General features: G+C 61.3%; 55 protein-coding genes and 1 pseudogene (1 of these 56 only partly in view). 22 read left to right on the top strand and 34 right to left on the bottom strand.

Annotated elements, in window-relative coordinates; translation table 11 throughout:
- The 3 genes in view from ilvD to PHAMO_RS19210 are tightly spaced (at most 20 nt apart) and all read left to right on the top strand, a layout consistent with a single transcriptional unit that may run on beyond the window.
- Positions 1-1,002 carry the 3' portion of a dihydroxy-acid dehydratase gene (gene ilvD, locus PHAMO_RS02020; RefSeq protein ID WP_002725903.1) on the top strand. It extends 840 nt beyond the left edge of the window, so 1,002 of the gene's 1,842 nt are visible here — the last part of the coding sequence; the start codon falls outside the window, past its left edge; its stop codon occupies positions 1,000-1,002.
- 20 nt (positions 1,003-1,022) lie between these two features.
- Positions 1,023-1,892 (top strand): bacteriohemerythrin, encoded by an 870-nt coding sequence (locus PHAMO_RS02015; RefSeq protein ID WP_155801489.1) that lies wholly within the window; start codon positions 1,023-1,025, stop codon positions 1,890-1,892.
- Positions 1,889-2,062, top strand: a complete 174-nt coding sequence (locus PHAMO_RS19210; protein ID WP_235720768.1) for a hypothetical protein — start codon at positions 1,889-1,891, stop codon at positions 2,060-2,062. Before PHAMO_RS02015 ends, PHAMO_RS19210 begins: the two co-directional genes overlap by 4 nt.
- 71 nt (positions 2,063-2,133) lie before the next feature.
- On the opposite strand, the gene PHAMO_RS02010 is transcribed toward PHAMO_RS19210, so the two are convergent.
- A complete protein-coding gene (locus PHAMO_RS02010; RefSeq protein ID WP_002725898.1) occupies positions 2,134-2,373 on the bottom strand; it encodes a YfhL family 4Fe-4S dicluster ferredoxin in 240 nt (79 codons plus the stop codon).
- A gap of 427 nt (positions 2,374-2,800) precedes the next feature.
- Between PHAMO_RS02010 and PHAMO_RS02005 the strand changes: the two genes are divergently transcribed.
- Together PHAMO_RS02005 and PHAMO_RS02000 are read left to right on the top strand one after the other, a co-directional pair.
- On the top strand, positions 2,801-4,534 hold the full coding sequence (locus tag PHAMO_RS02005; RefSeq protein ID WP_002725897.1) for a 2-oxoacid:acceptor oxidoreductase subunit alpha: 1,734 nt from the start codon (positions 2,801-2,803) through the stop codon (positions 4,532-4,534).
- Positions 4,535-4,537: 3 nt separating this feature from the next.
- Positions 4,538-5,365 carry a 2-oxoacid:ferredoxin oxidoreductase subunit beta gene (locus PHAMO_RS02000; RefSeq protein ID WP_002725895.1) on the top strand — a complete coding sequence of 276 codons (828 nt, stop codon included), beginning with the start codon at positions 4,538-4,540 and terminating at the stop codon, positions 5,363-5,365.
- 80 nt (positions 5,366-5,445) lie between these two features.
- Here PHAMO_RS02000 and PHAMO_RS01995 read toward each other — a convergent pair whose 3' ends face one another.
- The 4 genes from PHAMO_RS01995 to PHAMO_RS01980 all read right to left on the bottom strand — a co-directional run bounded on the left by PHAMO_RS01995 (position 5,446) and on the right by PHAMO_RS01980 (position 9,145).
- Complete coding sequence (locus PHAMO_RS01995) at positions 5,446-6,255, bottom strand: alpha/beta hydrolase (RefSeq protein WP_002725893.1); 810 nt, start codon at positions 6,253-6,255, stop codon at positions 5,446-5,448.
- Between the two features lie 74 nt (positions 6,256-6,329).
- Complete coding sequence (acs, locus tag PHAMO_RS01990; RefSeq protein WP_002725891.1) at positions 6,330-8,264, bottom strand: acetate--CoA ligase; 1,935 nt, start codon at positions 8,262-8,264, stop codon at positions 6,330-6,332.
- Between the two features lie 192 nt (positions 8,265-8,456).
- Positions 8,457-8,870: an EVE domain-containing protein gene (locus PHAMO_RS01985; protein WP_002725889.1), complete on the bottom strand. Its 414-nt coding sequence runs from the start codon at positions 8,868-8,870 to the stop codon at positions 8,457-8,459.
- Complete coding sequence (locus PHAMO_RS01980; protein ID WP_002725887.1) at positions 8,870-9,145, bottom strand: YciI family protein; 276 nt, start codon at positions 9,143-9,145, stop codon at positions 8,870-8,872. Before PHAMO_RS01980 ends, PHAMO_RS01985 begins: the two co-directional genes overlap by 1 nt.
- A 193-nt stretch (positions 9,146-9,338) precedes the next feature.
- On the opposite strand from PHAMO_RS01980, the gene PHAMO_RS01975 reads away from it, so the two are divergent.
- Positions 9,339-9,944 carry a DUF4337 domain-containing protein gene (locus PHAMO_RS01975; protein ID WP_002725885.1) on the top strand — a complete coding sequence of 202 codons (606 nt, stop codon included), beginning with the start codon at positions 9,339-9,341 and terminating at the stop codon, positions 9,942-9,944.
- Between the two features lie 21 nt (positions 9,945-9,965).
- Here the strand turns inward: PHAMO_RS01975 and glk are convergent, their stop codons facing one another.
- From glk to PHAMO_RS01960, 3 genes are all read right to left on the bottom strand, one after another.
- The gene (glk, locus tag PHAMO_RS01970) at positions 9,966-10,928 is read right to left on the bottom strand and encodes a glucokinase (RefSeq protein WP_002725883.1); all 963 of its coding nucleotides are present in this window, start codon (positions 10,926-10,928) and stop codon (positions 9,966-9,968) included.
- Positions 10,925-12,400: a glycogen synthase GlgA gene (gene glgA / locus PHAMO_RS01965; RefSeq protein WP_002725881.1), complete on the bottom strand. Its 1,476-nt coding sequence runs from the start codon at positions 12,398-12,400 to the stop codon at positions 10,925-10,927. The genes glk and glgA overlap by 4 nt, the downstream gene beginning before the upstream one ends.
- A 105-nt stretch (positions 12,401-12,505) precedes the next feature.
- Positions 12,506-13,471, bottom strand: a complete 966-nt coding sequence (locus PHAMO_RS01960; protein ID WP_040566055.1) for an ABC transporter ATP-binding protein — start codon at positions 13,469-13,471, stop codon at positions 12,506-12,508.
- 64 nt (positions 13,472-13,535) lie between these two features.
- Between PHAMO_RS01960 and PHAMO_RS01955 the strand changes: the two genes are divergently transcribed.
- The gene (locus PHAMO_RS01955) at positions 13,536-13,736 is read left to right on the top strand and encodes a zinc-finger domain-containing protein (protein ID WP_002725877.1); all 201 of its coding nucleotides are present in this window, start codon (positions 13,536-13,538) and stop codon (positions 13,734-13,736) included.
- Positions 13,737-13,741: 5 nt separating this feature from the next.
- Positions 13,742-16,543, top strand: a complete 2,802-nt coding sequence (gene polA, locus PHAMO_RS01950; RefSeq protein ID WP_040566054.1) for a DNA polymerase I — start codon at positions 13,742-13,744, stop codon at positions 16,541-16,543.
- A gap of 65 nt (positions 16,544-16,608) precedes the next feature.
- Here polA and PHAMO_RS18255 read toward each other — a convergent pair whose 3' ends face one another.
- Positions 16,609-17,049 (bottom strand): hypothetical protein, encoded by a 441-nt coding sequence (locus PHAMO_RS18255; protein ID WP_002725874.1) that lies wholly within the window; start codon positions 17,047-17,049, stop codon positions 16,609-16,611.
- A gap of 203 nt (positions 17,050-17,252) precedes the next feature.
- Between PHAMO_RS18255 and PHAMO_RS01940 the strand changes: the two genes are divergently transcribed.
- From PHAMO_RS01940 to PHAMO_RS01930, 3 genes are read left to right on the top strand one after another with little or no spacing between them, the layout of a single operon-like run.
- A complete protein-coding gene (locus tag PHAMO_RS01940) occupies positions 17,253-17,486 on the top strand; it encodes a FeoA family protein (RefSeq protein WP_002725872.1) in 234 nt (77 codons plus the stop codon).
- Entirely contained in the window at positions 17,483-19,810 is a 2,328-nt protein-coding gene (feoB, locus tag PHAMO_RS01935; protein ID WP_002725870.1) for a Fe(2+) transporter permease subunit FeoB, read from the top strand. Before PHAMO_RS01940 ends, feoB begins: the two co-directional genes overlap by 4 nt.
- Before the next feature lie 12 nt (positions 19,811-19,822).
- A complete protein-coding gene (locus tag PHAMO_RS01930; protein ID WP_002725868.1) occupies positions 19,823-20,074 on the top strand; it encodes a FeoC-like transcriptional regulator in 252 nt (83 codons plus the stop codon).
- Between the two features lie 28 nt (positions 20,075-20,102).
- On the opposite strand, the gene PHAMO_RS01925 is transcribed toward PHAMO_RS01930, so the two are convergent.
- From PHAMO_RS01925 to PHAMO_RS01910, 4 genes are all read right to left on the bottom strand, one after another.
- The gene (locus tag PHAMO_RS01925; RefSeq protein ID WP_002725866.1) at positions 20,103-20,966 is read right to left on the bottom strand and encodes a transglutaminase family protein; all 864 of its coding nucleotides are present in this window, start codon (positions 20,964-20,966) and stop codon (positions 20,103-20,105) included.
- 58 nt (positions 20,967-21,024) lie between these two features.
- On the bottom strand, positions 21,025-21,237 hold the full coding sequence (locus PHAMO_RS01920; protein WP_155801487.1) for a hypothetical protein: 213 nt from the start codon (positions 21,235-21,237) through the stop codon (positions 21,025-21,027).
- Between the two features lie 45 nt (positions 21,238-21,282).
- Positions 21,283-21,657, bottom strand: coding sequence for an MbcA/ParS/Xre antitoxin family protein (locus tag PHAMO_RS18250; protein ID WP_002725862.1), 375 nt, complete (start codon positions 21,655-21,657; stop codon positions 21,283-21,285).
- A gap of 144 nt (positions 21,658-21,801) precedes the next feature.
- Positions 21,802-22,383 (bottom strand): UbiX family flavin prenyltransferase, encoded by a 582-nt coding sequence (locus PHAMO_RS01910; protein ID WP_002725859.1) that lies wholly within the window; start codon positions 22,381-22,383, stop codon positions 21,802-21,804.
- A gap of 148 nt (positions 22,384-22,531) precedes the next feature.
- On the opposite strand from PHAMO_RS01910, the gene PHAMO_RS18815 reads away from it, so the two are divergent.
- The 4 genes from PHAMO_RS18815 (at position 22,532) to PHAMO_RS01895 (ending at position 27,266) form a co-directional block, all read left to right on the top strand.
- On the top strand, positions 22,532-22,705 hold the full coding sequence (locus PHAMO_RS18815) for a YdcH family protein (protein ID WP_002725858.1): 174 nt from the start codon (positions 22,532-22,534) through the stop codon (positions 22,703-22,705).
- Positions 22,706-22,986: 281 nt separating this feature from the next.
- The gene (locus PHAMO_RS01905) at positions 22,987-24,903 is read left to right on the top strand and encodes a propionyl-CoA synthetase (RefSeq protein WP_002725856.1); all 1,917 of its coding nucleotides are present in this window, start codon (positions 22,987-22,989) and stop codon (positions 24,901-24,903) included.
- A gap of 81 nt (positions 24,904-24,984) precedes the next feature.
- A complete protein-coding gene (locus PHAMO_RS01900) occupies positions 24,985-25,770 on the top strand; it encodes a phenylacetyl CoA (RefSeq protein WP_155801483.1) in 786 nt (261 codons plus the stop codon).
- A gap of 176 nt (positions 25,771-25,946) precedes the next feature.
- Positions 25,947-27,266: a phenylacetate--CoA ligase family protein gene (locus PHAMO_RS01895; protein WP_002725852.1), complete on the top strand. Its 1,320-nt coding sequence runs from the start codon at positions 25,947-25,949 to the stop codon at positions 27,264-27,266.
- Between the two features lie 100 nt (positions 27,267-27,366).
- Here the strand turns inward: PHAMO_RS01895 and PHAMO_RS01890 are convergent, their stop codons facing one another.
- The 10 genes from PHAMO_RS01890 to PHAMO_RS01845 all read right to left on the bottom strand — a co-directional run bounded on the left by PHAMO_RS01890 (position 27,367) and on the right by PHAMO_RS01845 (position 36,388).
- Entirely contained in the window at positions 27,367-28,620 is a 1,254-nt protein-coding gene (locus PHAMO_RS01890) for a BaiN/RdsA family NAD(P)/FAD-dependent oxidoreductase (RefSeq protein WP_002725850.1), read from the bottom strand.
- Between the two features lie 41 nt (positions 28,621-28,661).
- Positions 28,662-29,534 carry a 4Fe-4S binding protein gene (locus PHAMO_RS01885; protein ID WP_002725848.1) on the bottom strand — a complete coding sequence of 291 codons (873 nt, stop codon included), beginning with the start codon at positions 29,532-29,534 and terminating at the stop codon, positions 28,662-28,664.
- Positions 29,535-29,536: 2 nt separating this feature from the next.
- Complete coding sequence (locus tag PHAMO_RS01880) at positions 29,537-30,700, bottom strand: trans-sulfuration enzyme family protein (protein ID WP_002725847.1); 1,164 nt, start codon at positions 30,698-30,700, stop codon at positions 29,537-29,539.
- Positions 30,693-31,205, bottom strand: a complete 513-nt coding sequence (locus PHAMO_RS01875) for an OsmC family protein (RefSeq protein ID WP_002725845.1) — start codon at positions 31,203-31,205, stop codon at positions 30,693-30,695. Before PHAMO_RS01875 ends, PHAMO_RS01880 begins: the two co-directional genes overlap by 8 nt.
- Positions 31,206-31,239: 34 nt before the next feature.
- A complete protein-coding gene (locus PHAMO_RS01870) occupies positions 31,240-32,010 on the bottom strand; it encodes an ABC transporter ATP-binding protein (RefSeq protein ID WP_002725842.1) in 771 nt (256 codons plus the stop codon).
- A 4-nt stretch (positions 32,011-32,014) separates the two neighbouring features.
- Positions 32,015-32,863 carry an ABC transporter permease gene (locus PHAMO_RS01865; RefSeq protein WP_002725841.1) on the bottom strand — a complete coding sequence of 283 codons (849 nt, stop codon included), beginning with the start codon at positions 32,861-32,863 and terminating at the stop codon, positions 32,015-32,017.
- Between the two features lie 2 nt (positions 32,864-32,865).
- The gene (locus tag PHAMO_RS01860; RefSeq protein ID WP_002725839.1) at positions 32,866-33,858 is read right to left on the bottom strand and encodes an aliphatic sulfonate ABC transporter substrate-binding protein; all 993 of its coding nucleotides are present in this window, start codon (positions 33,856-33,858) and stop codon (positions 32,866-32,868) included.
- 219 nt (positions 33,859-34,077) lie between these two features.
- Positions 34,078-35,169, bottom strand: coding sequence for a ParA family protein (locus PHAMO_RS01855; protein WP_002725837.1), 1,092 nt, complete (start codon positions 35,167-35,169; stop codon positions 34,078-34,080).
- A 167-nt stretch (positions 35,170-35,336) separates the two neighbouring features.
- On the bottom strand, positions 35,337-35,969 hold the full coding sequence (gene msrA, locus PHAMO_RS01850; protein ID WP_040566053.1) for a peptide-methionine (S)-S-oxide reductase MsrA: 633 nt from the start codon (positions 35,967-35,969) through the stop codon (positions 35,337-35,339).
- Between the two features lie 53 nt (positions 35,970-36,022).
- On the bottom strand, positions 36,023-36,388 hold the full coding sequence (locus tag PHAMO_RS01845; protein WP_002725833.1) for a hypothetical protein: 366 nt from the start codon (positions 36,386-36,388) through the stop codon (positions 36,023-36,025).
- Between the two features lie 257 nt (positions 36,389-36,645).
- Between PHAMO_RS01845 and PHAMO_RS01840 the strand changes: the two genes are divergently transcribed.
- Entirely contained in the window at positions 36,646-37,425 is a 780-nt protein-coding gene (locus PHAMO_RS01840; RefSeq protein ID WP_002725830.1) for a GNAT family N-acetyltransferase, read from the top strand.
- 75 nt (positions 37,426-37,500) lie between these two features.
- Here the strand turns inward: PHAMO_RS01840 and rnd are convergent, their stop codons facing one another.
- The gene (gene rnd / locus PHAMO_RS01835; protein ID WP_002725829.1) at positions 37,501-38,700 is read right to left on the bottom strand and encodes a ribonuclease D; all 1,200 of its coding nucleotides are present in this window, start codon (positions 38,698-38,700) and stop codon (positions 37,501-37,503) included.
- Positions 38,701-38,966: 266 nt separating this feature from the next.
- On the opposite strand from rnd, the gene aspS reads away from it, so the two are divergent.
- Complete coding sequence (gene aspS / locus PHAMO_RS01830; RefSeq protein ID WP_002725828.1) at positions 38,967-40,766, top strand: aspartate--tRNA ligase; 1,800 nt, start codon at positions 38,967-38,969, stop codon at positions 40,764-40,766.
- Positions 40,767-40,872: 106 nt separating this feature from the next.
- Here aspS and PHAMO_RS01825 read toward each other — a convergent pair whose 3' ends face one another.
- Positions 40,873-41,376, bottom strand: coding sequence for a Fur family transcriptional regulator (locus PHAMO_RS01825; protein WP_002725827.1), 504 nt, complete (start codon positions 41,374-41,376; stop codon positions 40,873-40,875).
- 171 nt (positions 41,377-41,547) lie between these two features.
- On the opposite strand from PHAMO_RS01825, the gene hisI reads away from it, so the two are divergent.
- On the top strand, positions 41,548-41,949 hold the full coding sequence (hisI, locus tag PHAMO_RS01820; protein WP_002725826.1) for a phosphoribosyl-AMP cyclohydrolase: 402 nt from the start codon (positions 41,548-41,550) through the stop codon (positions 41,947-41,949).
- A 19-nt stretch (positions 41,950-41,968) separates the two neighbouring features.
- Positions 41,969-43,057, top strand: coding sequence for a CobW family GTP-binding protein (locus tag PHAMO_RS01815; RefSeq protein WP_002725825.1), 1,089 nt, complete (start codon positions 41,969-41,971; stop codon positions 43,055-43,057).
- Positions 43,058-43,113: 56 nt separating this feature from the next.
- Here PHAMO_RS01815 and PHAMO_RS01810 read toward each other — a convergent pair whose 3' ends face one another.
- From PHAMO_RS01810 to PHAMO_RS01790, 5 genes are all read right to left on the bottom strand, one after another.
- The gene (locus tag PHAMO_RS01810; RefSeq protein WP_002725824.1) at positions 43,114-43,431 is read right to left on the bottom strand and encodes an ArsR/SmtB family transcription factor; all 318 of its coding nucleotides are present in this window, start codon (positions 43,429-43,431) and stop codon (positions 43,114-43,116) included.
- 187 nt (positions 43,432-43,618) lie between these two features.
- On the bottom strand, positions 43,619-45,544 hold the full coding sequence (gene dxs / locus PHAMO_RS01805; protein ID WP_002725823.1) for a 1-deoxy-D-xylulose-5-phosphate synthase: 1,926 nt from the start codon (positions 45,542-45,544) through the stop codon (positions 43,619-43,621).
- A gap of 13 nt (positions 45,545-45,557) precedes the next feature.
- On the bottom strand, positions 45,558-46,463 hold the full coding sequence (locus tag PHAMO_RS01800) for a polyprenyl synthetase family protein (RefSeq protein ID WP_002725821.1): 906 nt from the start codon (positions 46,461-46,463) through the stop codon (positions 45,558-45,560).
- A gap of 19 nt (positions 46,464-46,482) precedes the next feature.
- The gene (locus PHAMO_RS01795) at positions 46,483-46,728 is read right to left on the bottom strand and encodes an exodeoxyribonuclease VII small subunit (protein ID WP_002725820.1); all 246 of its coding nucleotides are present in this window, start codon (positions 46,726-46,728) and stop codon (positions 46,483-46,485) included.
- A 181-nt stretch (positions 46,729-46,909) separates the two neighbouring features.
- Positions 46,910-47,842 carry a histone deacetylase family protein gene (locus tag PHAMO_RS01790; protein ID WP_002725819.1) on the bottom strand — a complete coding sequence of 311 codons (933 nt, stop codon included), beginning with the start codon at positions 47,840-47,842 and terminating at the stop codon, positions 46,910-46,912.
- A gap of 94 nt (positions 47,843-47,936) precedes the next feature.
- On the opposite strand from PHAMO_RS01790, the gene PHAMO_RS01785 reads away from it, so the two are divergent.
- The 3 genes from PHAMO_RS01785 to PHAMO_RS01775 all read left to right on the top strand — a co-directional run bounded on the left by PHAMO_RS01785 (position 47,937) and on the right by PHAMO_RS01775 (position 51,718).
- Positions 47,937-48,719, top strand: coding sequence for a TlyA family RNA methyltransferase (locus PHAMO_RS01785; RefSeq protein WP_002725818.1), 783 nt, complete (start codon positions 47,937-47,939; stop codon positions 48,717-48,719).
- Positions 48,720-49,668: 949 nt separating this feature from the next.
- Positions 49,669-50,346, top strand: a complete 678-nt coding sequence (locus PHAMO_RS01780; protein WP_002725816.1) for a response regulator transcription factor — start codon at positions 49,669-49,671, stop codon at positions 50,344-50,346.
- Positions 50,333-51,718 carry a sensor histidine kinase gene (locus tag PHAMO_RS01775; protein WP_040566062.1) on the top strand — a complete coding sequence of 462 codons (1,386 nt, stop codon included), beginning with the start codon at positions 50,333-50,335 and terminating at the stop codon, positions 51,716-51,718. Before PHAMO_RS01780 ends, PHAMO_RS01775 begins: the two co-directional genes overlap by 14 nt.
- 43 nt (positions 51,719-51,761) lie before the next feature.
- Here PHAMO_RS01775 and PHAMO_RS01770 read toward each other — a convergent pair whose 3' ends face one another.
- The 4 genes and pseudogenes from PHAMO_RS01770 to prfB all read right to left on the bottom strand — a co-directional run.
- Positions 51,762-52,445 (bottom strand): ATP-binding protein, encoded by a 684-nt coding sequence (locus PHAMO_RS01770; protein WP_002725814.1) that lies wholly within the window; start codon positions 52,443-52,445, stop codon positions 51,762-51,764.
- 100 nt (positions 52,446-52,545) lie between these two features.
- Positions 52,546-53,478 carry a methylmalonyl Co-A mutase-associated GTPase MeaB gene (gene meaB, locus PHAMO_RS01765; protein ID WP_002725813.1) on the bottom strand — a complete coding sequence of 311 codons (933 nt, stop codon included), beginning with the start codon at positions 53,476-53,478 and terminating at the stop codon, positions 52,546-52,548.
- A 17-nt stretch (positions 53,479-53,495) separates the two neighbouring features.
- Positions 53,496-54,686 (bottom strand): TIM44-like domain-containing protein, encoded by a 1,191-nt coding sequence (locus PHAMO_RS01760; protein ID WP_002725811.1) that lies wholly within the window; start codon positions 54,684-54,686, stop codon positions 53,496-53,498.
- A gap of 80 nt (positions 54,687-54,766) precedes the next feature.
- Positions 54,767-55,600, bottom strand: a pseudogene (prfB, locus tag PHAMO_RS01755) (peptide chain release factor 2); the annotation flags it as partial.
- Between the last annotated feature and the right edge of the window lie 47 nt (positions 55,601-55,647).

Genomic DNA, 55,647 nt, shown 5'->3' with positions numbered 1-55,647 from the left:
ACTGTTCTTCATTTGTTAGCGGCGGCCCAAGAGGCCGAGGTCGATTTCGGTATGGCCGACATCGACCGGCTGAGTCGTCGTGTACCCTGTCTGTGCAAGGTCGCCCCCAACGTTCCCGATGTTCATATCGAAGATGTTCATCGCGCTGGCGGCATTTTTGGCATTCTGGGCGAGCTTGACCGCGCCGGGCTGATCCATCGCGATGGCCCGACGGTTCACACGGCCACTCTGGGCGAGGCGATCGACCAGTGGGATATTTTGCGCAGCGACGACCGCGCCGTTCATACGCTGTATCGCGCCGCGCCCGGAGGCTTCCGCACCACTCAGGCTTTCGGACAGAACCGCCGCTGGGCTTCGCTTGATACCGACCGCGCCAAAGGCGTGATCCGTTCGGCCGAGCACGCTTTCTCGAAAGATGGCGGGTTGGCGGTGCTGTTCGGCAACCTCGCGGTCGATGGGTGCATCGTCAAAACCGCTGGGGTTGACGAAAAGAACCTGACCTTCTCCGGCCCGGCGGTGATTTGCGAAAGCCAGGAAGAGGCCGTCGCCAAGATTCTCGGCGGCGAGGTCAAGTCCGGCGACGTCGTGATCGTTCGTTATGAAGGTCCGAAGGGCGGCCCCGGCATGCAGGAAATGCTCTATCCCACCAGCTACCTGAAGAGCATGGGACTGGGCAAGGTCTGTGCCTTGATCACCGATGGCCGCTTCTCTGGCGGCACCTCGGGTCTGTCGATCGGGCACGTTTCACCCGAAGCGGCCGAAGGCGGCGCTATCGGACTGGTCCAGTCAGGCGATATAATCGATATCGATATTCCCAATCGCTGTATTGCTGTCCGCGTTGACGATTCTGAACTCGAAACCCGGCGGGCGGGCAAAGGCAAGGGGGCTTGGAAGCCGGTCAATCGCGACCGCCAGGTTTCCCCCGCGCTTCGGGCCTATGCCGCGATGACCACCAGCGCGGCACGCGGCGCGGTTCGCGATGTTTCTCAGGTGGAACGCTAGGGTGGGTTGATATTTAGCACATGAGCGGCATCCACTGGAGCGAGATGATGAGTGTCGGGGTTCCGATCCTGGATGCGGATCACCGCATCCTGATCGGCCTCATCAATCATCTTCAACGCTCGATTGGGGATGCCGAGGAATACGCCGCTGTCGGCAGTGTTCTCCGGGCGCTGGAGGAATACGCCTCGAGTCATTTCGACCGCGAGGAACGGATGATGCGGGCGTGCCGTTTTCCGCTGCTCGATCAGCATCGGCAGACCCATGTCGGGTTTGTCGAGCAGGTCGAGCGGCTCCAGCGCCGGTATGAAGCCGATCAGACCAGCGTTCGCGCCCGCGATTGCCTGACCTTTCTCAATCGCTGGCTGATCGACCATATCTGCACTTCGGACATGGGGTATCGCACCAGTCTGGTCGGGCACCGTGAAGCCCTGGATGCGGGCGGCGTAAGGCCGCTGGGCGGAGACAGTCTTTCGTCGGACGAAGACTCTTCGGTAGATTGGCGGCGGTTGCGCGTTCTGGTGGTCGATGACAATCTGAACTTCCGCGAAATTCTCTCGACCATCCTGTGGGCCGTCGGAATCGGCGGTGTGACGATTGTCGCCGGCATTGACGAGGCGCGGGCAGCGCTGAACGCGGGTGGTTTCGGGCTGGTGATCTCGGACTGGCATATCGGCGACGAAAGCGGCCTTGATCTGGTGCGCTGGATACGAACCTCGGGGGGTGTGTCGTCGGCCTTGCCGGTGCTGATGCTGTCAGCCTATGAAGGGCCGGAGCGGCGTGACGTCGCCTTGGCTGCCGGAGCCGACGATTTTATGCGCAAGCCGATCGCTGCCGGTACTCTGCTGGAATGTATCGCTCAGTTGATCTTGCAGAGCAGGAGACGGTCATGAGTGCGTCGGCCAATCGTGAGGCCCGTCAGGCTGAGGCGTTGCGGGCCAATCTAGCCCGGCGCAAGGCGCAAAGCCGTGCCCGGTCCGAACCCTCCCCGCAATCTCCCGAGACCGAAGCCGCCTCGACCACCGGACCCGATACGAAGAATGCGCCTCCCGTATCCGAGTAGATGATTCTGTCCCTCTGCCCATAAACAAACCCCGCCGAATCGCTTCGGCGGGGTTGTTCGACCGGCGGAGGTCAGCCGTGCAGAGATTGGTACTTGGCCATCAGCGCATCCTTGCTTTCGGCGACACCGGCGATGATGGCGTCGGCGGGACAGACCAACTGGCACTGAGGGCTATCTTCGGCTCCGACGCATTCGGTGCAGCGGTCGGCTGCGATGACGTAGATCACGTCGCCGGAGGAAATGGCGTCGTTAGGACAGGCCGAGACGCAGGCATCGCAGCTGGTGCAATCGTCATTGATCTTCAGGGACATCTTGCGTTCCTCTCTTCTCGTCGAAGCCCTCCCGCTGTGTGTGCGAAGGGCGGATGGCGCGCGCCATAGAGCGACGCCGGTCCCTTCGGCGTATATCGGTTTGGACGTGGCCAATGCAACCGGATTCCCTTTGGGGTTTTCCTTTGCGTAATTGGCGCAAATCCCGCTCGCTCAGTGTGAATACCCCAGCTATTATAGCCGACCCCGAGCTTTCGCCCGGCCCCCCACCTGTTCCGGCGACATTATCGCCGAGCTTATGGCCTCCAGGTCAGAAGAGGCAGAGGGGCGGATTCGTCCTGGTGAGCAGAGACGGGGCGAGTCGCGCCGGTTTGCCCGCGCGGCGCGATGCCAGACGTAACGACGTGGCCAGGACCTTCGGAACAGTGATCGGAACCGGGGGGCCAAGATTCCGAGGGGACGTAACCATATGACGATCAGTTCAGGTTCAGTCTCGATCGCCTTGTGCGGCAGCGGTGGTGCCGGGGTGATGACAGCTGCCAACATGTTGGTGGATGCCGCAGCTCAGGCCGGTTACTACGCGCTGTTCAGCCGTTCCTCCGGCCCGCAAATTCGCGGTGGTGAGGCAGCGGCGCTGTTGCGCCTGTCGGCCGAGCCGATCACTTCCGTAGACGACACGTTCCAGATCCTGCTGGCGATTGACTGGTTGAATGTCGCCCGCTTTGCCGCCGAACTGCCGTTGAATGGCGAAAGCCTCATTCTGGCCGACCCTGCCGCAGGCGAGGTGCCCGAAGTTCTCACGCGTTCGGGTGCCCGTATCGTCGATCTGCCGATGAAGGATCTGGCCCAAACGATTCCTGGCGGCCGACCCAACATGATTGCACTTGGCGTTGTCGCTGCGCTGATCGGGTTGGGTGTCGAGCCGGTAGCGGAAGTGCTGGGTAAGTCTCTGAAGAAAAAGCACGCCGACGCGTTCGAAGCCTCGCTGGCGGCGGTGCGCCATGGTGCCGAAACCGGCGATTCCCTGGTGGCGAACTGTCGCAAGCTTCATCCCGCCTTGCCCCGTCATGGGGGACGGTGGACCATCTCGGGCAATCATGCCGCCGGGTTGGGCGCGATCCGGGGTGGCATCCGTTTCTGTGCCGCCTATCCGATCACGCCCGCCACTGAATCGTTGGAGTATCTCAGCGCCGCTCTGCCCAAGATTGGCGGTGTCTTTGTTCAGGCCGAGGACGAACTCGCATCGATCAACATGTGTATCGGCGCTTCGTTCGGCGGCGATGCCTCGATTACCGCTACCGCGGGTCCAGGTCTGGCTTTGATGACCGAAGGGCTGGGGCTGGCTGTGTCGTCCGAGACCCCCGTGGTGGTGCTTGACGTTCAGCGTGGCGGCCCTTCGACCGGCATCCCCACCAAGTCCGAGCAATCCGATCTTAACATCGCCCTTTACGGCTTGCATGGCGATGCGCCGCATCTGGTGGTCGCGCCGCAATCGATCGGCGATTGTCTGTTTACCACTCAGTGGGCGGTCCATCTGGCCGAGGCGATGCAGGCCCCCTGTATCGTGCTGTCAGATCAGTCTCTGGGGCAAAGCCGCGCCGTGATCGATCCGGCGGCAGCCAGCCCGTTTTTCGCCAATCGCGAGATCGCCCGCACGCCAGAAGAGGGCGAGACGTTCAAGCGCTACGCCCTTACCAATACGGGTGTGTCGCCAATGCCGGTTCCCGGTACTCCTGGCTGTCAGTATACCGCCGACGGACTCGAACATGCCGAATCCGGTACGCCGTCGTCGCAGGCGTCCGACCACTTCCGTCAGCTTGACAAGCGTCTGCGTAAGTTGGTCTTGCATGATTACGGGCCGCATTGGGCGACGATCGAAGGCGAGGGTGAGATCGCTGTCATCACCTGGGGGTCGTGCACCGGTGCCGCGCGTGAGGCCGTTCACCGTGCCCGTGCCGATGGCGTCAACGCCCGCCTGATCGCGCCGCGTCTGCTTTATCCCATCCGGCCCGAGGAGATGGCTCGTGCCCTTGACGGGGTGCGCCGGATTCTGGTGGTGGAACAAAGCCATCTCGGCCAGTTCAACCGCTATCTGCGCGGCGAGTACGATCTGCCCGCCCGGCCCGACCTGTTGAGCCGTCCCGGTCCGTTGCCGATCCGCCCAGGCGAGATCCATGCCCGCCTTCTTGCGATGGGGAAGTAAGTCATGAATGCTCCCACTTTTAGCGCGAAGGATTTCCGGTCCGACGTCAAGCCGGTCTGGTGTCCCGGATGCGGCGATTACGGCGTCCTGTCCTCGATTGCCAAAGCTTTTGCCGATCTGGAACTGGCTCCGCATCAGACGTCGGTTGTGTCGGGGATCGGTTGCTCGTCACGCATTCCGGCCTACACCAACACCTATGGTTTCCACTCGATCCATGGTCGCGCCCTGGCGGTGGGGGCGGGGCTGAAGCTGGCCCGGCCCGATCTGACCGTGCTGGTCGCGGGTGGCGACGGCGATGGTTTTTCGATCGGCGGCAACCACTTCATCCATGCCTGCCGCCGGAATGTCGATATGACCTATGTGGTGATGGATAACCGGGTCTATGGCATGACCAAGGGCCAGCCTTCACCCACGACCGAGGCCGATTGGGATGCTTCGGCGATGGCTCCGCCCGGTGGAACCGGCGTTACTCCGTTCCATCCTCTTGCCATTGCCTTGGCCTCCGGGGCCAATTTTATCGCGCGGGCTTTTTCCGGTGATACCAACGGCACGGCGGCACTGATCGCCGAAGCGATCCGTCATCCTGGTTTTTCTTTCGTCGTCGTGATGTCACCGTGCATTACCTTCCGCGAAGAACAGCGCGACTGGAAAAACGTGGTGCGGCAATCCGGCTTCCCCGCCACGTCCGATCCGGCTCAGGCGGCTCGGCGGCTGATGACCGACGATGGCTTCAATATGGGCGTGCTGTACCGAGGCAATCGCGACTCGTTCGTCAAGCCACGTTCGACGGAATGCTCTATCGCCGATCTTGATGCCGAGTTCGCGGTATAGCGTTTCTCGTTGGTTCCACCCACTCCCATCGGGGTCTTTCCGGCCCGGTGGGAGTGTCGGGGAGCGATCGGCCCGATGGGCTATAGGCGGCGCAGGAAATCGAGGATCGGTCGTTCCGCACCGTGTTCCCATAAATCGTTGTGATGGGCGAGGGGGAGGAACACCGCCCCCTTGTCGGCCGATCCGGCGGCGGCGACCAGGGTCCGGGCCATCGCGGGCGGGGTCAGGTCGTCCTGTTCTCCGTGGATAATCAGCAATGGTGCCTTCAGCGCGGCGATCTTGGTCAGATTGTCGAAATGATCCCGCATCAGCCATCGGGCCAGCACGGTCGGGACGTAAGGCGGGGCAAGGTCGGCCAGGGCGGTGAAGGGACATTCCAGAATCACCGCCAGTGGTTCAATCTCTCGGGTCATCGCCATGGCGACGCCTGATCCAATCGATTCTCCGCACAGAACCAGACGTCCCGATCCAACACCGCGACCGGCCAACCACTCCAGCACGGCGCGGGCATCGGCGGTCAGGTCTGCTTCGCTGGGCTGTCCGCTGTTGCCGCCATAGCCGCGATATTCGACCATGAATACGCCGAATCCGGCATCAAGCAGAAAGCGGGCCTTGTGGGCGCGTTTGGCGTTGGTTCCGGCATTGCCGTGAAACATGACCAAGGTGGGAGCGTGGGGGTGAAGCGGTGGAGCATACCATGAGGTGATCAGCCGCCCGTCATGGACGCGAACTGGCACCGGCAGCATTTCGCTCAGGCCAATATCGGCGGGATCGGTGCGGGTGGGATCGGGCCGATAGATCATGTCTCGCTGGAACAGTCCCAGAGCCAGCAACATCAGAAGATACAGGCTGGCCAGGCCCCCCGCAGCCGCCAGCAACGCCGTTACCATCCTCATCCCCCTGCCCAAGGATGAGGCCCGCGAAGCGCTTCGCGGGCCTTACCCGTCCTTACTCAGGTACTGACTTAGACGCGATTCATCCGATTGTCGATCAGATCCTCAACAACGGTGGGGTCGGCCAGGGTCGAGGTATCGCCCAGCGTGTCATGCTGGTTCTCGGCGATCTTACGCAGAATGCGGCGCATGATCTTGCCCGAGCGGGTCTTGGGCAGGCCCGGTGACCATTGGATCAGGTCGGGGCTGGCGATCGGACCGATTTCCTTGCGGACCCAATTGACCAGTTCCTTGCGCAGTTCCTCGGTCGGTTCCTCGTCGGCGACCAGGGTGACATAGGCGTAAATGCCCTGTCCCTTGATCTCGTGGGGATAGCCGACGACGGCGGCCTCGGCGACCTTTGGATGGGCGACCAGGGCGGATTCAACCTCGGCGGTGCCCATGCGGTGACCGGACACGTTGATAACGTCATCGACCCGGCCGGTGATCCAGTAATAGCCATCCTCGTCGCGCCGCGCACCGTCACCAGTGAAGTACATCCCCTTATAGGTGGAGAAGTAAGTCTGGACGAAGCGCTCGTGATCGCCATAGACCGTGCGCATCTGGCCCGGCCAGGATTCGGCGATGCACAGATTGCCTTCGACCGCGCCTTCCAAGATCTTGCCCTCGGCATCGACCATCACCGGCTTGACACCGAAGAAGGGCAGGGTGGCCGAGCCCGGCTTCAGTGCCGTCGCACCGGGGAGTGGGGTGATCAGGATGCCGCCGGTCTCGGTCTGCCACCAAGTATCGACAATCGGGCAACGATCGTCGCCAACGACACGGTGGTACCAGGTCCAGGCTTCGGGGTTGATCGGTTCGCCGACCGATCCCAGCAGACGCAGGCTGGCGCGGCTGGTGCGCTTGACCGGAGCTTCGCCCTCGCGCATCAGGGCGCGGATCGCGGTGGGGGCGGTGTAGAAGATGTTGACCTTGTGCTTGTCGATCACATCCCAGAAGCGGGAGACGGTCGGGTAGTTCGGCACGCCTTCGAACATCAGGGTGGTGGCACCGTTGGCCAGCGGACCGTAGACGATGTAGGAATGGCCGGTGACCCAACCGACGTCAGCGGTGCACCAATAGACCTCGCCGTCGTGATAGTCGAACACGTATTGGTGCGTGATCGCGGCATAAAGCAGATAACCGCCCGACGTGTGCAGGACGCCCTTCGGCTTGCCGGTCGAACCGGAGGTGTAGAGGATGAACAGCGGGTCTTCGGCGTCGATCTCTGCCGGGACATGGGTGGGGGCCGCTTTCTCGACCAGATCCTGATACCAATGGTCGCGTCCCGCTTCCATCGCGACAGTGCCGCCGGTGCGCTTGACCACGATCACGTTCTTGACCGATCCGCAGCTCTCCAACGCCTTGTCGGCATTGGCTTTCAGCGGCACCTTGCGGCCGCCGCGCAGACCTTCGTCGGCAGTGATCAGCAGCGACGAATCGCAATCCTGGATGCGTCCGGCCAGCGAATCCGGCGAGAATCCGCCGAACACCACTGAATGGATTGCGCCGATACGGGCGCAAGCCAGCATGGCGACCGCGGCTTCGGGAATCATCGGCAGATAGATGGTGACGCGCTCGCCCTTCTTGACGCCCAGATCGGTCATGGCGTTGGCGAGGCGGCAGACCCGTTCGTGCAGGTCGCGATAGGTGATATGAGCGGATTCGGCGGGATCGTCGCCTTCCCAGATGATCGCGGTCTGGTCGCCTCGGGTGGCGAGGTGGCGATCAAGGCAATTGGCGGCAACGTTCAAAGTGCCGTCCTGGAACCAGCGGATATGTACGTCGCCGGTAAAAGAGACGTCCTTGACCTGAGTATATGGCTTAATCCAGTCAAGGCGCTTACCCTGCTCGGCCCAAAAGCCCTCGGGATCTTTGATCGAACGTTCATACCATTCGGTATATTTCTTTTGATCGATCCAGGCGGACTTTGCGATCTCGGCGGGAATGGAATAGACGTCGGTCATCGCGGGGCAGTCTCCCTTTTTTCTGTTTGTGGCCCGCGCCTGGTGGGGTGCCGGCGCGGGGCGTTTCCTCGTCTCTTATGTGGCTGGATTATGTGCGAGTCTGCCATGCGAAACAAGCATGACTGGGGGGTATGTTGCCACCCTGCCCAATTGACTTGGTTCGACCTTGTTTTCGCGGGAAAAAAGATAAGTTTAAATAGGTTCATCAGCCATGGCGAGAATAAGGCGGGCTGCCTCGTCATCAACCGGGCTGACAGACAGGCGTGATTGCCGAACCAGGGCAAGGTGCGCCAATTCCGGGACGGCCTTGATCGTAGCCAGATCGACCGGCCGCGCCACCGCTTTGATCGCGGTGAAATCGACGGCAACCCAGCGCCCGGTCGGATCGGTTGGGTCCGGGTGGGCCGGAGCGGTCACCTTAACCAGCCCGACGATTCGCCGCTCTTTGACCGAATGGTAGAAAAAAGCCATGTCGCCAACAGTCATGGACTTTAAGTAGCTGGCGGCCTGGGCGTTGCGAACACCGTCCCAGGCCTGGGTTCCGACACGAACATGGTCGTCCCAAGACCACGTTTCCGGCTCGGACTTGACCAGCCACCATGCCATCAGGGCAGAACTTTCTTGAAGGGGGTGACGGTGACCGATTCGAATAGACCGGCCTTGGCATAGGGGTCGGCGGCCAGAACAGCGTCAAGCGCGGCACGGTCGGCGATGTTGAACACCAGAAGGCTGCCGATCATCGTCTGGCGGTCGTCGCTCAACAACGGACCGGCCAGGACCAGCGTTTCGAGATGGGCATTGAGAAAGGCGAGGTGGTCCGAGCGATTGTCCAGCCTGACATGTTGATGGTCGGGCTTGTCCTGACAGCGAACGACGAACATAGTATGAGTTCTCCGGAAAACGGAAATGAACTAAGAGACTTTAATACTAATTCCCGATGAAGGAAACGCATCGGGAATGGGTTAGGCTCAAGGATTCCTAAAGACCCCCGCCTACCGCTTACAGGGGGGGGCGCGGCGATCGATTGCGATTGCCGAGATTTTACGGTAGCGGATCTGAAAGAAAAGGTCAGCCATGGAAGTCCACGAAACTCAAGAAACAATACACGAAGCCGCTCACGCCGGTCACGATCCAGAGAAGGTCTCGCTCAATCGTAAGATCGCTGTGGCAATCAGCATTCTCGCCGCGTTACTGGCGATTGTTGAAGCTGCAGGGAAAAGTGCGCAGAACAATTCTATTTCCGCGAATATCGAAGCCTCGAACCTGTGGGCCTTCTTCCAGGCCAAGACCATACGCATGACGACGATGGAAACGGCCGCCGACGCGTTGGAAGCCGTTGCCGTTACGGGTCTGCCCGAACCAGCGGTTCAAGCGCTGGAGAAGAAGGTTACCGATTGGCGGGCGACGGCACAGCGCTATCGCAGCGAGCCGGAAACCAACGAAGGCCGAAAAGAACTTGCCGCCCGCGCCAAGGCGGCGGAAGAAGTGCATCGAACCGCGTTGGCGTCCTATCACCTTTACGAATATGGCGCTGCCGCGTTGCAGATTGCGATCGTGCTGTGCTCGGCGGCGGCGGTGACCGGAGCCATTGCCCTGGCGTTCGCTGCGGGAGGGCTTGGTGCGGTCGGCCTGGGCTTTGCGCTGCTGGGCTGGTTAGCGCCGACCTTGATCCACTTGTAAGGTCGCGGCGGTCGCTGTGGTTCAGCTCTTGTCGCCAGAGCGGACCAGGGCGGCCAGACCGACGAACGCCGGCAATGGGTGGACGATCAGGCTGGTCGGAACCGCCGCAAGATAGGGCTGGAAACGGCCATGCGCCTCGAAACGGGCGCGGAAGCCCGACCGGCGGAACTGCTGGGCCATTCGGGGCAGGATGCCCCCAGCCAGATAGACTCCGCCCAGAGCACCAACAGTCAGAGCCAGATTGCCGGCGACGGTTCCCAGCATCGCGAAAAAGGTCTCGACGGTTTCACGGCAAATTGGGCACGAACCGTCGAGGCCGTGGCTGGTGATGACATCCGGGGTGCTGTACACCGCCTGATGGCCCGACAGCGCCGACAATGCCTGATAGAGGTTGACCAGTCCCTGACCCGACAGGAGGCGCTCGGCGGAAACATGGTCGAATCGTTGCCGCAGCCACTCCAAGATTGCGGCCTCGCGGGCGTTGGCGGCGGCCATGGTGACGTGACCGCCTTCGGCTTCGAGCGGATACCACGACGACCCGCAGGGCACTAGCGCCGACACGCCCAGCCCGGTTCCTGGCCCTAATACTGCGATGGTGTGGCGGTCGCGCGCGGTTCCGCCGCCGATCGTCATCAGATGGTCTGGTTCCAGATGCGGCACCGCCAGGGCGATTGCGGTGAAATCGTTGATCATCTCTAGCCGGGCGAGGCCGAGGTCACGGCTGGTCTCTTCAACCGAAAAGGCCCAGGGCGAGTTTGTCAGCTCAACCCGGTCGTTGCCCAGAACCGAGGCGACGGCAAAAGCACCCCTGACGGGGGCCGTGCCGCCGCTATGTTCGGCCAGATAGGCCTTGGCCGCTTCGGCCGGGCCGGGGTAATCGGCGCAGCGATAGGTTTCAGGGCGGACGACGCCATCTTCGCTGACCAGGGCAAAACGAACATGGGTTCCGCCGATATCGGCAACCAGAGAGACCTCGGACGTCATGCCGGATTAACCTTCCGTGCTGTGATCAGCTCGGTATAGAGAGCCTGATAGCGTTCAGCCGAGCGGCCCCAACTGAAATCCTGAGCCAGACCGGCTTCGACGATCCGCTGCCAGCGCTCGGTATCGGCGAAGAGCGCGACGGCCCGTTCGATTGCCCACTGGAACGCGCCCGCGTTGGAATGTTCGAAGACAAAGGCGTTGGCGGTTCCGGTCATCAGGGTATCGTAGCCGGTATCGATCAGGGTATCGGCCAGTCCGCCGGTGACGTGGCCGATTGGAACGGTGCCGTAGCGGAAAGCGTAGAACTGGGTCAGTCCGCACGGTTCGAAGCGCGAGGGGATCAGCAGCATGTCGCCGCCAGCCATCAGCCGGTGCGCCATTTGCTCGGAATAGCCGATTCGCACCGCCATCTGATCGGGATGCGCGGCGGCAGCGGCCTTGAACGCCTCTTCCAGATCGTGGTCGCCGGTCCCCAGCACCGCGACCTGAGCGCCGAGGCCGAGGATCGCGGGCAGAACCGCCAGCAGCAGGTCCATTCCCTTTTGCTCGGTCAGGCGGGTAACTACCACCAGCAGGGGCGCGCCGGGGCGGATGGCAAGCCCCAGTTCCTCCAGTAATGCCGCTTTGTTGGCGGCTTTGCCCGTTGCGTCGCCGCGCGGGAAGGGATGGGCGATATGAGGGTCGGTCCCTGTATCCCAGACCTGATAATCGGCACCGTTGAGGATGCCGGTCAAATCGGCGGCGCGGGAGGCCAGCAATCCTTCCATCCCATAACCAAAGGCCGGGGTTTGAATTTCGCGGGCATAGCGTGGGCTGACCGTGGTCAAGCGGTCGCTATAGAACAACCCGGCCTTCAGGAACGACAGATTGTCGTAATATTCGAACCCGTTGATGTCGTACATCTCGGGGGGCAGGCTCAGGCGGGCGACCAGATCGGGGGCGAAGCGGCCCTGATAGGCGATGTTGTGGATGGTGAACACGGTTCCGGCGCGATTAGCCGGTCCCCATGCCGCCAACCAAGCGGGTGCCAATCCGGTCTGCCAGTCGTTGCAATGCAGGATATGAGGCCGCCAGGCGACCGGGCTGGCATCGGTTGACAGCAGAGCCGCCGCCCAGGACAGCAGGCCGAAGCGAAGTCCGTTGTCTGGCCAGTCGCGGCCCTGGGAATCCTGATAGGGGCCGCCGTCGCGGTCGTACAGGACGGGGCAGTCGAGCAGCCATACTTTCAGATGCGAGCCGTTCAGACGGCCTTCGATCAGGATGGTTTCCCCGCCGACTCCCAGTGGATCGCCAAGCCGGCTCAGTTCGTGCCGATCGACGAGTCCCGCCATTGCCGCCGGATAGCCGGGCATCAGAACCCGGACATCGCGTCCAGCCTCAGCCAGCGCCAGCGGCAGGGCGGAAGAGACATCGGCCAGCCCGCCCGTTTTAGCCAGGGGAAAGACTTCCGAAGACGTGAACAGTACCCGCATTGCCGCCTCCCTTATGGAGGGTGTTTGATCCCTCCAGGCCACACCCTAGCCCGGATCGCGTACAGGGTCGAGTGCGTGGTTACCCGAGTCTTTCTGTTTCCGCCGTCAGGTCAGCCTCGACGAAGTCAGTTGCAGGAAGATATCTTCGAGGTCGGTTTCCTCGGTTGACAGGTCCGCGATTTTCAATCCGGCGGCGGCGATGGCGTCAAGAATGCGTCCGACTGGAACCGCTGAGGGGCGGTAGCGAATCACGATCTTGCGTCCGGGGCGCAATTCCGGGGCGAACGGTGTCAGTTCGGGCGGAACTGCATCAATGTCGCGGTCGAGCGTGATCAGCAACGCCTTGCCGTCGATCCGTTTCAGCAGGTTGGCGGTGGTGTCGAGCGCCGCCAGCCGTCCCTGATTGATGATCGCGATGCGGTCGCACAATTGCTCGGCTTCTTCGAGGTAATGAGTGGTAAGCAGGATCGTGGTACCCCGCTCGTTCATCCCACGCACCGCTTCCCATAGATGTTGGCGCAGTTCGATATCCACGCCGGCGGTGGGTTCGTCCAGAACCAGGATCGGTGGATTGTGGACCATCGCCTTGGCCACCAACAGGCGGCGGCGCATCCCGCCCGACAAGGTGCGGGCATAGGAATCCGCCTTGTCGGCCAATCCAACAATATCCAGAATCTCCATCGTCCGCCGTTCGGACTTTGGCACGCCGTACATTCCGGCCTGGACGTCGAGCAATTCACGCGGGGTGAAGAAGGCGTCGAGGTTCAGTTCCTGTGGCACCACGCCGATCGCGGCCTTGGCCCCGCGCGGATCGCGGTCGATGTCGCGATCCCATACCCGTACCGTTCCCGCGCTTTTCAGCACCAGACCGGCCAGGATGTTGATGAAGGTGCTCTTGCCCGCGCCGTTGGGGCCAAGCAGTCCGAAGAACGAACCGCGCGGCACCGACAGGGAGATGCTGTCTAGAGCCCGTTTGCCGTCGCGATAGACCTTGACCAACCCCTCGGCGGCCAAAGCAGCGTCGGGCAGGGCGGGGGCAGGTGCGGCAGAGTGAGAGTTTGTTTGAACCATGGCCGTCAATGGGTATCATCCGGGCTAGGTTCCTGTCCACCGACCGATATCGGGGTCTCCTGCCATGCTTGCCCGTGAATCCACCTCGTTGACCGAGGCCGTGACCGTTTCCTCCACTCCTGTCGCCTGTGACGGCGATGTCTCCTCTGGCCTGGGCCATCCCCGCGTCTTCCTCGACATTCCCGAAGGCGGCAGCGCGGTCTGCCCCTATTGCTCGCGGGAATTCATCCTGGCCGCTGGCGCTTCGCACGGCCGGGGGCATTGAGCACAGTGAGCGAACCCTCTGCCGACAGTCTTCGCCATGTCGTTCTGATCGACGGCTCCGGCTTCATCTTCCGCGCCTTCCATGGCCTGCCGCCGATGACGCGCGGCGACGGAACGCCGGTCAATGCCGTTTACGGCTTCACCACGATGCTGTTGAAGTTGCTGAACGATAGCCGTGCCGATCACATCGCGGTGATTTTCGATAGTTCCCGCAAGACGTTCCGCACTGATCTTTATCCGGGGTACAAAGCGCAGCGTCCGCCGCCGCCCGAGGAATTGGTGCCGCAATTCCCGTTGGTGCGTGAGGCGGTGCGGGCGTTCGATGTCGCTTGCATCGAGATGGAAGGATTCGAGGCAGACGATCTAATCGCCGCTTATGCCTGTGCCGCGACGGCCGAGGGCGCGCAAGTGACGATCGTGTCGTCTGATAAGGATCTGATGCAGCTTGTCGGCGAGCATGTTTCGATGTTCGATCCGATGAAGAATCGGACCATCGGCGTAGCCGAAGTCTTCGAGAAATTCGGGGTCGCGCCGGATCGGGTGGTCGATGTTCAGGCGCTGTGCGGCGATGCCGCCGACAATGTGCCCGGCGTTCCGGGGATTGGTGTCAAGACAGCCGCTCAACTTATTGAAGAGTATGGCGATCTCGAGTCCTTGCTGACTCGTGCCGCCGAGATCAAGCAGCCCAAGCGCCGCCAGACTCTGCTCGACAATGCTGCGATGGCGCGCTTGTCGCGCGATCTGGTGCGGCTGCGTGACGACATGGATTTGCCCGAGCCGCTGGCGGCGCTGGCGGTTCGGCCGTTGGTGCCCGAGCGTCTTGCCGCCTTCCTGGCCGAGCAGGGGTTCCGGTCCCTGATCAACCGTCTCAATCTCAAGGCTCCGCCGCGCGCGGCTGTGGCTGCGGCTGCGGTGACGGAAGCGCCGGTCGCCGCTCCGGCGGGGGGATTGAGTCGCGATGGCTATGAACTGGTCCTTAGCCTGGACGCCCTTGACCGCTGGATCGCCGAGGCGATTGAGGCCGGGATCGTCGGTTTCGACACCGAGACGGATTCACTCGATTCGATGCGCGCCCGTCTGGTTGGCGTGTCGCTGGCGGTTGCGCCGGGGCGGGCCTGCTATATCCCGGTGATCCACACGGCTCCCGCAGCGCAGGGCAGCCTCGATTTCGGCGACAGCGCGGACAACGGCAACAGTGGGCCGAAGCCGATTCCGGTCGAGCAGACTTTGGAGCGGCTGACCCCCTTGCTGTCCGACCCGTCGGTTCTCAAGGTCGGCCATAACATCAAATACGACATGCAGGTGTTTGCCAGTCTTGGTGTTTCCGTCACTCCGATCGACGACACCATGCTGTTGTCTTATGTCCTGGACGGGGCCAGTCACGGCCATGGGCTGGACGAACTGGCGCGATTGCATCTCGGTCACACCAATATCAGCTTCTCCGAAGTGTGCGGAACCGGGAGGTCTCAGATTACCTTCGACCGGGTTCCCCTTGAAAAAGCACGGGATTATGCCGCCGAGGATGCCGACGTCACGTTACGCCTCCACCAGTTTCTGAAGCCGCGTCTGCTTGCTGAGAAAATGGTTGAGGTCTACGAGACGCTGGAACGGCCGCTGGTTCCGGTGATCGTCGCGATGGAGCGGGCTGGCCTCCAGGTCGATCGTCCTTTCCTGCAATCGTTGTCAGAAGATTTCGGCCGTCGTCTCGCCGCTCTCGAAGCGGAGGTGATCGCTCTGAACGGTGGCGAGCCCTTCAATCTTGGCTCGCCCCAGCAATTGGGCAAGGTGCTGTTTGAGACCCTGAATCTGCCCGGTGGCAAGAAGACCAAGAGCGGCCAATGGGCGACGGGTGCCGACATTCTGGAAGATTTGGCTCCGTTGCATCCGCTTCCGGCGCGCCTGCTCGACTGGCGTCAGCTTGCCAAGTTGAAGAGCACGTATACAGATGCCCTGGTCGCTCAGATCAATCCGGCGACGGGGCGGGTTCATACCAGCTTCTCCCTGGCGGCGACCACCACCGGCCGGTTGTCCTCGTCCGATCCTAACCTCCAGAACATCCCGATTCGAACCGAGGAGGGGCGCAAGATCCGCCGCGCCTTTATCGCCAAGCCGGGCTTTTGCCTGATTTCGGCCGATTATTCCCAGATCGAACTGCGGCTGGTCGCCCATGTCGCCGGGATCGAGGGGCTGCGCACCGCCTTTGCCGAGGGTCGCGATATCCACGCCATCACCGCGTCGCAGGTGTTCGGGGTGCCGCTGGAGGAGGTCGATTCCTCTCTGCGTCGCCGTGCCAAGGCGATCAATTTCGGCATCATCTATGGGATCAGTCCATTCGGTCTGGCGGCGCAATTGAGCATCCCCCAGGGCGAGGCCAAGGCTTATATCGATGCTTATTTCGGCCGTTATCCTGAAATCCGCGCCTTCATGGAGCAGACCAAGGAAGAGGCGCGTGCCTTTGGTTTTGTTCGCACCCCGTTCGGCCGCAAGGTCTTTACGCCTGGGATCAAGGACAAGAACGCCGCCGTTCGCGCTTTTGCCGAACGTGCCGCAATCAATGGGCCGATTCAGGGGGGAGCCGCCGATATCATCAAACGGGCGATGATCCGGCTTCCCGCCGCGCTGGCCGAGGCTGGGTTGGCGGCGCAGCTGTTGCTCCAGGTTCATGACGAACTGGTTCTCGAAGCGCCCGAAGCCGAGGCCGAGGCTACCATCGCCATCGTTCGGCGGGTGATGGAAGGAGCCGCTACCCTGTCGGTGCCGCTGCTGGTCGAGGCCGCCGCCGCCGCCAGTTGGGACGAGGCCCACTGACGCGCCTCTCTCTATATTCTACCCCAGCCGGAGCCACGGGCTTCTGGCTGGGGTAGGGGGGCTGTTTATCTTACCCGGTAATGACCGTGACAGCCGGAGCAGGCGGCAGTGATGTCGCTGATCGCCCAGACGACGTTGCGCATGCTGGCGTAGTCGCGGGTCTGATCGGCTTTTCTTGCCGCGACCGCAAAGCGAGTTGCTGCGGCACGCAGGGCATCTTTGGCTTCTATCATCGCTGGTGGGAACCAGTCGGTGATTGCCTCCTCTCCCTCTATATTGCTAAACCGCAGTCGTTGGTCTGCGATGAGCGCGGCTTCGGTGAACCGCTCGGACGCGATGTGGGATACCACCGTGTCAAGGGCAACCAGATGATCCTGCATGTTCATCAGCATGCTTTCCCGGATCTCCGGCGGCATCGTCACCAGCTCGCGCGGGTCGTCGGCCCACGCCGCGAGCGGCATCGCTGTCAGCGCCATGGCGGCAAGTCCAATTGCTTTCGCGCGCATAGATCCCCCCTTCTGTTCTGACTCGTCTCCATCATCGCTCGGTCGGCATCGACTGTCGATATCGGGAAATATTTGCGAGTGCGGCGCACCCGCAACCAGCTTGACCCTGCCAAATTTGCGGAATACCCTTCGCGGCATATTGAGTGTGACTTGCAACATCATTTGCATTTTGGCGCCCGCCGCCGACCATGGGAGTTCGTAAGATGGACATCAGCGTCCAGGATCTGAAACCGGGCGATGCCGCTCGGATCACCGGCTTTGCGAAGGGTGATCGTGATTACCGCCAGCGTCTTCTGGCGATGGGGCTGACCCCTGGTGTGGCGTTTCAGGTGACTCGGGTTGCACCGCTTGGGGATCCTGTCGAAATTTCCGTGCGGGACTTCACCCTGACCCTGCGTCGAAATGAGGCGGCAATTCTTAAGGTCGAGAGGGTATGAGCATGGATCACATGATCGCCATCGCCGGTAATCCCAATTGCGGCAAGACCACCTTGTTCAATGCCCTGACTGGTTCGACCCAGAAAGTCGGTAACTGGCCGGGCGTGACGGTTGAGAAAAAGGTGGGATCGTATCGTTTCGACGGTGTCAGCTATACGCTGGTCGATCTTCCCGGTGTCTATATGGTCGGCGGCGTGACCCAGGGGTCAGAGGATGAGCGGGTTGCCCGCGATTACATTCTTTCCGGCGAACCCGAACTGGTCGTCAATATCGTCGATGGCTGCAATCTCGAACGGAACCTTTATCTGACCGCCCAGTTGCTGGAGATGCGGGTGCCGGTCGTGGTTGCGGTCAATATGATGGATATCGCCGAGCGTTACGGCATCACAATCGATCTGGCGGAACTGTCCCGTATGCTGGATTGCCCGGTGGTGCCGCTGATCGCCAGCCGCCAGAAAGGACTTGCCGATCTGAAGGGGACGATTGCACGGGCGATTGAGCGCAAGCGGATTCCCGATGCCCGTCCGACACAGGGGGCGGCCGTGGCGCAGGCGGTGGCCGAATTGGCGAAAGCGCTGACCGAGGCCGCCGCTGCACGCAACGTCGATCCCTCTTGGGCGGCACTGAAGTTGATCGAAGGCGATGCCTTCGCCGAATCCTTGGCGGCGGGCAAGTTTGACGGCGAGGTGATCGGCCATCGTACCGCGATTGAGGACGCTTGCGGTGACGAAGCGGACATTATCATCGCCGATGGACGATTCTCGTTCGTTGCGGAGGTCATGGCGGCGGCGGTCAAACGCAAGCGGCGGATGTCGAAGACTCTGTCGGCACGGATCGATCAGGTGGTGCTGAACCGCTATCTCGGCGTTCCGGTATTCCTGTTCGCAATGTATCTGATGTTCCTGTTCACCATTAATGTCGGTGGCGCTTTCATCGATTTCTTCGATCAGTCGTTTGGCGCGATCCTGGTCGATGAAGTGTCCGAGGGGTTGGCGGCGTTTGGTACACCCGATCTGGTGATTGCTCTCGCCAAGGGGCTGGGCAGCGGCATCCAGACGGTGGCGACTTTTGTTCCGGTCATCGCCTGCCTGTTCCTGTTCCTGTCGTTCCTGGAAGATTCGGGCTACATGGCCCGCGCCGCCTTCGTCATGGACCGGGCGATGCGCTCGATCGGTCTGCCTGGGAAGTCGTTCGTGCCGCTGATCGTCGGGTTCGGTTGCAACGTGCCGGCGATCATGGCGACTCGTACATTGGAAAGTCGGCGCGACCGTATCCTGACGATCATGATGGCGCCGTTCATGTCATGCGGTGCCCGCTTGCCGGTCTTCGCTCTGTTCGCCGCAGCGTTCTTTCCCGAGAGTGGGCAGAACGTTGTGTTCGGTCTGTATCTTCTCGGCCTGGGATTCGCGGTGATGACCGGCCTGCTGTTGAAAACCACACTCCTTCCGGGTGAGCCGACCCGCTTTGTAATGGAACTACCGCCCTATCACATGCCCACCCTGCGCGGGGTTGTGACCCAGGCGTGGCAGCGCCTGCGCGAATTCATCTTCCGCGCTGGCCGGATCATCGTGCCGATGGTGATGATTCTCAGCTTCTTCAACACGATGGGAACCGACGGCAGCTTCGGTAAGGAAAACACTCGCGATTCTGTTCTGGCATCGGCCAGTCAGGTGATTACCCCGATCTTCCATCCGATTGGTCTGAACGATGAGAATTGGCCGGCTGCGGTGGGCCTGTTCACTGGTATTTTCGCCAAGGAGGCGATTGTCGGCACGCTGAACGCGCTATATTCGCAAATCGACGGTGCGGCAGAGGCTCCCGTATCCACCGCTCCGGCCCCCACTTTGGCTGAGAAGCTTGAGGGCGCGGTGATGACCATTCCGCACAAGCTGGCCAAGATCGCGGATTCCCTGGCTGATCCTCTGGGGCTCAACATCTCCTATGTCGGTGATTCCGAGGCCGCCGCCACGGAACTGAAGGTGACGGGCAGCGTGTTCGGGGCGATGGTTTCCCGCTTCGACGGCGTGGCCGGAGCCTTTGCCTACATGCTGCTGATCCTGCTCTATACTCCCTGCGTTGCCGCCGCCGGGGCGATCCGTCACGAAGCCGGTGGGGCCTGGACTGCCTTTGCCGCGGTTTGGACAACGTCGCTGGGCTATGTCTCTGCGGTTGCGTTCTATCAGGCGGCGACCTTTTCCCGCGATCCGGTTACCGCCTCCGGCTGGCTGGCCGCCTGCGGGGTGATAATCGCAACCGGAATCTCCCTGATGTGGCTGGTCGGACGGCGGCACGTCCGTCGCCTGACCATGGCTCCGGCCGAATAAGGAGAGAGTCTCATGCTGACCATGAGGTCTGTGCGCGACTACCTGACCGAGAGCGGGCAGGTGTCGCTGGGCGATATTGCGCTTCACTTCGAATCGTCACCCGAAGCGGCCCGGCAGGTTCTCGATCAATGGGTGGCCAAGGGAAAGGTGCGGCGGACAGAGCCGAGCGGCGGATGCGCCAAGGCCGGCGCATCGTGCTGCTGCGCTTCAAAGCCGCAGGAGGTCTATGAATGGACCGGGGATGGGAACCCGCTCCGGTCCTGACCATCCGTTGCGATGTCCGTGTTGCCGCTCAGGTGGTGACACGGACATCGACACTCATCCCGATAAAGGCGTCGGGAGAGCCTTGATAACTGCCCACCACCGGCGCGACCTGCGAGATTTCACGCGCCACCGCGACCGGGATCAGGTTATGCCCGCCGACGCCGCGATTGGTTGGGTCAAAGGTAATCCAGCCCGCGCCGGGGACATAGACTTCTGCCCAGGCGTGAGTCGATCCGGTTCCAGACGATCCGACCAGGCAGCCATCCGGGTCAAACAGATAGCCCGAGACGATTCGCGCCCCGAATCCCAAACAGCGCGCCGCTTCGACGAACAGGACGGCAAAATCGCGGCAAGCCCCGCTGCCGAGTTCCAGGGTTTGCACCGGCGTTTGCGTGCCTTCGTCATCGCGGCTGCGATAGGTGACCCAGGCGGAAACGCCCGAGCAGAGATCCTTTAACAATGAGAGCGTATCGGTCGGTTTGCTGTGGATAAATCCCCGCGCCCAGGTCGCTACCCGTCCACTTGGATCGGAGGATTGCATCGTCGCCAATGCGCCAAGATCGATCCAATCCTGGTCTGTGTAGAGAAAGGGATAGGAAATTGCCTGGGCTGCGATGGCGAAGATCGGAAAGGGAACCGCGTGTAGTTCGATCTTCAGACGGGATTCAATGCACAGAGAGGCGACGGGGGTGTGAAAATTTGCCATCGCCACGGCATTGCCGAACACATCCTCGGCCCACGTTATCGACGCTTCCGGCGTGGCGGACAGGTCGATCGAGAGCAGGCGCAAATCGTAGCTTTCTCGCGGCCTGAGCATCAGCCGATGCGGCCCGAGGACGACCGGATAGCGGTAGCGATAGGTGGTGCGGTGGTGAATCTGCAAAGACAGCATCGATTTCCCCCGCGCGCGCTGTCGGAATTACAGCGCGCAACACCGAATTTAAGAGAGGTTATTTACGGGCTTTGGCGGAAGGACCGATATGGTTGAGGGCTGCGTCCTTGAAGCCCTGACTCCAGCGCTCTCTTTCGTCCTGCGCCAGATGGGGATTCAACCGTTCGCCTGCCACTTCGATCTCGCCAGGATCGTCGGCGGTGCAGTTTCCGCCAGCCCGCCAACCGCTAGCATAGATGCGGCTGAGTTGAAACGGGGTGCTTTTGGTCATGACGTTCCCCCCACGCAGAACCGATTTCAAGGAAAAGTCCAGATGTCAGATCGGATTTGACGTATCCACGCCCGACCGTAATTTAAGGTAATCGTCAACGGCGATCAGATCGGCAAGGTCGCCCGATGCCATACGTGCCAGCGGCGTCCGATTGCCGAACAGGGGGATGGGCTGGTGCAGCCACGTCGTGCCTGCCTCGGGGGTGCTCTGCAATTTCTTGAAAATCGAGGCAATTGTGCCCAGGCGCTTGATGACATCCAAGGTGATGCCGCCCAATTCTCCCGCCCGCCAATCGCTTAATTGGGTGCCGAAGGGATAGCCAAGAATGCCGCGCAGTTCGGTTTCTGACAGCCGCCAGTGATCGAGAATCCGAAAGATGCTTGCTACGCCTTGGGCCAATTGTTCTTTTGTCTCGAACATTGAACCAATTCGCTCCGAATTGCAGGCACGCTCCCGATTGAGCGTGCACGACCTTTTTCTATATGGGGGTGCTCCGGCGAGAATTCATCGCCGGAGCGAAAAAACTCCTCGGCACTTGGGTAAACGGTGTGTGGTTCGGGCGCATCACTCTCCGTTCGGTTCGCCCCAACGGCGCAGTGTGCCGCAATCCAGCCCGAACAGGTCGAGCGCCCGTCCGGCGGTATGTTCGACCAGATCGTCCAGGCTTTGCGGTCGGGCGTAGAATCCCGGCACTGGCGGAGCGATGACCGCCCCCATTTCAGTCAGGTTCAGCATCGTTCGCAGATGACCGGCATGCAGCGGTGTCTCGCGTACCATCAGGACCAGACGTCGGCGTTCCTTCAACGTGACGTCGGCGGCGCGCGTCAGTAGCGAGGTGGTGACGCCGCTGGCGATCTCGCTCATCGTTCGGATCGAACAGGGGGCGACGATCATTCCCAAGGTGCGGAACGAACCCGAGGCCGGTGGGGCGGCGATGTTATCAACGGGATGGGCATAGGTCGCCAACGCCCGGACCTGATCGGCCGTCAGCTCGCTTTCGTAGCCAAGGGTGATCTCTGCGGCGCGGCTCATCACAAGATGGGATTCTACTCCTATCCGTCGCAGCATTTCGAGGATTCGAATTCCATATATGGTGCCGGACGCGCCACTTAATCCCACGATCAGTCGGGGAGGGGGGAGGGTCAAGGCTGACAATCCTGCATGGGTGGGGTCTTTCCTGTGGCTTGGTGAATAAGATTAGCCCGCATGAGCGATTAGGGCAATTTCCCTGCTGACAACCGCCTTGCGTGGAGCATAAGCTTTCCCGGTTACCCATCGTGAAGGGAGGGCTTTGATGAGCGTTCTAAACCGTATCGAGTCCCTGAAGGCTAAGCATGCCGCGCTTGAATCCGCGATCGAGTTGGAAGTCAGGCGCCCTATTCCCGACAATGCTCATCTTCACGACCTGAAACGCAGGAAACTTCTCATCAAGGATGAGATGACCCGTATCGACTCCCTGATTCACTAAACGGAGGGGCTGGACCGCCCGCATCAACCGGCTCGGCCGGATCGGGCAGGCGGTCCGCTTTTCCATGCCCACCCTAAGGGGTTGGGTTGGCCGATGGGCTTGTCTCTCGGCTATTGAGGTCGGAGCGGCGTATCTTCGCGGATTTTTGCCCTCCAAACCCGACTTTTGCAAAACCGCCCGGTTTGCGGCATCTTACCCACTCGCCCAGAGGGGGAAGGCGTCTCCATGACCGAGGAAAAAAGACGCCGACTGGTAGAAAACAGAGAGGAACACGTCCGATTATGACTAATCCGTATCAACAGGCCTTTGAAACGTCGCTGAAGGATCCCGTGGCTTTTTGGGGTGAGGCGGCGCAGGGCATTCACTGGGACAAGCCCTGGGACAAGGTTCTCGACGACACCCATGCGCCGTTCTATCGCTGGTTCGTCGGAGCGGAGACCAACACCTGTTACAATGCCGTTGATCGCCATGTCGCCGACGGACGCGGGGACCAGGCGGCGATCATCTATGACAGCCCGGTCAGCGGGACCAAGCGCATCATCACCTATACGGAATTGCAGGATCAGGTGTCGCGACTGGCGGGCGGCCTAGCCGGGCTGGGCGTGACCAAGGGCGACCGGGTACTGCTCTATATGCCGATGATCCCCGAGGCGGTGATCGGCATGCTGGCGGCGGCGCGTCTGGGCGCGATTCATACGGTGGTGTTCGGTGGGTTCGCTCCCAGCGAATTGGCGACCCGGATCAACGACGCCGCGCCCAAAGTCATCCTGTCCGCTTCGTGCGGGATCGAAGGCAGCCGGGTTCTGCCCTACAAGCCGATGCTGGATCAGGCGATCGACCTGTCTGCGCACAAGCCGGGCCATACCGTGATCTATCAGCGCCCGCAGGCTGTGGCCGACATGAAAGCCGGGGTCGATCTCGACTGGACCGAACTGACCGCCGCGTCAGAGCCGCATGCCTGCGTGACGGTGAAGGCGACCGATCCGCTTTATATCCTTTATACCTCGGGCACCACGGGTCAGCCCAAGGGCGTCGTCCGCGACAATGGCGGCCACATGGTGGCGCTGAAATGGACGATGAGCGCGATCTACGACATCAAGCCGGGCGAAGTGTTCTGGGCCGCCTCGGATGTTGGTTGGGTCGTCGGCCATTCCTACATCTGCTATGCTCCGCTGCTGCACGGTGCCACCACCGTGGTGTACGAAGGCAAGCCGGTCGGGACTCCAGACGCCGGTGCGTTCTGGCGGATGATCGCCGAGTACAAGGTGTCGGCCTTGTTTACCGCACCAACGGCTTTCCGCGCCATCAAGCGCGAAGATCCCGACGCGAAGCTGTTGCAGCAGTATGACCTGTCCTCGCTGCGTACTCTGTTTCTTGCCGGTGAACGCTCTGACCCCGATACGATCAACTGGGCCTCGTCCAATCTGAAGGTGCCTGTGATCGACCATTGGTGGCAGACCGAAACAGGTTGGGCGATTGCCGCCAATTGCATGGGGCTGCATCAGTTCCCGGTCAAGCCGGGTTCGCCGACCAAGCCGGTGCCGGGCTGGGGCCTGGAAGTGCTGGACGAGAGCCACCAGCCGTGCGAACCGGGCAAGGTCGGTTCGTTGGTGGTGCGGTTGCCGTTGCCTCCGGGTGCGCTGGTCACCCTGTGGAACGCCGATCAGCGTTGCCACGACAGCTATTACTCCGAATTCCCCGGTTACTATAAGACCGCCGACGCCGGTTATATCGACGAAGACGGCTATGCCTATGTCATGGCCCGCACTGACGACATCATCAACGTCGCCGGTCACCGCCTGTCAACCGGCGCGATGGAAGAGGTGCTGGCCAGCCATCCAGATGTCGCCGAATGCGCCGTGATCGGTGTCGCCGACCAGTTGAAGGGGCAATTGCCGCTTGGGTTCGTCTGCCTTAAGGCGGGTGTCTCCAAGAGCCACGAGCAGGTCATCAAGGAAGTCGTCCAATTGGTGCGTGAGCGTATCGGGCCGGTCGCCGCTTTCAAGACCTGCACCGTGGTTGCCCGTCTGCCCAAGACCCGCTCGGGTAAAATTCTGCGTGGAACGATGCAGAAGATCGCCGACAACCAGGACTTCAAGATGCCGGCGACGATTGACGATCCGGCGATCCTTGACGAGATCGAAGAATCCCTGGAAAGCGTCGGCTATGCCAAGGCGCGCAAAGAAGCGGGCCAGTAAGTCCGACGTGTTTGGCATTGAACCGGGGGCGTGCGCGCCCCCGGTTTTTTATGGCGGGACGACGACAGGAAAGACACGGAAATGACTGAGCCGAGGGATGCCACGATGCCGGGTCCGGTACAGACCGATACGATCGCGGCGGCTGGATTGGTGCTGTCCGGGTCGGGAGCCGGGTTGCTCACCGTTCTGTCGCTGGGCGGCTACGCTGGTCTGGAGGTCGGGGCCGGGGGAGTGATTCCCGGTCTGATGCTGGTCGGGGGCGGCTTGCTGGCACTGTGGTTGCGGCCGGCTCTGTCCGGCGCTGACGGGGCGTGGCGTTGGGTCGCCGCCGTGGCGGGGGGCGCGCTGTTTCCATTAAGCGGTGCCGTACTGGGCTGGCCCGATCTCGTTCGCCTTTTGTGGCTGCCGTCGGTGGTGCTGCTCTACGCCCAGGGCCGCCAAATCGAGTCCGTTCGTGCGGTTCCGGCCTGGTCCGCGCCGTTGCATCTGCCGCTGCTATTGACCAGTGCATTCGCCGAGGGAAGTGGCCTGTTGCTGCTTCTGGCGCCGCTGATCCTATCCGAGGCGACTCCTGACTGGACGGCCGGGTTGTTGATCGCCCTGGTGGCGGCGCGGTTGCTGGTGTGGATGGCCTATCGCCGTCGTTTGACTGGAGAGTCCGCTCCGGTGGCGACGGCTTCAGTGCTGCTGGCTTTTTCGACTCCCTTCGCCCTGGGCGGCAATGTCGTTCCTCTGGTCTTGACGATGGTTGCGGGTGTGGTGCCCGCTTTGGCCTCGTCGGCGCTGGCGGCGGCTGGTTTGGCCGTGGTGATCGGGGGGTGGGCGCTCCGGCTGGTTATCCTGATGCGTGCAACATACACCCATTAGATGCTGCATTGGTTCCGTCGTCGGTTCTCTTCGGCGGGGAGGCGAGCAGGGGTGACTGAAATTATACTGTGGTGTAAGATTCGAGCTTGTTTTTGCAGCCGAATCGAGGGATGTCTTCCCCTTCGGACCGGGTGGCGTCAGGTGCCTCCGGCATTAGTCGCTAGGGAGAGTCGGGAATGTCGGCAGTCGGTGCCGCGCCGTTCTATTTTGCGCCGGAAATCGAGCGTCTTGACCGCTCGGCCCTGCGTCGATTGCAGCTTGAACGGCTGAAGGAAACGCTTGGCCGCGCGTATACCTGCGTTCCCCATCATCGTCAGGCGTTCGACCGTGCCGGAGTACGGCCCGAGGATCTGACCTCGTTGGAGGACATCACCCGCTTTCCGTTCACCGTCAAAACCGACCTGCGCGACAATTATCCTTTTGGACTATTCGCGGTCCCGCGCGAGCAGGTTGTGCGGTTGCATGCCAGTTCCGGCACTACCGGCCGTCCGACCGTTGTCGGCTATACCGCCGATGATCTGGAGACCTGGGCCGGTCTGATTGCTCGTTCGCTGGCCTGTGCCGGAGGGCGGCCCGGCGACGTGATGCATAATGCCCTGGGGTATGGTCTGTTCACCGGCGGTTTGGGCTTCCATTACGGGGCCGAGCGGCTGGGCTGCACCGTTGTCCCGATGTCGGGCGGTCAAACCGAAAAGCAGATCCGGCTGATCTGCGATTTCGGCGCGACAATCCTGAACGCAACTCCGTCTTATGCCCTCAATCTGGTTGAAACCGCCGAACGGATGGGGGTCGATCTGGCGTCGGGCTCGTTGCGGATTGGCGTATTCGGTGCCGAACCGTGGTCCGAGACGATGCGAGGCGAGCTTGACCGTCGGCTTGGCATTCGTTCAATCGACTCTTATGGCCTGTCCGAGGTGATGGGGCCGGGTGTGGCGATGGAGTGCAGCCAGCGCAACGGCATGCACGGGTGGGAAGATCATTTTCTGTTCGAGGTGATCAATCCCGAAACGCTGGAGCCGGTGCCGATGGGGCAACCCGGTGAACTGGTTATCACGACCCTGACCAAACAAGCGTTGCCAATGGTGCGCTACCGCACCCGCGACATCTCGATGATTACCGAGGAACCCTGTTCTTGCGGTCGTACTCATTTGCGGATTTTGCGGGTCACCGGCCGCAATGACGACATGTTGATTATCCGTGGTGTTAATGTCTACCCTAGTCAGATCGAGTCGATTTTGCTCGGTTTGCCGGGGATTGCGCCACATTACCAGTTGATTCTGTCCCGCCAGGGCTGGCTTGACCACCTGACCGTCGAGGTCGAAACCGATTCTCCGTCAAGCGAAGAGGATCGTGCTCGTCTCGCTAATCAGGTTCGCCATCACATCAAATCGACGATCGGCGTGTCGTGTGAGGCTTTGGTTCGTCTGCCTGGGCAATTGCCCCGCTCGGAAGGCAAGGCGGTGCGGGTACGGGATCTGCGCAAGGAAGGGGCGTAGCTTTCGGCGGGTTCGGGGGGACCTCGCCGTGCACGCGCCCCGGCCCCCATCTCCGGGCGGCTTTTGCCGTCCGGGGATGGGTCAGTTTTTAGTCTCCATTTTATTTCGCTTCTTTTCTTAGGGCATGCAGCCAATCGGCGGCTCCCAATCCAGCGACGCGGCCGCTGGCGAAACAGCCGGTGAGCAGATAGCCCCCGGTCGGCGCTTCCCAATCCAGCATTTCTCCGGCGACGAACTGTCCAGGCAGGCGGCGCAGCATCAGATGCTCATCCACCTCGTCGAAGCTCAGTCCTCCCGCCGTCGAGATCGCTTCGGCCAGGGGGCGCGGACGTAATAACCGCAGGGTGCCTCCCTTGATCGCGGCAGCCAGGGCGACGGGATCGCCGAGGCTGGTGGATGGAAGGATTTCGCGCAGCACCATCACCGCGTTGGCGTCAAGCGGAAGGGCTTTGCGCAGAAAAGTCGAGAATGAGCGCGATCCGCGTGGCCTTCGCAACGCCGCTTCGATCCGCTCGCGGCTCCAATCCGGCATCAAGTCGAGGGTCGGAAGGGCGATCCCGTCACGCTCGATCGCATCGCGCAACGGCGCGGCAAGAGCGTAGACCAGTCCGCCCTCGATCCCGGTCGCAGTCAGGGTCAGCTCGCCGCGTCGGACTACGCCGTCAAAGCTCAGTTCAACCGTGGACAGCCGGGTTCCGGCGCAGCGTTCGGCGAAGGTCGGACTCCAATCGAGATCGAAGCCACAATTGGCCGGGCGCAGTGTCGCGACAGTGAGGCCACGTTCGGTCAATCGCCCGACCCAGGCCCCGTCCGAGCCGAGTTGCGGCCATGACGCGCCACCCAGCGCCAGCACAACCGCCGATGCTCGAACCTTGATCACCCCCGCAGGCGTTGAGAAGGCAAGCGCGCCGGTTTCGTCCCAGCCTTGCCAACGATGACGGACATGAAGGGCGATTCCCGATGCTTTCAACCGGCGCAGCCATGCCCGCAGCAACGGAGCCGCCTTCATCCCGGCGGGAAATACCCGGCCGGAACTGCCGACGAAGGTTTCGATCCCCAATTCTTCGGCCCAGGCGCGCAGCTCTGCCGGACCGAATGCCGCCAGCAGCGGGCCGAAGCGGTCGGCCTGCGCGCCATAGCGTTCGACGAAGCGTTCCATCGGCTCGGTGTGGGTGAGGTTCAGCCCTCCCTTGCCCGCCAGCAGGAACTTGCGACCCGGTGACGGCATCGCATCGTATAGCGCAACCGAGAAGCCTTGCGCGGCCAGTGTTTCGGCAGCCATCAAACCGGCTGGCCCGCCGCCGATCACCACCGCGTCGGCGGGCTCCGCTTTCGTTTCCAACCGTTCCCCCATCGTCCGCCAAGCAACGAACGACCTTAACCGTTTTGGCGGAATCAGGACAGCCGATTGCCCTTCGAACCGTGGCGGCGCAGATGGACCAGCCGTTTGTAGCGCGGATCGTCTGGGTTCTTCTCCAGGGCGGCGGGTTCGTCGAGATAGCGCTTCGGACTGAGGCATTCGAAGAATTTGCGGTCGGCTCCCTCGGGGCACACCTTGGCGCAGATACCGCACGGCCAGTGCCCCTCATCGCGCAGCAGGATATGGTGGCGGGTGCATTCATCCTTGTCGAGATCGCCCAGGATCATATCGGGCCGGGCCTTAATCGCGCCGGTCGGACAAGCTTTCTCGCAGATCCGGCACTTGGTGCACAATTCCTCGGGCTGCATCGGGTCGGGGGGCAGTTCGGCCGAAGTGATGATCGAGTTGAGACGGACACGGGGGCCGTAATCCGGCACCATCAGATTCCGCGACATCCCCACCGTGCCCAGACCGGCATATTTGGCGGCGTAGGTGTGGCTGAACGATCCGAACGGGTTGTCGAGCAGCGCTTCAAGGCTGGCATAGCCGTCGCGCGGCATGCACAGGGTCGGGTGGCCGGTCCGGTTGAGCCAGTTGGCGATGCGGAAACTGATCTCGTCCAGCAGGCGGTTCGAGGTGTCGTACATTTCCTGATAATTGATCGACGGCGTTGATTCGATGATCGGAAGTACCATCGGAACTCCGATCACCACTACCGATTGGGCCTTGGCGTAGATCGCTTCGGGGCGATAATCGGGCGGAACCTCGCCGATTTCGGCCCAGCGCCCGACCGGGGCGAAGCCGACCAGATCGGCTCCCAGGGCGATTGCCTCGGCCCGGATCGAGTCCTTCAGTGCCTGAGCCTCGGATATCGGAGCGATCTTCTGTTTCTTTGCGGCGGCCGACATATCTACTCTCCTTGCGCCGCAGAAGCGGCCGTCAGCGCGACATCGAAATCGGTCCATAAATCCTCGACCGATTCGATGCCGACCGACAGACGCAACAGATCGTCGGGAACAGGCGATGTCGGGCCTTCGATGCTGGCGCGATGCTCGATCAGGCTTTCGACCCCGCCCAGCGAGGTTGCCCTTCGCCACAGATGAACATTGGCGGCGGTCGCAATCGCTGCCTCGCGTCCCCCCCTGATCCGCACCGACAGCATTGCGCCGAAGCCGCCCTCCATCTGTCGGCGCGCCAGATCGTGGCCGGGAAAGCCGGGGAGACCGGGATAAAGCACCTCAAGCACGCCGGGATGGACCGCCAGCCGTTCGGCCAGGGTCAGCGCCGAGGCCGATTGCCAGCGGACGCGGGGATAGAGCGTGCGCAAGCCGCGTTGCAGAAGCCATGCCTCGAACGGCCCGAGAATGCCGCCGCCCTGGACCTGAACGGCTTTGATCCGCGCCCAGAATTCGTCTTGGCGGGCAGTGGTCAGGGTTCCGGCCACGACGTCGGAATGACCATTCAGATATTTGGTGGCCGAATGCATCACGATGTCGGCCCCCAGCGACAGCGGACGGGTCAGAACCGGGGTGGCAACGGTGGAATCGACAGCAAGCCTGGCTCCGACACGACGGGCGAGGTCGGCCAGGGCGGCGATATCGCTCACCGACCAGAGCGGATTAGCCGGGCTTTCGACCCAGAGGAGCCGGGTCTTTCCCGGACGCAGCGCCGCTTTGACCGCATTGAGGTCGCTGGTATCGACCAGTTCGATCTCAAGACCCCAGCGCGTGGCGAATCCACTCAGCCATGACCGCAAGGCCCAATACATCACCTGAGGGGCCAGGACGTGATCGCCCGGCTCCAGCGCCTGGAACACCGCTGTCGCTGCCGCCATCCCCGAGGCGAACAACAGGGTCTGCGTGCCGCCTTCCAATGCGGTCAGGGTCGCGGCGGCGGATTCGTCGGTGGGGTTATCGCCTCTCGAATAACAGTGACCGCGCGAATAGCGAAGATCGGCATCGCGTTCGTAGGTGGTCGAGGGGTGGATCGGAGGGATGATCGCTCCGGTCCGGGCGTCGATTGCACCCATTGCATGGGCGGCGAGGGTTTCCGGTCGCAGGAAGGATTCACTCATGATGATCGCTCTTCAATGACAAGATCGGCGGATGGGCCAAGGTCTGGAACACGACGCAATAACGCTCGGTCAGCCGGATCAACTGATCGATCCGCTCGGGCGGCTCGGTCGTGTCGAGCGAAAAGCCGATGCGGATTGCGGCAAAACCGACTGGGGCATCCTTCGCCACGCCCAGGGTGCCACGGAAATCGAGATCGCCCTCGACGGTGATGCTGCCGCTTTTCAGTTCAAAGCCAATCGCTGTAGCGACCGCTTTCAACGTGACACCGGCACAGGCGGCCAGTGCATCCAGCAGCATATTGCCGGAACAGGCGAAGGCACCGGTGCCGCCGGTGGCCGGATGGAGTCCGGCGGCGACCAGGGTACGCCCGGTTTCAACGCGGCAGACAACATCGTCGGCGTCGAGATCGCCCCGCGACGACAGGGTGACCAGGGCAGAGCCGGGGGTGGTCTTATAGGCTTCCTTCAACGGAGCCTGAAGGGTGCGAAGATCTTCGGCGTTCATTCTTTCTCCGGGGACGAGGGGGGAGGGGAGAGAGTCAAATTGCCACGGCTGGAAAGGCCTCATCGCTGCTGGGACGGCGGCTGGCATGGCCCAGTTCGCCGAGCAGGCGGTTCTTCCAATCGAGAAATTCAGTGTCGAGCCGGTCCCGTGGCCGGGCCAATGGTGGGGTTACCTCAACCCTGACGCGGCCGGGATCGGGCTGCATCACCACGATGCGGTCGGCCAGGAACAGGGCTTCCTCGATGTCGTGGGTCACCAGGATCAGGGTCGGACGATCATAGGCCCACAGATCGAGAAGATGCTCCTGGAGATCGCTTCGGGTCAAAGCGTCCAGTGCCGAGAACGGTTCGTCGAGCAGCAGAACCTTGGGTCGTCCGACCAGTGCGCGGGCCAGGGCGACGCGTTGAGCCTGTCCGCCCGACAATTCGCGTGGCCAGTGAGACTGGTGAGCTGCCAACCCAACTCGCTCCAGTGCTTCGGAAACACGGGTTTCACGCTCCTCGGTCGGCAGATGACGGATGCCGAACGCGACGTTTTGGCCGATCGTCAGCCACGGCATCAGTCGAGGCTCCTGGAACACCACGCCGATTTCGGGGCGAGGTGCCAAGATCGGCGTTCCTTCCAGCGCGAGGCGTCCCCGTGACGGCGTATCGAGGCCGGAAATCAGCCGCAACAGCGTACTTTTGCCGCAGCCGGAGCCGCCGAGGATGGCGACGATCTCGCCTTCCCGGACGGTAAGATCAAGACCGGATAAGGCCAGGGTGCCGTTGGGATAGCGCTTATCGACGGTGGTGATGGTCAACATCGGTCTACTCCGTCGGTTTGAAGGAATCCTGCCATGTCAGGAAGCGGGCCGACGCCGAGGCCAGCAGCCAATCGGTCAGCTTTCCCAGAATGGCGAAGGCGGTGATCGACGCCAGGATGACCGCGGGCCGTCCGGTCTGTTGGCCGTCGATCAGCAGGAATCCCAACCCTTGTTCCGCTCCCATGAATTCTGCCGCCACCACGAACATCCACCCCAGACCCAGGCCGGATCGTAACGCGATGACATAGGTCGGCAGCGTCGCGGGCAACAGGATCCGAGTGATCATCTCGCGGTGGCTGAAACGGAAAATGCGACCAACCTCGACCAATTTGCGGTCAACGCTCAGGATCGCTCCCGACAGGCTGAGATAGATCGGAAAGAACACGCCGACCGCGATCAGAATCACTTTTGAGGTTTCGAAGATACCGAACCACAGGATGAATAGCGGCACCCAGGCAATTGAAGGGATGTTGCGCAATGCCTGAAGCGTTGGGTCGATCACCTGACGCGCCGTGGTCCAATAGCCACTGATTGCGCCGAACAGGGTTCCGGCGACGACGCCGAAGGAAAAGCCGAGTGCAACCCGCTGCAACGTCGCCAGGATGTGGTTGTCGAGATCGCCGGTTTGGGCCAGCGCCACCAATGTGGCGATCACCTTCGATGGTGTTGGTAGTAGCCGTCCATCGGCCCAGTTGAGGGCGACCAGAGCTTCCCAGATCAGGGCCAACCCGACCGGCAGGATAAGGCCGATCAGGGTCCGGGCGGTCGCTGTCTGCCGCCCGGATGGAGCCCGCGCCGTTTCTGTCGCGACGGCGGTGGTGCGGGCTCCGGCGTGTATCGCCTCGGTCGTCATCGCTATTTTACGCCTAGTTTGACGCTGAACGACGGCTCGACCAAAGCTGAGGTGACAGCGGGAACATCGACGTCCGTCGCGATCACGCCTGCATGTTGCAGGGCCAGACCGGCGGCTTCGATCGTCTTACGCTGGCGGTCGCCGATCGCGGCGGTGGAGAGATCGGTTCGCTCCAACTGACGCGCGGCAACGGCGTCGGTCAGCTTGGCTTGCTCGACGATGATTTTCTTCAGTTCGGCCGGATTGGCGATCGAGAACGCGCGGGCCTTTTCATAGGCCTCGATGACTTTTTGCACCAATTCGGGATGTTCTGTGGCAAAGGCTTCGCGGGTGTTGAGGACGCCCCAGGTATTGATTTCCGGGTTGCGGTGGAAGATGCGGGCACCGTCTTCCAATTCAGCTTGGGCAAACAGCGGATCAAGGGCGGCCCAGGCATCGACGTCGCCTTTGGCCAGAGCCAGACGACCGTCTTGATGTTGGAGCAGCACCACCTTGACGTCCTTTTCCGTCAAACCGGCTTCGGCGAGGGACCGGATCAGAAAGACGTGCGGATCGGTGCCGCGAGTCGCGGCGATCCGTTTGCCTTTGAGGTCGGCGACGGTTTGGATTGAAGATCCGCCTTGGGTCACCAACGCGGTCCATTCCGGTCGGGAATAGACATAAACCGACTTCACCGGATTACCGTTGATTCGGGCGAGCAGGGCGGCGGACCCAGCCGACGATCCAAAATCGAGACTTTTCGCGTTCAGATATTCCAGCGCCTTATTCGATCCCAGCGACAGAACCCAGCGGACCTTGATCCCATCCTTGGCCAGATCCTGTTCCAGCCAGCCTTTGTCTTTCAGAACCAGACTGACCGGATTGTAATAGGCGTAGTCTATTCTGACTTCATCGACCTTATCTGCGGCCAGGGCAATGCTGGTGGACAGGCCGATGGCGGTCAGGGCCAGCAGGCCGGAACGAAGGGCGCGGCCCAATCTGTTGGCGAAGGACATGGGTGGCTCCATAAAATACAAATTAAAAATGTATAATCTTCGTAAAAAACACTAGCTCTCGCAGAATGTGCGCGTCAACATAAAACCATATAATCTATAGACTATAAGAACTTGATGGCGAAAGCGTCCGTGGCCTCGCCACCTTTTCGATGCAAGGGGGACGGTATGGGCGGATTGAGGGGGGTGGGACAGAGATGGTCCCGAATTGCGTGTGGCCGGCTACAGCCCGACGATATCGGACAGGCGGCGCAACCCTTCGAGGCTGGCTCCGAGGAGAGCGATCACTCCGGCCAAGACCAGTAGCAGGAACATGGCCAACGACAATCGGTTGTCGATGAAGAAATGGATGATCCCGAGATGCCAGCGTTCGATCAGGGGGCGATCGCCGTATAATAGCCGGTCGAGCTGACTTTTCTGCTGGCGCAATCCGGCCGCGTTGGTGGCGGGACCGGCAGCCGAGGCGATTTCACCGCGCCAGCGCAGCAGGCGGTCGAGGGCGACATCGTGGGCAGGATGGGGGGCGATGGTTTCCCCTGCTTTGGCGACGATCGATGCGTGGCGGTTGAGGAATTCCTCGGTGAAATCGAGGTGGGCCTGCGCGGCGGCGGAGCGGGGCGCATAGATACAAACCGGCAGTCCGGCGGTGGCTGCCTCGATCACCATGTTGTCGCGGGGAATCTGACTGCGATAGACGGTGCCGCCCAGGCGCGAGCGGATCAGGTCGCTGATCCGCCTAGCGGTTTTGTTGCGGTCATGGATCGTGAACAGAACGCCCTGGAGTAGCAGGGATTTGTTCAGACCCTCCTGGACGTATTTGATCGAGGGGAGTGTCCGTAACAGCCCGTCATTGGCATAGGGCGTTGCCGTTACCGGAATGATGACCGCATGGGCGGCGGCCAGGGCATTGATCGGCAGAATCCCCAGTGCCGGCGGGCAATCGATCACGACATAATCGCAATCGAGATTGGCATTCGCCAGAATAGCGTTCAGGGTCCGTTGTGAATTTTGAAGCTCGGATAGTTTGACCTCGATTCCAGCCAGGCTATAGGTCGAAGGCAACACCCATACGCCGTCATAGGGGGTGGATCTGATCACGCTTTCGACCGGAACATTGTTAATGAACAGGTCGAATACGCCCTCGCGGATCTTAGAGTCGATCCCCAGGCTTTTGGTTGAATCCCCTTGGGAATCAAGGTCAACGACCAGCACCGTTTTTCCGAATGCAGCCAGACAGACGGCAAGGTTGGTGCTGGTGGTGGTTTTGGAGATACCGCCCTTTTGATTGAACAATGCGACGATGTAAGGCCTCATCTGCACCCGTCGTCGGTCAGGTGGCGGCGGAGGGGGGCTAAACGAGATTTGAGCATTTTCTGTAAGTCCCCCAAAGCCGCGCTTTCAAACCCGGAAGGCTACACTTAAAACCTAAACATAGATAAAGGCCGCTTGCAACCGAAGAGGACGGTATCTCAGTCCCCCTTTTAGCAAAGGCGGACGCCAGTTCCGCCTAATCCGCAATAGCCGTTAGGATTACGGGCCAGATATTGCTGATGTTCGGGTTCCGCCCAAAAAAACGGTCCGGCAGAGGCGATTTCGGTCGAGATCGTGCCGTGACCGGCCTGACGCAGCGCCGCCTGATAGGTCTCAAGCGAGGCTTGAGCCTGACGCTCCTGTTCCGGCGATACGGTGAGGACCATTGAACGGTATTGGGTGCCGATATCGTTGCCCTGGCGCATTCCCGCCGTTGGGTCGTGCGCTTCCCAGAACAGGCGAAGCAGGGTGCCATAGCTGATGAGCGCTGGATCGAATGCGACCAGAACCACCTCCGCATGGCCGGTGCGTCCGGTGCAGACCTCTTCGTAAGTTGGGTTGGCGGTATATCCCCCGGAATAGCCGACCGAGGTCGAGTACACGCCCGGTTGTTTCCAGAACAGGCGTTCCGCTCCCCAGAAGCAGCCCAGGGCAAAGATCGCTGTTTCGATTCCGGTGGGAAAGGGCGGAAGTAGGGGGGTTCCCAGCACCAGATGCCGGTCAGGCACCTTCATCGCCTCGGTGCGACCGGGCAGAGCCTCGTTCGCCGCCACCATTTCCGTCTTGTTGCGTCTGTCAAACATGGCCGCACGCGCCTCCATTCATCCAGATATCATCGCGATATGGGGATACCGTCTTAGCGTAGCGAGACCGCTGCCAGGACCAAAGCCGTGATAACCGCGATTCCGCCCAGAAACAAGTCGCGTTGGTGGCGATTGCGGGCGTCTTTTTCTTCGATACGACGTTGTAACCAACGAATTGTAACTTCGGCGGCGGCCGCTCCGGCAAAGTCGCTGAACACTCCCTGGATTGCCGACGGTTCGAACATTCCGTCGTTGAACTCGTGCAGCGTAAAGCGGCACCACTCTCCTTCATACTCGACCTGACAGGCCCAATCCCGCACCTCCCAGCGAGAATTAACCCGCCGAGTCGGTTTTGCCGATTCTTCCTGGTGGAACGAGAACTGAAACCCCTCGACGAAGGCTATCCGTGTCTCCGCCATTATCTGTCCCCCTGTCATTCGGTGCCGGGTTGGCTGCGGTTCGAGTGCCGGACACCGTGTGTAATAATTAATTCACCACGATTGAACAAGTCTTCAAGATATATGTCATCCCGTGGACATCGGCGATAGCTGAACTGTCGAGGCAACTGTAATAAGCCTCAGGATTTCTTGAGGCGTCGGTCTCGTGCGGCAATGTTGTTTCCGGTTCTCGTTTCAGATTCATTTATTCATCAACAATTCATCAACCGAGGTGCGTCTTGACCCACCAGGACCTGGTTGTCCAAGCCCTCATGCCGGCTGTTCCCGGCGCCGTCGAAGTTCGTCTGGCAGAAAGCCGGGCCGAAATCGAAGCGGCTCAACGCATCCGCTACAGGGTGTTTTACGAGGAAATGGGAGCAAAGCCTACCGCCCTGATGCGCAACCAGGATCGTGACTTCGACGAATACGACGATGTTTGCGATCATCTGCTGGTTCTGGCCGAGGGGGAGGTGGTTGGAACCTATCGCCTGATCCACCGCGCCGCCGCGGCTCGGATCGGTCATTTCTATTCCGAGGGTGAGTTCGATCTGTCGGCATTGCTGGCGACGTCGGGACCAATCCTCGAACTGGGCCGCTCTTGCGTCGATGCCCGCTGGCGTCATCGCGGCACACTGCAAATGCTGTGGCAGGGTCTGGCTGCCTATATGGTCGAGAATGACATCCGACTTCTCTTCGGGTGTGGCAGCTTGCCCGGCACCGACCCGGCGGCGCTGGGTCCGCAGATTGCGTATCTGCGTGACAATCACCTAGCCCCGCCTTCCTTGCGCGGTCGCGCCCTCTCCAGCCGGGATAGAATTGACTTTGCCTCGGTCATGGCGACCTGGGACGCTCGACGGGTTCTGGCCTCGTTGCCGCCCTTGCTGAAAGGCTATCTGCGCCTGGGCGGCATGGTGGGCGACGGCGCGATCATTGATCACCAGTTCAACACCACCGACGTTCTGGTCGTGGTTAGTGCCGCCGATATCGCCGGACGTTACGTCAAACGTTTCAACGTGTGATCCCAAACGTAAAAAAGCCCCCGGAGGTCGATATCCTCCGGGGGCTTGTTCTTTTCCAGAACGGCGTGCCTCGCGTCAGTCGGCCGGTTCCGGCTGGGGGCTTTCCGTCGTCTCATCCGGGGCGGTCGGAATCAGGCGAAGGTGGCGTCCGTCCTTGCAGAAACCCAGCCCGACCCGGCCGTTCTTGAGGTTAAGGGCATCTTCGCCGAACAATTCGCGTCGCCAGCCACGCAGGGCGGGAACATCGGCGTTGTCGGTCGAGGCGATCGCGTCGATATCGGCGGAGTTGGCGACAAGGCGGCTGGCGACGCCGTGCTCATCGCACTTCATCTTCAGCAGCACCTTCAACAGATCGACCACGGCCCCCAGTCCCTTGGGGATTTCGATCCGGTCAGGCGGAACCGGGCATTCGCTTTCGGGAGTGTCAAGGCCGCGCCGCACGGCTTCCAGGATCGCTTGCCCCATCCGGCCTTCGACCAGTCCCTTGCCGATGCCGCGCATCCGGGCCAGTTCGGCGGTGTCGCGCGGATGGTGAGCGGCGATTTCGGTCAGGGTCTCGTCGCGGAGAACCCGCTGGCGGGGCAGGTCGCGATCCTGCGCCTCGTGCTCTCGCCACGCGGCCAGTTCCTTCAGCACCGACAGGAAGCGGGGCGAATTCGACCGCGGCTTCAACCGCCGCCATGCCTGGGCCGGATCGACACGATAGGTCGCCGGATCAGCCAGGATCGCCATTTCTTCGGCCAGCCATTCCAGCCGCCCGTTGCGTTCCAGCTTGCGCACCAATTTTTCATAGGCAACGCGCAGATGGGTGACGTCGGCCAGAGCGTATTGAATCTGCTTATCCGACAGAGGGCGGATCGACCAGTCGGTGAAGCGCAGCGATTTATCGATACGGGCTTTGGCCAGTTGCGATGCCAGCGTCTCATAGCTTACGGCATCGCCAAAGCCACAGACCATCGCCGCGACTTGGGTATCGAACAGCGGGTTGGGCAACGCCCCCGCGATGTGGAGGAAGATTTCGACGTCCTGCCGGGCGGCGTGAAAGACCTTCAGCACCGAGGTGTCGGCCATCAACTCGAACAGGGGAGCGAGGTCGATGCCAGGGGCAAGGGGGTCGATGACGTGGGCTTCATCCGGCCCGCCCACCTGCACAAGGCAAAGGATGGGCCAATACGTCTTCTCCCGCATGAATTCGGTGTCGACGGTGACGAAGGACGCGGTTTTCAATCGCTGACAGAAAGCCGCCAGCGACTCGGTATCGGAGATCATCGGCATGATGGAAAGTGATACACCTGACAGCAGGGAGCGGCAAGGACAACCGCAGCCCGTTCAAGCGGTTGTCGCCATTTGAGGGCTGACCGGACTATACTTACCGGCCGACTTGGCCGGGCTGCGATCCCTTCTTCGTCGCCCCGGCGGCTTCGGCGAAGCGCTCCGGGATCGGCGAGCGGACCAAACCGCCTTGACAAAGGCGGGGCGGGGGTGCCTTTCTTCGCGGTTCAGGGCCAGCAGGCTGTCGAAAGTACGGAGTCACGGTCACCATGCATGTCTATAGAACCCACACCTGCGGCCAGTTGCAGGCCACGGACTCCGGCGCCCAGGTCCGGCTGTCGGGATGGGTCCATCGCAAGCGCGATCACGGCAATCTGCTTTTCGTTGACCTGCGCGACCATTACGGCATCACACAATGTGTCACCGATATTTCCAGCCCGGTTTTCTCGGTGCTGGAGCGGGCGCGCCCGGAAAGCGTCATTACCGTCACCGGCAAGGTGGTGCTGCGTTCGGCCGAGACCGTCAATCCGCGTCTGCCCACCGGCGCGATTGAATTGCAGGTCGCCGAGGTCGAAATCCAGTCGATCGCAGATGTGTTGCCGATGCAGGTGGCCGGCGATCAGGAATACCCCGAGGACATGCGGCTGAAATACCGCTTCCTTGACCTGCGCCGCGAAGACGTTCACGCCAATATGATGCTGCGGGCCAAGGTGATTGCCTTCCTGCGTCGCGCGATGCAGGACCAGGGCTTCACCGAATTCCAGACTCCGATCCTGACCGCCAGCAGCCCCGAGGGCGCGCGCGATTATCTGGTGCCGTCGCGGCTGCATCCCGGCAAGTTCTACGCCCTGCCGCAGGCTCCGCAGCAATTTAAGCAGATGCTGATGGTTGCCGGTTTCGACCGCTACTTCCAGATCGCTCCTTGCTTCCGTGACGAAGCTGGACGCGCCGACCGTAGTCCCGGCGAGTTCTATCAGCTCGATTTCGAGATGAGCTATGTCACCCAGGACGACGTGTTCGCCGCGATTGAGCCGGTTCTGGAAGGCGTGTTCCGCGAGTTCGGTCAGGGCCGCGCCGTCACTCCCGCGCCGTTCCCCCGTATCGCCTATGCCGATGCGATGTTGAAATATGGCTCGGACAAGCCCGATCTGCGCAATCCGATCCTGATTGCCGACGTTACCGAGCCGTTCCGTGGCTCGGGCTTTGGCCTGTTTGCCAAGCTGGTCGATAAGGGCGCGGTGGTTCGTGCCATTCCGGCCCCCGGAGCCGCCGGTCAGCCGCGTTCGTGGTTCGACAAGCTTAACGAGTGGGCGCGTGAGAACGGTGCGGGCGGTCTTGGCTATATTCAGTTCGCCGCCGAGGGACCGAAAGGTCCGATCGCCAAGAATCTTGATCCCGAGCGGGTCGAGGCGATCCGCGTTGCCGCCGGGCTTTCGGATGGCGATGCGGTGTTCTTCGCCTGCGACAAGCCGCTGGCTGCCGCCAAGTTTGCCGGTTTGGTCCGCACCAAGATCGGCAACGAACTCGATCTGCTGGAAAAAGACGTGTTCAAGCTTTGCTGGACTGTCGATTTCCCGATGTACGAGCTGAACGAGGATACCGGCCAGATCGAATTCTCGCACAATCCGTTCTCGATGCCGCAAGGTGGGATGGAGGCGCTTCAGACCCGTGATCCGCTGACCATCAACGCTTATCAGTACGACATCATCTGTAACGGTATCGAACTGTCGTCGGGTGCGATTCGTAACCATCGCCCCGATATCATGTACAAGGCGTTCGAGATCGCCGGTTATACCGCCGCTCATGTCGAAGAGCATTTCGGCGGCATGCTGAACGCATTCAAGTTCGGCGCGCCCCCGCATGGCGGTGCTGCTCCGGGTGTCGATCGAATCGTGATGTTGCTAGCCGACGAGCCGAACATCCGTGAGGTGATTCTGTTCCCGATGAATCAGCAGGCTCAGGATCTGTTGATGCAGGCTCCGGCGGCAGTTTTGCCCGAGCGTCTGCGTGAGCTGCACCTGAAGCTCGATCTGCCGAAGCCGAAAAAAGAAGCCGAACCGGCGTCCTGACGCCGCGCTTGGGTACAGTGATAAGGCCGATCCCGTCATAGCGGGATCGGCCTTCTTCGTTCCCTATCCCGATTTATTTCGGTGCGGATTTTGAGATCCGCTCCCCTTAGGCGACGTAATTTTGTTCTTCTTCGCTGTTTCTCTGGGCGCGGCAGACGGGGCATAGCCCTTCGACCTCGATAGTCTGGCGATTGACCGAAAAACCCAGGCGCGCGGCGGAGTTGACGATTTCCTGGTCCAGTGCGGGATCGTCCAGTTCCGCCGCCATGCCGCATTGGGTGCACAGGAGAATCTGGCCGCCATGAGCATGGCCCGGATGGGGGCAGCCGATAAAGCCGTTGCGTGATGCCACCCGATGGATCAATCCATGCGCCAAAAGGAAGTCGAGAGCGCGATAAACGGTCGGCGGAGCTGCTGACCGGCCAAGTTTTCCAAGGCTTTCGAGCAAGGCATAGGCTCCGACCGGGCGATGGCTTTCCCACACCAGTTCGAGAACGATCCGGCGGGTATCGGTCAGTCGTGCGCCGCGACGGCGGCATTCCTGCTCGGCGGCGTCCAGCGCGGCCTGGATGCAGGCGGAGTGATCGTGGCGGGCGGTGGGAAAAGCCATTCTTGGTCCGTTCGTTTCGTTATGTTATAACGTATCCTCCTCTTGATGATCGCACGGGAGGGATGGGTTGCGAAGGGGCAATTCCTCGATACGGAGGAACCGTTGCGCAGGGCTTTGCGTCGCGGCTTCTCTGGTCTATATCAAGGGATTATATTGCCCAGGGAGAGTCTCATGTCCGCCGCCATTGACCCCAACGCCGCGCTTGATCTGCTGAAATTCGATTCCGATGGGTTGGTCGCGGCGATTGCCCAGCAGCATGACAGCGGCGAGGTGCTGATGATGGCTTGGATGAACCGTGACGCAGTGATCGAAACGCTTGCTACCGGCCAAGTCTGTTACTGGTCGCGCTCGCGCTCGCGGTTGTGGCGCAAGGGTGAAAGCTCTGGTCAGCGCCAGCGTCTCGTCGATTTCCGTATCGACTGCGACGGAGACACGATCCTGCTTTGTGTCGATCAGGAGGGTGTCGCCTGCCATACCGGCCGTCGGCACTGTTTCTATACGGCCGTTCGCCCCGAAGGACTGGTCGAGATTGCGCCGGTGCTGGTCTCGCCCGATCAGCTTTACGGAGCCTGAACCAAGGATACCCCCCGCCATGAGTCTGATTCCCGTTACCGTTCTGACCGGCTTTCTGGGCAGCGGCAAAACGACGTTGCTCAACCATCTGTTGGCGCGGCCGGAATTGTCCGATACGGCCGTCCTCATCAATGAGTTCGGCTCCGTTGGACTCGATCATTTGTTGGTCCGTTCTGTGGCAGAGACGGTCGTGTTGCTGCAATCGGGTTGTCTGTGCTGTACGGTGCGCGGCGATCTGGTCGAAGGAATGCGCGATCTGTTCATCAAGCGGACCCGTGGCGAGGTGCCTGATTTTTCGCGGGTGGTGATCGAGACCACCGGGCTGGCCGATCCGGCTCCGATCATCCATACCCTGATGACCGACCCGATGATCGCCTCGCGCTACAAGCTTGATGGCATCGTTGCCACCATCGACGGCGTGTGCGGCGACCACACCCTGGATACTCAGCCTGAAGCGGTCAAGCAGGCGGCGGTGGCCGACCGTTTGATCCTGACGAAGACCGATCTGGCCTCGCCCGAGACGTTGGCGGCCCTGAAAGCGCGCTTGTCCCGCCTTAATCCCGCCGCTCCGATCATTGAGGCTGATCACGGACAAATCGATCCCGCGTCGATTCTCGATGCCGGACTTTTCAGTCGGGATTCGAAGATTCCCGATGTCGCCCGCTGGCTCAACGAAGAAGCCTATCGCGATCATGGCCATGATCACGGCCACGGACATGACAAACACGGCCACGGCCATGGAGGACATCACCAACACGGGCACGGTCATCATAGTCATGACCCCAACCGCCATGACGACCGAATCCAGTCGTTCGTCTTTACGACGGACGAGCCGGTATCCTGGCCTTCGTTAGCGTTGGCATTGGAATTGATGATTTCGTCGAAGGGCGAAAATTTGTTGCGGGTCAAAGGTATCGTCAACGCCCGCGAAGTGCCGGAACCCCTGGCGATCCATGGTGTCCAGCACGTCTTCCATCCGCCTGCGCCGTTGCCGGGGTGGCCCGATGACGATCATCGGACCCGGATTGTTTTTATCACCCGTGATCTTCCTCGCGAAATGGTGGAGGAATTGCTGTCGGGAGTGCTGGCCCTCGACCTTGCCGGATAAAAATCCTGGGAAAGGGCGGGGCGCGCAACGCCCCGTTTTTCTAATTGCCGCGCTCTTTATTGTGCGGCAACAGCGTCTTCAGGGGCGCAATAGAGATGATAAAGTGTATCGATGACAGCCCCGGCCTCGCGACCGGCCAGGGAATAGAAAATAGTTTGAGCTTGACGGCGAGTCCTGACCAGACTGTCGCGGCGCAAACGGGCGAGATGCTGCGATAAGGCGGACTGGCTAAGGCCGATCACTCGTTCAAGTTCTCCGACCGATTTTTCTCCCCGCAATAATTGGCACAGAATCATCAGACGGTGCTCATTGCTCATGGCTTTGAGCAATGCGCTAGCTTTGCGGGCGCTTTCGTGAAGTTTGTCGACATCCATCGATACGGAATCCTCGCTGGCAGACGAGATATATAAGGTATCACTAAATTGAAGAAGTTCAATCGATACCGGGAAAGGCACATCTTGTCACGGTGAATCCAATCTAACAACGAGTCAAAAGTGTTATACACGCGCAAAAAAACGGGCAGCCTTAGGAAAGGCTGCCCGTTTGATTTTGCTGCCGAAATTAGGCGGAAAGCTTGGGATCACCCAATGCGGATAGTGCCGTTTTGACGATACCGCTGGCGTTCAATCCGACCTTCTCGTACTGCTCCCACTGCGTATCATGCTCGATAAAGATATCAGGCAGGATCATCGGCCGAATCTTCAATCCACGATCAAGTGCGCCTTGGCTGGCCAGCAATTGCAGAACGTGGCTGCCAAAGCCGCCAATCGAGCCTTCCTCAATCGTGATCAGAACTTCGTGTTCGCGGGCCAGACGCAGAACAAGATCTTCGTCCAACGGCTTCATGAAGCGGGCGTCTGCGACAGTCGGCGACAGACCAAGCGCGGTCAGTTCGTCTGCGGCTTTCAGCACTTCGACCAAGCGGGTTCCCAGAGTGAGAATCGCAACCCGGTTACCCTCGCGCAGGATACGACCCTTGCCGATCGGCAGAACAGAGCCACGATCGGGCAATTCGATTCCCATGCCTTCGCCGCGCGGATAGCGGAATGCCGAGGGACGATCGTCGATCGAGGCGGCGGTGGCGACGGCATGCATCAATTCGGCTTCGTCCGACGGGCACATGATAACGATGTCGGGCTGACAGCCGAGCAGGGCGAGGTCGTAGGCTCCGGCATGGGTCGCCCCATCGGCACCGACCAGACCGGCGCGGTCGATGGCGAAACGCACCGGCAATTTCTGCAACACCACGTCATGCTGCAACTGGTCGTAAGCGCGTTGCAGGAAGGTGGAGTAAATAGCGCAGAACGGCTTCAGCCCTTCGCAGGCGAGACCGGCGGCGAAGGTCACCGCATGCTGTTCGGCGATACCGACGTCGAAGCAGCGGCCGGGGAAGCGCGAGCTGAACCGATCAAGTCCGGTTCCGCCGGGCATCGCCGCGGTGATGGCAACGACGCGGTCGTCGGCTTCGGCCTCGGCGAGCAGAGCCTTGGCGAATACCGAGGTATAAGACGGAGCGTTGGCCACCGGCTTTTCGAACTGACCCGTCACGACGTCGAAGCGTCCAACGCCGTGATACTTGTCGGCGGCAGCCTCGGCAGGAGCGTAGCCCTTGCCTTTCTTGGTCACCACATGAAGCAGAACCGGGGTGTTGGAGTCCGAATCGCGAACGTTTTTCAGGACCGGGAGCAGGTGCTCGAAATTATGGCCATCGACCGGGCCGATATAGAAAAAGCCCAGTTCTTCGAACAGGGTTCCGCCGCCGGTAACCATGCCACGGGCGTATTCCTCGGCGCGTTTGGCGGCGCGTTCGAGCGGCGGGGGCAGCAACTGCACCAGATCCTTGGCAAGATGGCGGATCGAGTGATACTTCGGCGACGACATCAGCCGCGACAGATAGGCGCTCATCGCGCCGACCGGATGGGCAATCGACATATCGTTGTCGTTGAGGACGACGACCAGCCGCGAGCCCTGGGCTCCGGCATTGTTCATCGCCTCATAGGCTTGACCGGCACTCATCGCGCCATCGCCGATGACGGCGATGATGTTCTTTTGGGTGCCCTGGAGATCGCGCCCGACCGCCATACCCAGCGCCGCCGAAATCGAGGTCGAGGAATGACCCGCCCCGAACGGGTCATACTCGCTTTCGGCCCGGCGGGTGAAACCGGACAGCCCGCCGCCGTGGCGCAGCCCCAGCATCTTGTCGCGCCGTCCGGTCACGATTTTGTGCGGATAAGCCTGGTGGCCGACGTCCCAGATCAGCTTGTCGTTGGGCGTGTCGAAGACATAGTGCAGTGCGACCGTCAATTCGGCGACACCCAGCCCGGCGGCAAGATGGCCGCCGGTGTACGACACGGAATGGATCATGGTCTGGCGGACTTCTTCGGTCAGCCGGATCAGTTCCTCAACGGTGAAATCTCGAAAATCCTCCGGACCGGAAATGCGGTCAAGCAGGGGCGCTTTCGGGAGACGGGGAGGAGTTGAACTCATGTTCGGAATTGCCTCAGGAACGGCGCTGGACGACGAAGCGGGCGACATCCCGCATCAGATCGGCCGCTTCGCCGAAGGGATCGAGGTGACGGCAGGCCTGTTCTGCCAGCATTGCGGCCTGCGACCGGGCACGGTCGAGACCAAGAAGGGAAACGAAGGTAGCCTTGCCGGCGTCGGCGTCCTTTTGGACTTGTTTGCCGACTTCCTCGGCGTCGCCTTCGACATCAAGGATGTCGTCCGCGATCTGGAAGGCCAGACCGAGATCGTGGGAATAATTGCGCAGGGCGAGACGCAGTTCGCCATGCCCCTTGCCCAGCACCGCACCCGCCTCGCACGAGAACGAGAACAGCCGCCCGGTCTTCATCTGTTGCAACCGGGTGATGCCGGCGACGTCAAGATCAAGGGTGTGGGCCTGGAGATCGATTGTCTGGCCGCCGACCATGCCGAGACCGCCAGAGGCGTGAGCCAGTTCGCTCACCAGATCACAGCGGACCTGAGGGTCGGGATGGGTGGCGGGGTTGGCCAACACTTCGAAGGCGCGGGTCTGGAGCGCATCGCCGGCCAGCAGCGCGGTGGATTCGTCGAAATGCCGATGACAGGTCGGCCGACCACGGCGCAGGTCGTCATTATCCATGCAGGGCAGATCGTCGTGGATCAGCGAGTAGCAATGGATCATCTCGATCGCACAGGCGACGCGAATCGCCGCACTTTCGGCGACGCGGAACAGCGATGCCGACTGCATGACCAGGAACGGCCGCAGACGCTTGCCGCCATCAAGGCTGGAATAGCGCATGGCCTCGATTACGCGGTTTTCAGGTCCATCGGCTTGCGGCAGCAGGCGGTCAAGCTCGGCATTGACAGCCTGGCTGGTGACCGTGAGGGCCTCGGTGAGGCGGGGAGAAATCGAAGACTGGCTCAAAGGATCACCCGATTGTGGATCACGCTAGGTCGGCGGGTTCTGTGGAAACGGCCCCATCTGGGCTGGAAACGATGCGGTCGACCTTGGTCCGCGCCTCTTCCAACCGGGCTTCGCAATGTGTCTTGAGTGCTACGCCTCGTGCGTAAGCAGCGATCGAGTCATCCAGGCGACCGCGCCCCTCTTCGAGCTGGCGCACGATGCGCTCCAGTTCGGCTAAGGCGTCTTCGAAGCTGAGAGCGGTTATGTCTGGCGGCAGGTCGGCCATGGGTCCTTAGATTGGTCATTGCCTCCGGGTGTTGGTACCCAGGGGCGAGGAAGCGCGGAAGTTTACGGTTGCTCTTCGCCGAAGGCAAGCGCTGCGCAAGGGGGTGCGCACGCGGATTTTCCGCCGAAGGGCCGGTTTAGTCGTCACGAGTGCCGAAAAAAACGGCGCTGCGAAATAGTGATTAAAATCCCATCAGTGCGCGAACGTGTTCGCGGGCGCTATCGGCGAGTGCGCGCAGGTCGTAGCCACCCTCCAGCACCGAAACCACCCGGCGTCCGGCATACTCCTCGGCGACTTGGAGAATCTCACGGGTTGCCCAACCGAAATCAGCTGTGGTCAGTCGCAGGTGGGCGAGCGGGTCGGAGGCATGCGCGTCAAAACCGGCGGATATGATGACGAAATCGGGGGCAAAGGCGCGCAGGCGTGGGATCAGCATGTCGCCGAACGCCATCCGGAAATCGGCCGATCCGGTGCCGGCGGGCAGGGGGATGTTGACGATCATTCCCTTGCCCCCGGTCTCATCGGCCGAGCCGGTATCGGGGTAGGCGTGTTCCTGGTGGGTTGAGGCATAGAACGTGCCGGGTTGATCCCACAAAATCTGCTGGGTTCCGTTGCCGTGATGGACGTCGAAATCGACTACGGCGACCCGCTTGAACCCGTGGGCGTCGCGCGCATGCAAGGCGGCGATGGCTGCATTGTTGAAGAAGCAGAACCCCATCGCTGTACTGATCTCGGCGTGATGACCGGGCGGGCGGACCACGCAGAAACAGTTGTGGACCTGCCCGGAGGCGACGGCATCGACGGCAGCGACTCCGGCCCCGGCAGCACGCAGGGCGGCCTCGCCCGAATGTTCCGACAGCACGGTGTCGTTATCGAGCGAATGTAGCCCCGGTCCGGTCGGTGCCGATTCCAACACCAGATCGATGTAGTCGAGCGGATGGGCGCGCATCACTTGTTCCATGGTTGCGCGCGGAGCTGTATCGCGCAGCAACATAGAAAATTCCTCGCTTTCCAGCGCGGCGATCACTGCCTTGATGCGGTCGGCACATTCGGGATGATAGTCCCCGGTGTCGTGTTCCAGGCAGAGCGGATGAGTGTACAGGAGCGTGGTCATGCGGCCGAATCACCCCGCGTTCGAAGATTATGGGTTTATTCTCCGGGATGGACGGCGCAATTTCCATCCCTGATTTCGACGGAGTGTATGGGGAATGGCGGAACGTAAACGAGTAGACCAGCTTCTGGTCGATCGCGGCTTGGTGGAAAGCAGGTCTCGCGCCCAGGCTCTGGTGCTGGCGGGGCTGGTCTATTCGGGTGATCGCCGTGTCGATAAGCCCGGCACGCCGGTGGCAGAGGATTTCCCGCTGACGCTGAAGGGGCAGGACCATCCCTGGGTGTCGCGAGGCGGGCTGAAGCTGTCTCATGCGATCGAAACCTTTGCGATCGATCCCAACGGCAAGACCGCCATTGATGTCGGCGCTTCGACCGGCGGCTTCACCGATGTCCTTCTGACCCATGGAGCGGCGCGGGTTTATGCTGTCGATGTCGGTCATGGCCAATTGGCTTGGAAGCTGCGCACCGATCCCCGCGTCGTTGTGATGGAACGGACCAATGCCCGCCACCTGACCGTGGCCGATATTCCCGAGCCGATCGATATGGTGGTCTGCGATGCCAGCTTCATCGGATTGGAAACGGTATTGCCCGCCGCGATGGATCTGACCCGGCCCGGTGCCGTTCTTGCGGCGCTGATCAAGCCGCAATTCGAGGTCGGAAAGGGCCGGGTGGGGAAAGGGGGGGTCGTGCGTGAGCCTGAATTGCATCAGGAAGTCTGCGAGCGGATTCGATCCTGGCTGTCGTTGCGTTCGGGCTGGCGGGTTGAGGGTATTTCGGAAAGCCCGATTCAAGGCCCGGAAGGCAATCGCGAGTTTCTGATCGTCGGGCGGCGGGATCAGCCAGAGGAGGGAGCAGAAAGTCCGATCATTACGAAAGGTTAATCGGACCGAAAGGGCGCCGTAATCCGAGTCCGGGCATCATCTTTCTATCAGCTTCAAACATCAGCCAAGACGCTTACCAACTTCCCGTTTTTTCTCTCTGTTTCGGCGGTTTTGAACTCCCGCCATTTAGCGCGCCTTACCCCCCCCTGTCCCCCCAGGAAGGCGCGCGGATCAAGGGCCAGATCCATGTCCCCCCATGGTTTGGCCACCCCAAAAGACCCCCGCGCCAGTCCCCCCTGGTGTGGGGGTTTTTTTATTTGCCTCGGCGGAGAAGGTGGACCGCGTTGTTACGGGGGTGGGTGGTCTGTACGTCTTTGATGGAAAACCCGATCATTACGAAAGGGTAATCGTGTAGAAAGGGCATCGTAACCCGCAAGATGCAATGCTCTCTTCATAAGCTTTGATCCTCAGTCAAGACAACGAACCGACCTCAATTTTCCTCCTGTTGTCCCTGGTGAGTGGCGGATATGAACTCCCCGCCCTGGACGGTCAACCTTCCTCCCCCTGAAGGTTGGACGTCATCGCAAGTCAGACCGTCTCCCCCCAATGGTTTGACCTGACAGAATTTCCCCCGCGTCCGTCCCCTCCGGCCGCGGGGGTTTTTCTTTTTTAACCATCGTAATGGTAATGGTTACCAAAGCTTCATCGCGGCGAAAGGGTACGGTAATCCGCACGCGCCCATGATTTTTACATCAGCTTTGCTTCTCAACTAGGGCTTCGATCGAAATTTTTCCTTTTTAACTAAAGGGTTTGGCGGTCTGACCTCACCGCCACGGTGCGCGTCTGTCCTCCCAGGGGCGGCGCACCGACTTTATAGGGTCGGGCGTGCCCCCCGGCGTCCGGACCTGCCGACAAAGGCCCCCTCGCTGTNNTCCTATGGCGCGGGGGCTTTTCCATGCGGGGGGAAGGATGTAAGGTTCGGCCTCCAAACTGTGACCGAAAGGGCGACATGCGCATTCTGGTGATCGAGGACGATACCGAGGCCGCCGCCTATATGGCAAAGGGGCTGAGGGAAGCCGGTCATGTCGTGGATCTCGCCGCGACCGGCACGGATGGTCTATTTATGGCGACCAGCGAGCGTTGGGACGCGATGATCGTCGATCGAATGCTGCCCGGACTCGACGGGTTGGCGATTATTCAGGCTATCCGCGCTTCGGGAAACGTCACCCCGGTGCTGGTTTTGTCTGCGCTGGGCAAGGTCGATGACCGGGTGCGCGGGCTGAAAGCCGGCGGCGACGATTATTTGGTCAAGCCTTATGCCTTTGCGGAATTGCTGGCCCGGATCGAAGCGCTATCTCGCCGGGTTTCAGCGGCGCAGCCGGAAACCCGGCTGAAGGTCGAAGATCTTGAAATGGATCTGCTCGCCCGCTGCGTTACGCGTGGCGGCCAGTTGATCGATTTGCAGCCGCGTGAATTTCGCCTGCTTGAATATCTGCTGCGTCATGCCGGTCAGGTGGTGACCCGGACGATGCTGTTGGAAAACGTCTGGGAATATCATTTCGATCCCCAGACCAACCTGATCGACGTCCACATCAGCCGGTTGCGCCAGAAAGTCGATAAGGATTTCGACCTCCCCCTGATCCATACCGTTCGTGGCGCGGGGTACACGCTTCGTGCGGCCCGCTAGTCTTCTTCGCACCACCACGTTCCGACTGGCGTTGAGCTATCTCGGCATCTTCACCGTTTCGGCGGTGGCGTTGCTGGCGCTGGTATCGTGGAGCACCACGATGTTCATCGAGTGGCAGGTGCAGGAGACGGTCGAGGCGGAAGCCACCGGGCTTTATGAGGTCTATCGTGACCGCGCCATTCCCGGTCTGTCCGAGATCATCGCCCAGCGAACCCGCCAGGATATCGATGGGCGGGCCACCTACGCGTTGCGCGGTGGGGATGGCCGGATTGTCGCGGGCAACTTGCGTGCCTGGCCGAACGAGGTCGGTACGATGTTGGGGTGGGTTCGCTTCAATCTCGTGCCGGTGGTCGAAGGCGGTACCGGAATTGAAGTGATGGCCCACGCCTACGAACTGGCCGATGGTCATCGACTTCTGGTCGGGCGCTCGTTGGCCGATGCCAATCGGGTTAAATCCGCGATCAACCGGGCCTTGGGGTGGGGGTTGGCGCTAACGATTCAGTTGGGAGTAGTTGGCGGCTATTTCACCAGTCGTCATCTGCTTCAACGTGTCGAGGAGATGAGCCGTACCGCTCGTAACATCTTTGGTGGCGATACCAGTCAACGAATGACTTTGTCCGGCTCGGACGACGAATTCGACCAACTGGCCGAAAGCTTCAACGAGATGATGGATGAATTGGAACGGCTGCTGGAAGGTATTCGTACCGTTTCGGACAATATCGCGCACGATCTGCGCACCCCGTTGAACCGCTTGCGTTCGCGGATAGATCTGGTGCTGCTCGGCCCCTCGGATTGCGAAGCCTATCGCCGCACGCTTGAGGAGACCCTGTCCGACGCAGATAATCTGTTGGCTACCTTCAATGCGATTCTAACGATCTCCCAAGCTGAATCCTCTGGACGGTTAGAGCAGTTTGAACAGATCGATCCGGCTCAGTTGGCTGGGGATGTCTTTGAATTGTACGAGCCGTTAGCCGAGGAAAAAGACCTAAAGATTACCTATGGCGGCGAAGCTGGACTGTCTTTGCGTGGCGACCGACATCTTCTGTTCCAGGCTTTGGCTAATCTGGTCGATAACGCTGTCAAATATACCCCCGCAGGCGGAGAGGTGGGGGTAAGCGTCATCGCGTCGGGAGACAATGGCGGTATTGCCATCACCGTGAGCGATAGCGGACCCGGCGTGCCGGAAGAGGCCCGGCACAATGTTCTCGAACGTTTTGTCCGGTTGGATTCGACCCGCTCGACCCCCGGCAATGGGCTTGGTCTGTCGCTGGTTCAGGCGGTGGCGCGTCTGCACGGTGCCCAACTCAGCCTGGGAGACAATTCTCCCGGTCTGGTCGTCCGGCTGGACTTTCCGCCACATCTGGACTCCTAAGGCCCAGTCCAGCACCAGGAGCCAGTGGCTCCTGGTGAATGGGTTATCCGGCGCGTGAGAAGCGCATTACCAGTGTGCGTCCTGCATCGCGGGCGGCGACAGAACCAGCCAATTGCCGGATCAGGGGTAGGCCGCGTCCGTGCTTGGCCTCTGTCACCAGCGGGCGGTCGAGGTAATATTCAGCGTCGAAGCCCGGTCCACGATCGCGTACTGCAATGCGAAGCCGACCCGATGTGCTGGGGGTTATCATCAGATCGACACGTTTGGCGGCAACGCTGGCGTCGTGCAATCGCTCTTCGATCTGATCGAGATAGCGCAGCAGACCGGACAAAGAATTCCGTGGCGCGCTGTCCATTTCCATATTGCCATGCAGCAGGGCATTGGTGAGCGATTCCGACAGGCACAACTCAATCTCGTGACGCCGGATTTCGTCCAGAGGTCCAAACCGTTTGATCACGGCATCAGTGACCAATTGGGTGAGGTCGAGTTTCCACGCACTGGCGGTCGTGAGGGATAGAACCAGACCTCCGGCGCGAACCGCGGCGCGCAGGCCAAAGTCGATATCATCACACCGCGTTGTCCCGGCTTCGAAAAAGCCGCGATGGGGGATAGAAAGGCCGTGTCTGACGGTTTCCTCGTTGGCGGTCCCGACAAGAAGGGTGCCGCCGGTTCCAGGAACCGTCCATGCGGTGGCTTCGTCGAAAAGATCGTTATCGGGAAATTGCATCGCGCCCTCCTGATATCGGTTCGGACGCGGTGCCGGTCCAAACCTTGAAGGGTACAATACCATCGACCATGGCTTGAGTATAGGTTAAATATGATTTAGGTCATAGACAGTGCGGATTTTTTGGCGACAAGGCATAGGCTGTCTCGGCTAATCGTCCAAATGGAGATGTGCCGAAGGGTAAGCTCACCGGTCCAGCCCGGCGCAGGCCATCACGGCCGAAGCGGTCACGGATCGCCTGGACAAGCCACAATTCGGCCTGGGCATGGCGTCGTTTGGCCCGGCCATCCGCTCGGTCGAGAAAGGCGGCATGACGGTCGATCGCGTCGATCAGGGGGGCGATACCGTCGCGGGCTGGAGCCGAAACCATCAGAACCGGGATTGTCCACCCCTCGGTTGTGTCGCTGGCAAGAGCCAGGGCGGCTTCAACATCGGCTCGGGCGCGACCTGCTTCGTCTTCCATGTCGGCCTTGGTCACCACCACCAGATCAGGGATTTCGGCGATCCCGGCCTTCATGAATTGCAGGGCATCGCCTGATCCCGGTTGAACGCAAAACAACACGGAATCGGCGATGGCGGCGACGTCGGTTTCTGATTGCCCAACCCCAACGGTTTCGATCAGAACGATGTCGTACAGCGCCCGCATCAGTACCATCGCCGCGACGGTGAGTTCAGCCAGGCCGCCCAGGCGGTCCCGTGCCGCCATCGAGCGGACGAAGACGCCCTGATCCTCGGGATCAGTCGATAGGCGGGTGCGGTCGCCCAATAAGGCACCGCCCGACCGTCGCGACGAGGGATCGACAGCGATGCAGCCAACCCGGCGTCCCGAGGCCCGCCAGTCAGCGATCAAAGCGTTCATCAGGGTGGATTTGCCGACTCCGGGAGGGCCGGTCATGCCCACGACATGAGCCTGGGCGGCAGCGTGGGCAGTATCAAGTAATGATAGGACGGTCGGAGAATCGGGGGTGCTTTCTATCGCGGAAAGCGCCCGGGCGAGCGCTGCTTTGCCACCCGCCCGGATCGTTGACAGATCCATCCGACTCGCCGCCGCGATCAGACTTGCTGGATCGCCGACAGCAGCCAGCTGCCGCCGGAATTGTGACGGACAAAAGTCCACAATTCGGCATGGCTGACCGGAGTGGTCCGGCTCCCCGAGGCCATGGCTCCGTTATCGGCACGGACCATGTAATCAAGGCAATCGAACACCAGCCGGGCAGTGACGTACTGGGCGTCGTTCTCGTGCCAGCTTTCAACAACGTCACCTTCGCGCAGAGAGATTTGCTCGACGCGGTTGACCAGTCCATCGGCGGCATTGCGACCAAGATCCTGGGCCAGGAAGGTCACCATTTCGGGTGTCGCCCAGGCACGCAACGAGGCCGGATCGGCAGCACTCCAAGATTGCTGGACGCCGAGCAGAATGTTGGTGAAATCGTTCTGATCGGCCTCAGTCGGTTCGAACTCGCGCTGCACTCGCGGCTGAGGCGTTTCTACCGGCGGAACCTGCGACAGCCCCTGGGGTTCGAAGCGGGGTTCAACTGGCGTGTGGGGCGCGGCATATGGATTATCCGAGGCGCGCGGCTCTGCGGCATAGGGATTGAGCGAGGCGCGGGGAGCCGCAGCATAGGGGTTGGGGCCAGCGGGCGCGCGGCCACGGAACAGCTTGAAGGCGAGCCAGATCAGGCCGCCAATGACAGCAATCTGGATCAAAAGGCCAAAGATGCTGGCTCCGGGGGCTGCATCGGATGCGGCGGCGAGCGCGGGAGAGTGACCGAACAGCATGCTGCCGATCCCGGCACCAACCAGTCCGCCCGCGATTCCCGCCATGACGGGATTGCGTTGGAAAAAGCCCGGCTGGGCTGGGGCCGCCATTCCCGGTGCAGCCATTCTTGGCGCGGCGGTTGCCGCCCCGGCTGCTCCTGCGGCTCCAGCCATGGCCGGGGCACCACCACGCATCGCGGGCTGCTGTAAGCCGGGCTGAAGCCCCGGCTGGAGCGGCTGGGCCTCGACATTACCGGGGCGCGGTGCCGCCGACGGCGGGGGCGGCGGAGTGGCGACGCGGGGCGAGGGCGAGGAGGGCAGGGTCAGAGACCGTTCCATCGGAGCATCCGCCGTGCGCGACCCGCGCGAGCCGAGGCTGCTGCCGCTGCTTGATTTCGAGGTGCTGCCCGCCTTGGCGAGGGCATCGGCGGCTCCGGTCAGCACCAGGGTGAGTGCGACCAGAACGGGAAATATATGCTGCCTCATGACAATCCTTCGCGGATGTTAAACGCGCTGGCGGATAAGATAGGTTCGAATCGGCGGATTGCAAATGACGACGGCGGGGATCAACCGCCGTCGGGGCCGCCCTGCACCCGGCTGGCCAGAGACGCCGCCATGAAAAGATCGAGATCGCCGTCGAGCACGCCTTGTGTGTCCGAGGTTTCAACGTTGGTGCGCAGATCCTTGACCATCTGGTAGGGCTGTAGCACGTAAGAGCGAATCTGGTGGCCCCAACCGATTTCCGTCTTCTGATCTTCGAGCGCTTGGGCGGCGGCTTCGCGCTTTTGCAGTTCGGCTTCGTAGAGGCGGGCGCGCAGCATTTCCCAGGCGCGAGCGCGGTTCTGGTGCTGCGACCGTTCCATCTGACAGGCAGCGACGATGCCGGTGGGAACGTGGGTGATGCGGACTGCCGAATCGGTCTTGTTGACGTGCTGTCCGCCCGCGCCCGAGGCACGGTAAGTGTCGATGCGGCAGTCGCTTTCGTTGACCTGGATATCGATGGTGTCGTCGATCACCGGATAGACCCACACCGAGGAAAAGCTGGTGTGTCGCCGGGCGGCGCTGTCATAGGGCGAAATCCGCACCAGCCGGTGCACGCCGCTTTCGGTCTTCAGCCAGCCATAGGCGTTATGTCCGGCAACACGGACGGTTGCGGATTTAATGCCGGCTTGCTCGCCGGGGCTTTCTTCCAGCCAATCGACCTTATAACCGTGCTGTTCGGCCCAACGAGTATACATGCGCAGCAGCATCTCGGCCCAGTCCTGGGACTCGGTACCACCTGCTCCGGCATTGATTTCGATGTAGCAATCGTTGCGGTCGGCCTCGCCCGAAAGCAGGGTCTCCAGCTCCATCTTGCGGGCACGGTCTTTTAGTGCGCGGACCTGAGATTCGGCGTCGTCNAGTCACGGTCNNNTCNCCTTAGCGAACGATGCTGCCGGTATCGAGC

Source organism: Magnetospirillum molischianum DSM 120, from assembly GCF_000294655.1.
GTDB classification, from domain to species: Bacteria; Pseudomonadota; Alphaproteobacteria; order Rhodospirillales; family Magnetospirillaceae; genus Phaeospirillum; species Phaeospirillum molischianum.
The sequence above is the reverse complement of the archived record's forward strand: the minus strand, read 5'-3'. Positions and strand labels throughout refer to the sequence as shown.

Bases quoted from the DNA above. Each gene is read 5' to 3' on its own strand.
- PHAMO_RS01920 (WP_155801487.1), bottom strand. From the start codon at position 21,237: ATGACCAAAAGCACCCCGTTTCAACTCAGCCGCATCTATGCTAGCGGT.
- PHAMO_RS01845 (WP_002725833.1), bottom strand. From the start codon at position 36,388: ATGGCGGAGACACGGATAGCCTTCGTCGAGGGGTTTCAGTTCTCGTTC.
- msrA (WP_040566053.1), bottom strand. From the start codon at position 35,969: ATGTTTGACAGACGCAACAAGACGGAAATGGTGGCGGCGAACGAGGCT.
- PHAMO_RS18815 (WP_002725858.1), top strand. From the start codon at position 22,532: ATGAGCGTTCTAAACCGTATCGAGTCCCTGAAGGCTAAGCATGCCGCG.
- PHAMO_RS01900 (WP_155801483.1), top strand. From the start codon at position 24,985: ATGACTGAGCCGAGGGATGCCACGATGCCGGGTCCGGTACAGACCGAT.
- PHAMO_RS01770 (WP_002725814.1), bottom strand. From the start codon at position 52,445: ATGCAATTTCCCGATAACGATCTTTTCGACGAAGCCACCGCATGGACG.
- aspS (WP_002725828.1), top strand. From the start codon at position 38,967: ATGCATGTCTATAGAACCCACACCTGCGGCCAGTTGCAGGCCACGGAC.
- PHAMO_RS01955 (WP_002725877.1), top strand. From the start codon at position 13,536: ATGCTTGCCCGTGAATCCACCTCGTTGACCGAGGCCGTGACCGTTTCC.
- PHAMO_RS01790 (WP_002725819.1), bottom strand. From the start codon at position 47,842: ATGACCACGCTCCTGTACACTCATCCGCTCTGCCTGGAACACGACACC.
- PHAMO_RS18255 (WP_002725874.1), bottom strand. From the start codon at position 17,049: ATGCGCGCGAAAGCAATTGGACTTGCCGCCATGGCGCTGACAGCGATG.
- PHAMO_RS01880 (WP_002725847.1), bottom strand. From the start codon at position 30,700: ATGAGTGAATCCTTCCTGCGACCGGAAACCCTCGCCGCCCATGCAATG.
- hisI (WP_002725826.1), top strand. From the start codon at position 41,548: ATGTCCGCCGCCATTGACCCCAACGCCGCGCTTGATCTGCTGAAATTC.
- PHAMO_RS01875 (WP_002725845.1), bottom strand. From the start codon at position 31,205: ATGAACGCCGAAGATCTTCGCACCCTTCAGGCTCCGTTGAAGGAAGCC.
- PHAMO_RS01975 (WP_002725885.1), top strand. From the start codon at position 9,339: ATGGAAGTCCACGAAACTCAAGAAACAATACACGAAGCCGCTCACGCC.
- glk (WP_002725883.1), bottom strand. From the start codon at position 10,928: ATGACGTCCGAGGTCTCTCTGGTTGCCGATATCGGCGGAACCCATGTT.
- PHAMO_RS01855 (WP_002725837.1), bottom strand. From the start codon at position 35,169: ATGAGGCCTTACATCGTCGCATTGTTCAATCAAAAGGGCGGTATCTCC.
- acs (WP_002725891.1), bottom strand. From the start codon at position 8,264: ATGACCGACGTCTATTCCATTCCCGCCGAGATCGCAAAGTCCGCCTGG.
- PHAMO_RS01810 (WP_002725824.1), bottom strand. From the start codon at position 43,431: ATGGATGTCGACAAACTTCACGAAAGCGCCCGCAAAGCTAGCGCATTG.
- PHAMO_RS01815 (WP_002725825.1), top strand. From the start codon at position 41,969: ATGAGTCTGATTCCCGTTACCGTTCTGACCGGCTTTCTGGGCAGCGGC.
- glgA (WP_002725881.1), bottom strand. From the start codon at position 12,400: ATGCGGGTACTGTTCACGTCTTCGGAAGTCTTTCCCCTGGCTAAAACG.
- PHAMO_RS01795 (WP_002725820.1), bottom strand. From the start codon at position 46,728: ATGGCCGACCTGCCGCCAGACATAACCGCTCTCAGCTTCGAAGACGCC.
- PHAMO_RS01905 (WP_002725856.1), top strand. From the start codon at position 22,987: ATGACTAATCCGTATCAACAGGCCTTTGAAACGTCGCTGAAGGATCCC.
- meaB (WP_002725813.1), bottom strand. From the start codon at position 53,478: ATGGATCTGTCAACGATCCGGGCGGGTGGCAAAGCAGCGCTCGCCCGG.
- PHAMO_RS02000 (WP_002725895.1), top strand. From the start codon at position 4,538: ATGAATGCTCCCACTTTTAGCGCGAAGGATTTCCGGTCCGACGTCAAG.
- PHAMO_RS01785 (WP_002725818.1), top strand. From the start codon at position 47,937: ATGGCGGAACGTAAACGAGTAGACCAGCTTCTGGTCGATCGCGGCTTG.
- PHAMO_RS01995 (WP_002725893.1), bottom strand. From the start codon at position 6,255: ATGGTAACGGCGTTGCTGGCGGCTGCGGGGGGCCTGGCCAGCCTGTAT.
- PHAMO_RS02010 (WP_002725898.1), bottom strand. From the start codon at position 2,373: ATGTCCCTGAAGATCAATGACGATTGCACCAGCTGCGATGCCTGCGTC.
- PHAMO_RS01860 (WP_002725839.1), bottom strand. From the start codon at position 33,858: ATGTCCTTCGCCAACAGATTGGGCCGCGCCCTTCGTTCCGGCCTGCTG.
- PHAMO_RS19210 (WP_235720768.1), top strand. From the start codon at position 1,889: ATGAGTGCGTCGGCCAATCGTGAGGCCCGTCAGGCTGAGGCGTTGCGG.
- PHAMO_RS02015 (WP_155801489.1), top strand. From the start codon at position 1,023: ATGAGCGGCATCCACTGGAGCGAGATGATGAGTGTCGGGGTTCCGATC.
- PHAMO_RS01890 (WP_002725850.1), bottom strand. From the start codon at position 28,620: ATGGGGGAACGGTTGGAAACGAAAGCGGAGCCCGCCGACGCGGTGGTG.
- PHAMO_RS01865 (WP_002725841.1), bottom strand. From the start codon at position 32,863: ATGACGACCGAGGCGATACACGCCGGAGCCCGCACCACCGCCGTCGCG.
- feoB (WP_002725870.1), top strand. From the start codon at position 17,483: ATGAGCATGGATCACATGATCGCCATCGCCGGTAATCCCAATTGCGGC.
- PHAMO_RS02005 (WP_002725897.1), top strand. From the start codon at position 2,801: ATGACGATCAGTTCAGGTTCAGTCTCGATCGCCTTGTGCGGCAGCGGT.
- PHAMO_RS01985 (WP_002725889.1), bottom strand. From the start codon at position 8,870: ATGGCATGGTGGCTGGTCAAGTCCGAGCCGGAAACGTGGTCTTGGGAC.
- dxs (WP_002725823.1), bottom strand. From the start codon at position 45,544: ATGAGTTCAACTCCTCCCCGTCTCCCGAAAGCGCCCCTGCTTGACCGC.
- PHAMO_RS01925 (WP_002725866.1), bottom strand. From the start codon at position 20,966: ATGCTGTCTTTGCAGATTCACCACCGCACCACCTATCGCTACCGCTAT.
- PHAMO_RS01870 (WP_002725842.1), bottom strand. From the start codon at position 32,010: ATGTTGACCATCACCACCGTCGATAAGCGCTATCCCAACGGCACCCTG.
- rnd (WP_002725829.1), bottom strand. From the start codon at position 38,700: ATGCCGATGATCTCCGATACCGAGTCGCTGGCGGCTTTCTGTCAGCGA.
- PHAMO_RS01885 (WP_002725848.1), bottom strand. From the start codon at position 29,534: ATGTCGGCCGCCGCAAAGAAACAGAAGATCGCTCCGATATCCGAGGCT.
- PHAMO_RS01895 (WP_002725852.1), top strand. From the start codon at position 25,947: ATGTCGGCAGTCGGTGCCGCGCCGTTCTATTTTGCGCCGGAAATCGAG.
- PHAMO_RS01760 (WP_002725811.1), bottom strand. From the start codon at position 54,686: ATGAGGCAGCATATATTTCCCGTTCTGGTCGCACTCACCCTGGTGCTG.
- PHAMO_RS01780 (WP_002725816.1), top strand. From the start codon at position 49,669: ATGCGCATTCTGGTGATCGAGGACGATACCGAGGCCGCCGCCTATATG.
- PHAMO_RS18250 (WP_002725862.1), bottom strand. From the start codon at position 21,657: ATGTTCGAGACAAAAGAACAATTGGCCCAAGGCGTAGCAAGCATCTTT.
- PHAMO_RS01825 (WP_002725827.1), bottom strand. From the start codon at position 41,376: ATGGCTTTTCCCACCGCCCGCCACGATCACTCCGCCTGCATCCAGGCC.
- PHAMO_RS01960 (WP_040566055.1), bottom strand. From the start codon at position 13,471: ATGGTTCAAACAAACTCTCACTCTGCCGCACCTGCCCCCGCCCTGCCC.
- PHAMO_RS01980 (WP_002725887.1), bottom strand. From the start codon at position 9,145: ATGTTCGTCGTTCGCTGTCAGGACAAGCCCGACCATCAACATGTCAGG.
- PHAMO_RS01930 (WP_002725868.1), top strand. From the start codon at position 19,823: ATGCTGACCATGAGGTCTGTGCGCGACTACCTGACCGAGAGCGGGCAG.
- PHAMO_RS01940 (WP_002725872.1), top strand. From the start codon at position 17,253: ATGGACATCAGCGTCCAGGATCTGAAACCGGGCGATGCCGCTCGGATC.